The following is a 57671-nucleotide window of genomic DNA, read 5'->3' on the forward strand; positions in this document are numbered from 1 at the left end:
CCAATATTGCAACGGCACACACCATATTAATAACAGCTGATAAAGAAAAAAACGAAAGCTTAGCGGATACACAGTCCATTTTAAATATTTTAACTGCAAAAGGGCTCAACCCAAACATTCACTGCATCGCTGAACTTCTTACTTCTGAACAAATACAAAATGCAACGAGAGCTGGCGTGTCAGAAATTATAGAAGGAAATAAATTAACGAGCTATGTATTTACCGCTTCTCTTTTATTCCCTTCCATTTCAGGTGTACTATTTTCACTTTACGACGAAATCTCTGATAATAAATTACAACTGATGGAGCTTCCATCGTCCTGCACCGGACAAACTTTTGCCAATTGTAGCTATACTCTTTTAAAGCAAAACATTCTCTTACTAGGTATAAAGCGCGACGAACAATATATGATTAATCCAGTTCATTCCTTTGTTCTCATTGAAAGCGACATACTCATTGTTATTCACCATTAGTAAAATGACGCTCTAATTCTTGCATGAGCACTTTCCCAATATTGATATATTTTCTTTTCACATCTCCATCTGGATCTTTCGGCTCAGCAAATTGATCCATTCCACTCGTTCCAGCTGTTAAAGTATTCACATTATCATCTAGTTCGTCTTGATATACGTGCGAAAGAATATACGGCGTTCCAAGACGAACTATTACGCCTGGTACATCTAGTTCTCCATCAATGGCTGTAAATGGAACTCGTAAAAATTGATACCCATCTTCTTCATCAATTTTGTAATCGAAGCATCCTTTATCATAATCCCAATTACCACCAATGCTATATCCAAGTGGTTTCATAATCTCTTCTAACTTATATAACGCATATGTACGTCCTTCTAAATTTGATTGAATCGGAATCAAGCCCATCCCTCCTAGACTTTTCCTTTAGCATACCCACTTTAGTTTGAATATACTGATGGACTTTTCGATAAAATAATAAAAAGCGACCGGAATCCGGTCGCTTTTTATTATTTTAAACGCTCTTCTAATTCTGCTTTTAATTCTTCAAATCCTGGTTTACCAAGTAAAGCAAACATGTTTTTCTTGTATGCTTCTACTCCAGGTTGGTCAAATGGATTCACGCCTAATAAGTAGCCGCTCATCGCACATGCTTTTTCGAAGAAGTATACAAGGTAACCGAATGTGTACTCATTTAATTCAGGAATATTTACGATTAAGTTTGGTACTCCCCCGTCGCTATGTGCAAGTAATGTACCTTCGTATGCTTTTGTGTTTACGAAGTCTACAGTTTCACCAGCAAGGTAGTTTAATCCGTCTAAATCGTTTTCTTCTGATTCGATTGTTAGTTCATGTGTAGATTTTCCTACTTTAAGAACTGTTTCAAATAAGTCACGACGCCCTTCTTGAACGTATTGACCTAATGAGTGTAAATCAGTTGAGAAGTTTGCTGAAGATGGGAAAATACCTTTTTGATCTTTTCCTTCACTTTCACCAAATAACTGTTTCCACCACTCAGCGAAGTATTGAAGTGCTGGCTCATAGTTAACAAGCATTTCAATTGTTTTTCCTTTATTGTATAAAGCGTTACGAACTACTGCGTATTGGTAAGCTGGATTTTCTTCTAGTTCTGATGTTCCGAAGTCATCATGACCAGCAGCTGCACCTTTCATCATCTCTTCAATATTTAAGCCACTTACTGCGATTGGTAATAAACCAACTGGCGTTAATACAGAGAAACGACCTCCAACATCATCTGGAATAACAAATGTTTCATAACCTTCGTTATCAGCTAATGTTTTTAATGCACCACGCGCTTTATCTGTAGTTGCATAAATACGTTTGCGCGCTTCTTCTTTTCCATACTTTTCTTCTAATAACTTACGGAAGATACGGAATGCTAGTGCTGGCTCTGTTGTTGTACCTGATTTGGAAATAACGTTAATAGAGAAGTCTTTACCTTCTAATACGTCCATTAAATCTTTCATGTAAGTGGAGCTAATGTTTTGTCCAACAAATAGCACTTGTGGAGTTTTACGTTGTTCTTTAGAAAGCGTGTTGTAGAAAGAATGGTTTAACATTTCGATTGCTGCGCGTGCTCCTAGGTAAGAACCACCAATACCTACAACAAGTAAAATGTCAGAGTCATTTTTAATTTTTTCTGCGCATTTTTGAATGCGAGCGAATTCTTCTTTGTCATATTGAAGCGGAAGGTCTACCCACCCAAGGAAATCGTTCCCAGCTCCAGTTTTTTCGTGGATTGCGTGATGTGTTACTTTCACTGCATCACGTAAATAAGTGATTTCATGTTCACCGATGAAGGATAACGCTTTAGAATAGTCGAACGTTACATGTGTACTCATCTTTTTCCCTCCAATTATGGATATGTATTTCTGTATTCACTTTAGCGAAACTGAAGTTGTAAATCAAGCGATTAGGCAATTGTAAACGTAACCAATATATATTTTTTAGAAAAAGTTCATTTTTTGCATAAAAATTCGCATTTTTCGGTATAGATGTATATACATCCTCTTTCGAACATTTTTTATGTATAAAAACAACATAACTACCCCATTCTATAAAAGAGTTAATTAACTCATCGCTTGCTCATGCTTCACAATTAAGGGGGGCTTTTTCATGAGTACTTTGCAACGTATCGCATTAGTCTTTACTGTAATTGGCGCTGTGAACTGGGGACTAATCGGATTTTTCCAGTTTGACTTAGTAGCAGCCATTTTCGGCGGACAAAATTCAGCTCTTGCACGTATTATTTACGGCATCGTTGGTATATCTGGGCTTATCAACCTTGGTTTACTGTTTAAACCATCTGAAAATCTTGGTACGCACCCAGAAACAAACGAAATTCGATAATCAGTATGTCCTTTCACCTCCGACATACGAATATGATTGCATGCAATCATATTTGCAAATATATATCATAAGATAAAGTAAAAGAGGAACGCTCATATGCGTTCCTCTTTTACTTTGTTAACTCGGACTCTTCAATCCATTCTGCCAACTTTTCTCGCAGCGTATTAAATCCGTTTTCAGATGGGTTTGGTATAAGAATCCTTCCTTGTTTTCTTTTCGCCGCTTTTAACGATAAACTCATTTTTCTGTGCTCTTCATCAATTGAAAGTACCTTTACTTCTACTGTATCGCCGACCTTTAAAAAGTCATGAATATCCTTTACATATCCATTTGTAATTTCAGATATATGCACAAGTCCTTGTGTTTCTGCATCTAACGCTACAAACGCACCGTAATCTTGAATTCCAGTCACTTTCCCTGTTACAACCACTCCTGTTGTATATTGTTCTGACATATGAAACACTCCCATACGTTTACCATTCTCTCTACAATTATAGAGAGCAAAGCAGATATATTTATTTTAAATATCCGATTGGTTAGTACGCATTCTAGATAACAATATCTAGAATGCGCATACCTTATATTAGTAAATTATACCACTATGACAGAACTCATTCAAAATTCATGAAAAATTTCCCTTAAAGAAGTATAATTCTCCAATATTGGGATAGACTACTAACACATGGCTTTCTAGTATTCCCCCCCTTTTATGGACAAAACGTATTACGTTTTGTCCTTTTTTTATTTTCAACAAACCGTTCCATTCTCTTCATTGCTTCCATAAGTTGTTCAAGCGACGTCGCATAAGAACAACGAATAAACCCTTCACCACTTTCGCCAAATACGCTACCAGGGACAACAGCTACTTTTTCTTCCAGTAATAACTGTTCTGCAAATTCCGCTGAAGATAATCCTGTTGAAGATATAGAAGGGAAAATATAAAATGCTCCGCCCGGCACATGACACGTTAAGCCCATTTCATTGAAAGATGTCGTCATAAAATTACGACGCTTCTTATAACTATCTCTCATCCGAATTACTTCATCATTCCCCGCACGTAACGCTTCAAGTGCTGCGAACTGAGACATCGTCGGTGCACACATCATGGAATATTGGTGAATTTTGAGCATTAATTCTGAAAAATGAACAGGAGCTGCAATCATACCAAGACGCCATCCTGTCATCGCAAATCCTTTTGAAAATCCTGAAATTAAAATCGTATGCTCGCGCATATTTTTAATACTCGCGAAACTTGTATATACTTCGTCGTATACAAGCTCTGCATAAATTTCATCAGATAATACGATTAAATTGTACTTCTCAACAATCACTGCTATTTCTTCAAGCTCGGACTTATTCAACATTGCACCTGTTGGGTTATTTGGTGAACAAAGTAAGATTGCCTTTGTTTTCGCTGTAATAGCTGCTTCAATTTGTTCTGTTTGTACTTTAAACTCGTTTTCTAGCTTAGTCTCCACAGGAACCGGAACTCCTCCAGCTAATGTCACAAGTGGTGCATAAGAAACGAAGCTTGGTTCAACAATGAGCACTTCATCATCAGGATTTATAATGGCACGCATCGCTACATCTAACGCCTGGCTCGCTCCAACTGTAACAATGATTTCATCACTTGGATCATAAGATACTGCAAATTGTTTTTTTAGATACTTTGCTATTTCTTGACGGAGCTCCAATAATCCTGCATTTGCTGTATATGACGTATACCCTTGTTCCAAAGAACGAATACATGCTTGCCTTACATTCCAAGGGGTAACAAAATCCGGCTCTCCTACCCCGAGGGAAATAACACCTTTCATATTTGCTGCTAAATCAAAAAATTTTCGAATACCAGATGGTTTTAAAGATTCTGCTGATCTAGATAGTTCAAATTGCTTCATGGTGTCACCACAATTCGCTTATCATCATCGTCTTTTTCATAAATAACGCCCTCATGTTTATACTTCTTCAAAATGAAATGAGTAGTTGTAGAAACGACAGATTCAATTGTTGCTAATTTCTCAGAAACAAACATCGCTACTTCCCCCATCGTTTTACCTTCTAATGTAATAGAAAGATCATATGTCCCTGACATTAAATAAACGGATTTCACTTCTGAATAACGATAAATTTGCTCAGCAACCGCCTCAAACCCAACGCCGTGCTTTGGCGTAACTTTCACATCGATCATTGCCGTTAAACCTGTATGTTCTTTCACTTTCGTCCAATCGATATGTGTTACATAATCCACAATAATCTTTTCATTTTCTAATCTCGCAACCATCTTCTTTACTTCTTCTACTTCTATATTTAACAGCTTCGCTAATGTATCTACAGATAATCGACTACTCTTTTCAAGACAAGCTAATAATTCTAATTCTTTTTCTGTCACCATATAAATCATCCTTCCTTTTCGTTTGTGTCTAAATTATACAAATACCCTTTCCAGTTTGAAAAGAAGATTTTTCTATTGAATTATGTCAAAATAAAGTGAAACTTTAATCAGCGGAAAAATGCGTGATAAAGCGAAAGGGGATGGAACCGTGAAACCAAAAATTTATATTGCTGAACCAGTTCCGACATTTGTAGAAAACTATTTATCAGAACACTGTGATTATGAAAAATGGGATCAAAATGAGAAAGTACCTCGTGATGTTCTATTAGAGAAAATACAAGATAAAGATGGGTTATTAAATTTCGGATCTGCTATTAATGAAGAATTACTGACAGTGGCTCCTAACTTAAAAGTAGTGAGCAACATTTCTGTTGGTTACGATAATTTTGATTTACAAGCGATGAAAAATCGAAAGGTTATCGGAACGAATACACCATACGTATTAGATGATACAGTAGCTGATCTCGTTTTCGCCCTTATGCTATCAGCTGGGCGCCGCGTTTGCGAACTCGATTCTTACGTAAAAAATGGTGAATGGAACGCTGAAATCGGAAAAGAACACTTCGGACTAGATGTACACCATAGCACAATTGGTATTATCGGTATGGGCCGAATTGGAGAAGCCGTTGCAAAACGAGCAAAATTCGGATTTGATATGAATGTTCTTTACTATAACCGCCGTCGTAAAGAAGAAGCTGAACAAAAATTCGATGCTACATATTGTGATTTACAGACGCTACTGAAGCAGTCTGACTTTATTGTTCTTCTTACTCCATTAACAGATGAAACATATCACCTTATCGGAGAAAAGGAATTTTCATTAATGAAAGAAACAGCAATCTTCATTAATGCTTCTCGGGGGAAAACAGTAGATGAAGAAGCGTTAATCCATGCTTTAACAGAAAAGAAAATCTTTGCAGCAGGCATCGATACTTTTACACAAGAGCCAATCCAAAAAGATAATCCACTCTTATCATTACAAAATGTTGTGACTTTACCGCACATCGGATCTGCAACATTAAAAACTCGTCAGCAAATGGCCATGACCGCCGCTGAAAATTTAGTTGCAGGATTACAAGGAAAAACACCGCCTAATATTGTGCGCGGGTAATACTGAATAAACGAAAGGCAAGATGACATCGTCATCTTGCCTTTTTTTGTTAACATATTTTCTTCTTCCTTGGAGATGATATGAACAAAAATCAATGGAGTGACAAAAAATGAATCATAAATATACTTGTCCTTATTTCACTTTTTCCACTCGCGGCACTACTGTTCATTACGAATTGTATGAACATGATAATAAAACAGAACGCCCTACTTTCGTACTCGTTCACGGCTTTTTATCTTCCTCATTCAGTTACCGCCGTCTCATTCCTTTACTAGCGAAGGAAGGAACAGTCATTGCTCTTGATTTACCACCGTTCGGAAAAAGTGATAAGTCTCATCTGTTTAAGTATTCTTATCACAATTTAGCAACGATTATTATTGATTTAATTGAACATTTATCTCTCTCAAACATTGTATTAGTTGGGCATTCTATGGGTGGGCAAATTTCTCTCTATGTAAACCGTATACGTCCTGAACTCATTTCAAAGACGATTTTACTATGTAGCTCGAGCTATTTAGCGCGCGCAACCTTACCTTTACTATACTCTTCTTATTTACCGTTCTTTCATTTATACGTAAAGAACTGGATTATACGGCGCGGCATTGTTCATAACTTAATGAATGTCGTTCATGATCACTCATTAATTGACGATGAAATGAAAAAAGGTTACTCCGCTCCTTTTTATGACAACCGTATATTTCCCGCTTTAACTCGCATGATACGAGACCGTGAAGGTGACTTATCTTCAACTGAATTACAAAAAATCGAAACACCTATCCTACTCATTTGGGGTGAAAAAGACCGCGTCGTCCCTGTACATGTAGGTCATCGTCTACACAAAGATTTACCGAATTCAAAATTTATTTCTTATGAAAATACAGGACATTTACTACCTGAAGAAAAGCCTGAACATGTTTATGAAGAAATTATCGCTTTTTCCGCGCAATAAAATGAAACTTTAATCAGTCCCCACCTAACTTCTTTGCTTCCGCTGAATTTTGAGGTCGGGGTCTTACTGCCCGGAAAATAGCGGGATAATATAAAAAAGGCTGTCGGAAATTCCGACAGCCTATAATGAACAGCTTCCACCTTCTTTTATTACAAGTAATTCCATAGCTAATTTCTCACATTTTTCAAGCGCAGGTACTTCCTCAAAAGACATAAAGTATATATGTTGAATCTTCTTTGCGATGTATTTTGGATCGTCAAACACACTTATGACGTTCACAACATCGCTCGCTTCTGTTTCATAAAACTCCGGTCCCATTTGAAACGGATCCCAATTCTTCACAACCTCTATCATCTTTTCATATGTACCCATTCGCTTCCCGCCTTTTCACTTTTTAATACTTTTCTTTATCCTATCACATCAGCTATTCTATAAGAAGAGAGAGAACTTTCATAACTTATTGGTTTTACAGAAGAAGGGAGCAAACTTATGCAACTATTTCATAAAGCAATCAATCGACGTGGAACGCATAGTATAAAATGGGATACATATAAAAACGAAGAACTTATCCATGCTTGGATTGCTGATATGGATTTTGAAGTACCAAAACCAATTCAAACTGCCTTAAAACAACGAATCGAACATCCGATTTTTGGCTATACACTTCCTCCCGAAAATATTGGGAATATTATTTGTAACTGGACAAAACAACAATACGACTGGGATATTCAAAAAGAATGGATTGTCTTTAGCGCCGGAATCGTTCCAGCTCTTAGTACGAGCATACAGGCTTTCACAAAAGAAAACGAATCCGTTCTCGTACAACCACCTATTTATCCTCCATTTTTCGAAATGGTCACAACAAACAACAGACAGTTATACGTGAGTCCATTACAGAAACAAAATGATACATATGTGATAGACTTCAAGCATTTAGAAAAGCAGTTTCAGCAAGGCATCAAACTCATGCTTCTTTGTAGCCCTCATAACCCAATCGGGCGCGTTTGGACGAAAGAGGAACTTTTGCAGCTCGGATCGTTATGTACTAAATATAACGTAATCGTTGTGGCGGATGAAATTCATTCCGATATTATTTACGCAGATCATACACATACACCGTTCGCTTCTTTATCTGAAGAATTAGCAGCTCGCACGATTACTTGTATGGCTCCAAGTAAAACATTTAATATCGCTGGATTACAAGCATCGATTATTATCATTCCAAATGAAAAACTCCGTCAAGCCTTTACATCTATCCAATATAGACAAGGCTTCCACGGATTAAATATCTTCGCTTATACAGCGATGCAAAGTGCCTATACAGAATGTAATGATTGGCTAAACGAAATTCGATTATATATAGAAGATAATGCTCAATTTGCTTGTGAATATATTAAAACTCACATACCTGCTCTTTCCGTAACGAAGCCAGAAGGTAGCTTTTTATTATGGATTGATTGTTCTCGTCTAAAGCTTTCTCAAAACGAGCGTACTGCATTACTTGAGGAAAAAGGAAAAATCATTGTTGAACCTGGTGAGAAATACGGGTTAGGTGGCGAAGAACATATTCGAATTAATATCGGCTGTCCACGATCTGTTTTAGAAGAAATTTTAAACAGACTGCGTCATACGTTTTCATAATAAGAAAGGAGTCTGTCCCCCTAATCATTCTTGGACAGACTCCTTTGTAATATTTTGTCGGTAAGTCGATATATTTCAAGTTACGGTCGATATATTCCAATAATCGCCGATATAATTTGAGTTACAGTCGATATATTCCAATAATCGCTGATATATTTTCAATTACATTTCACAAAGAAAGCTACCATTCACGGTAGCTTTTACTTTTTCTTCATATCCGATGCTTTTTTTACAATTACGCCACAAGCAATTCGATCCCCTGATTTACCTGTCGGTTGAGTCATACCATCATCAGGGTTTTCTGTAATAATAATAGACGCTCCATCTTTTCTATGAATCGTCGTTTTTCCTTCTTCAAGTGTGATGTGAGGTGCATCGATTTCCGCTTTAATCTTTCCAGAACCATCTGCAACTACGTTCGGTAAATCACCGTTTTCTGCACCCTTCGGATTAAGAAGACCATGTTTTTTATCATCAGGATTAAAATGATTCCCGGATGATTCAAAACGAGGTGCCTTACACTCTCCGATTTCATGTACATGTAGTCCGTGTGGTCCTGGCGTGAAACCTTCTCCTTTAATCGTAATTTTCACGCCACTTGTTTGCTGCACTACTTTCGCAGTCCCTACTTCATCTCCTGAAGCATTATGTAATTTCACTTCAATTTCTTTCGGCTTTCCTTGGTCACAACCTGCCATCAGAAATAATAAACAACAACTGAAAAAAAGCCGTTTCTTCATTTTATTCCCTCCAAAATATATTCTGCCCTTAGATTGTCCGAGCATAGAGGGAAACATACAAAAATGCATTACTGTTTCTTTTCAGCTAATAGTTTTTCTTCAACTTTCTGCAATCGCTCTGCTTCTCTTTTTGATACACGAATAAACATGCGCCACGTGGCAATAGCACCGATAATAAATAGAACGCAAACAATCCCTGGAATAATATATTCTGTTTTATCTTCCGGAAAATATAAAGGCATCATATAGAACACTCCTTATTATAGGATTTATAAAACATCAGAATTTTCTGTTATATAATTTTAAATTATAGTGGAACCTATCCATATTCTCAAGGGGCGTTCTGAAAGCAAATGATTTCTTTGACTCCTTCTCCTACTTTCCTTACTATAAACTTGAGGTGAAAAATATGAGAGAAACATTTGAAATTGGCGAAATCGTTACTGGTATTTATAAAACAGGAAAATACATCGGCGAAGTTACAAATAGCCGCCCTGGCAGTTACGTCGTAAAAGTATTAGCTGTTTTAAAACATCCGGTGCAAGGTGACTTACATAACGTAAAACAAGCTGACGTACCATTTTTCCATGAAAGACGCGCTTTAGCTTTCCGTGAACAGACGAACATTCCAGAGCAAATGGTGAAAAAATATGAAGGAGAAATTCCGGATTATACCGAGTCACTAAAATTAGCATTAGAAACTCAAATGAATTCATTTTCTGAAGATGATTCACCTTTTGCAGAGCGTAGTCTAGAAACATTACAACAGTTAAAGAAAGACTACAAACTCTAAAAAACAAAACGACCAAATTACATAATGTGCAATTTGGTCGTTACTGTGTGCTCACTTTCTTTAACACTTTTGAAAAATCAACAAGTTCTCCTAATGTTGGAGGTGCTGGCTTTACTAAATACTCTTTATCTTTTTCTACTAGTTTAAAAATATTGTACGTCGTCATCGCATCATCAAGCGCACAATGATGCTTCCCTGTCCCTACTTTTCCATACGCCTCAATTGCTTTCCATAATCCTGTTTGATTTCTTTCTCCAAAAAACTTCTTATACTCAAGCGATAAATCACGACACTGTCCGAAGAATGGAAAAGCTATCCCTGCCATTTCACAATTATGTTTCAGCACTTTCATATCCATATTTCCCCACGTTACAATTGTCGGTTTACATTTCGTTTCGTATTCTGCAAGCTTCTTAACGAGTTCAGGAAATGAAATCCCTTTATCCACGACTTCTTGTTTTATTCCTAAAAACTTCTTACATCGATCCGTTAAAGAAGGAAATGTTTTCGGCCTGACATGTGATGAATACGTATCTTCTACCTTACAGCCAGCAACTGAAACGAGTCCTACCTCAATAATCTCTGGAAAAAATCCTTTCGGTTTCTTTCTATGCTGGGGCATCGTAAACTCAAAGTCTAAAAATAAAAATCGTTGTTCATCCATACGATCCCTTCCTTATCATTTTTGTCATTCCTTTCTATTTGACACTCCTACACGAACAAGCTCGAATGCTAATTCCATTTTAAATATTCAGATTGGATGTATCTTATATATATGTCAAATGCCCACAAATATTTTAAAAAATAAGAAAAAATGACCTATGCAGAAAATATGACAAAATCTCTCCTTTCATTTACATCCGCAGTTTTTCTACTTTATAATGACGTTATGTGTGTTTCATCTAGTTAATATTTGACACACTAAGAAAAATGAATGAAAGGAGATGAGATTTTTGCACGAAACAACGCAAGAACTCGCTAACTGGCAGTATTATTTTGCTATCGCAGTCTTTTTAATTACATATGCCATTATTATTTCTGAAAAAATTAATCGCGCTGTCATCGCACTTCTCGGTGCAGCATTCATGGTAATTGTGGGGGTCGTCGATTTACATAACGCCTTTACGAAACATATTGAATGGGGAACGATTACGCTACTCATCGGTATGATGATTTTGGTGAACATTACGAGTAAATCAGGTGTTTTCCAATACGTTGCCATTAAAGCAGCAAAAGGGGCACAAGGAAATCCAATTAAAATTTTAATTTCCCTTTCCCTACTTACCGCGCTTGGCTCCGCATTTTTAGATAACGTTACAACTGTACTTCTTGTTGTTCCAGTTACTTTATCTATTACGCGCATACTGCAAGTAAATCCTGTTCCTTATTTACTTTCTGAAATTATTTTTTCAAATATTGGAGGAACAGCAACATTAATTGGTGATCCACCTAACATTATGATTGGTTCTGCAAATAAGCATTTAGACTTCAATGCTTTCCTATTGAATCTAGCACCAATCGTAATTATTATTATTGCAGTTACAGCAACAATACTTTACTTTATGTACCGTAAACAATTAATTGCCGATCCTGTACAAGTTAAAAAATTAATGAGCTTAGATGAAAAACAATACATTAAAGATCCAGTATTAATGAAAAAATCTTTAACGGTACTTGGACTTACAATTGTAGGTTTCATGACTCATTCTATTTTCCATATTGATGCCGCTATTATCGCCTTAACTGGTGCTACTGTACTTATGTTAATTGGTGTGAAAGAACATGAAATTGAAGAGGTATTCGCAAGTGTAGAATGGGTAACAATCTTCTTCTTCGCAGGGCTATTCGTACTTGTTGGAGGACTTATCGATATCGGTCTTATCAAAATGTTAGCTCAAAAAGTAATTGGTATAACAGGCGGAGATATTTCTTACGCATCCATCCTTATTTTATGGGTATCTGGTATCGCCTCTGCAACAATTGATAACATCCCATTCGTTGCAACAATGATTCCACTTATTAACGATATGGCAGTTGGGCTAGGCTTATCACCATCTGACGCACAAATCGATGTATTATGGTGGGCATTAGCACTAGGTGCTTGTCTGGGCGGAAACGGAACATTAATCGGAGCTTCTGCTAACGTAATCGTTGCAGGTATCGCGAGCCGCGAAGGACATAAATTTAGTTACATGGACTTCCTAAAAGTCGGTTTCCCAATTATGATCGTTTCATTAATCATTTCTCACATTTATATTTATTTACGCTACCTTATGTAGTAAAAAAAGCGCTCTGATAATCAGGGCGCTTTTTTACTTATATCTAAAATATATCGACTTATCAACAAAAAAGAAAAATCTACTCTTTATATCTCACCGGTTCATTTCGAATGATAAATAAATGAATCGGTAAGAACACTGAAAATGTGATTACATGAATAATCGTAAATAATATAGAGTTCGTTCCGTATCTGTCTAAAATAGCGTAGATAAGATAAATGGACAATACAATCGATACAGCTGTTGCTAGTAAACTTATAATTGGTACGAAATTAAAAATAAAACATGCAACGTATATACCGAATACTTTCCACCCTGCTTCTTCTTTCAAAAAATCTGGTAATTTATCTTTCGCTAAGTCACCCCATGTCTTACTATTCAAAAACGGAATAAACGCAAGCACCCCGTCCGTTGCACCATCATTTTTCGCCATCGAATAAAGTGCAAAAGCCGTTAACAAATATGAAATAATTGCCCAAATCAATATAACAAGAATAAACGCAAAACTAAGAGCAAAGAAACCTGCTAATACGCCTTGATCCTCCATCTTATCCTCTCCTCTCTACTTTCAACATATTTCATTACATTGCAAGTTATGTTTTAAAATTTATCCAAACTCTTTGTATAATAAGAGAAGAAAGAGAATAAGAGAGGAGCAACACTTATGCATCCATTTGTAAAAGCATTACAAGAGCATTTCACAGCTCATCAAAATCCTGAAAAAGCAGAACCTATGGCTCGTTATATGAAAAATCACTTCCCATTTCTAGGTATTCAAACACCGGAAAGACGCCAATTATTAAAAGACATCATTCAAATACATACTCTCCCAGATCAAAAAGACTTCCAAATTATCATACGTGAGCTTTGGGACTTACCAGAACGTGAATTCCAAGCGGCCGCACTTGATATTATGCAAAAATATAAAAAGCATATAAACGAAACTCATATCCCCTTCTTAGAAGAACTGATTGTCACAAAATCTTGGTGGGACTCTGTCGATAGCATCGTCCCTACATTTTTAGGCGATATCTTTTTAAAACATCCAGAATTAATTTCTGCCTATATTCCAAAATGGATTGCATCAGATAACATATGGTTACAACGTGCCGCTATTTTATTCCAACTAAAATATAAACAAAAGATGGATGAAGAACTTCTTTTCTGGATTATTGGACAACTACATTCTTCAAAAGAATTTTTCATTCAAAAAGCGATTGGCTGGGTCCTTCGTGAATATGCAAAAACAAACCCGGATGTAGTTTGGGAATACGTTCAAAACAATGAGCTCGCTCCATTAAGTAAGCGTGAAGCAATTAAGCATATTAAGCAAAATTACGGAATAAATAATGAAAAAATAGGCGAGACTCTATCATAGATAGACGCGTTCCTCTATTGAGATTTAAAAAAGAACGTGTTAGAATATGTTCATTATTATTAATATAAGTAGCGATGACGGACTTATAAGTACTTGCATAAAAAGCGATTCAGGGATAGTGAAAGCCTGAAGCCGCAAGGAAACGGCAGTCCCGAGCAATACATGATAAAGTGGATGCACCTTTTGTGTATCAACTAGGGTGGAACCGCGGGCAAACGCTCGTCCCTAGGCAAATAAGCCTTGGGATGAGCGTTTTTTTATGTTCTTTTTAGCATATACTGCTCGTTTCCAAAGTATCAGAGTATGTCATCGCCAATACGTTAACTTTCAAAAGGAGGATTTTCTTATGTATTCAATGGAACAAGTTGTAAACTTAGCGAAACATCGCGGTTTTGTTTTCCCTGGTTCTGAAATTTACGGTGGTCTTGCAAACACTTGGGATTACGGTCCACTTGGAATCGAACTAAAAAATAACGTTAAAAAAGCTTGGTGGAAAAAATTCATTCAAGAATCTCCACACAACGTTGGTTTAGACGCAGCTATTTTAATGAACCCTAAAACTTGGATAGCTTCTGGTCACGTTGGTAACTTCAACGATCCAATGATTGACTGTAAAAAATGTAAAGCTCGTCACCGTGCTGACAAATTAATTGAGGATGCTTTAGATGCAAAAGGCATCGAAATGGTTGTTGACGGTCTTACTTTCGACCAAATGGCTGACTTAATGAAAGAACATGAAGTAAAATGTCCTGATTGCGGTAGTGAAGAATTCACTGAAATCCGTCAGTTCAACTTAATGTTCAAAACATTCCAAGGTGTTACAGAGTCTAGCACAAACGAAATCTTCCTTCGTCCTGAAACAGCACAAGGTATTTTCGTAAACTTCAAAAACGTTCAACGCTCTATGCGTAAAAAGCTTCCATTTGGTATCGGCCAAATCGGTAAGAGTTTCCGTAACGAAATCACGCCTGGTAACTTCACATTCCGTACACGTGAATTCGAACAAATGGAACTTGAATTCTTCTGTAAGCCTGGTGAAGATTTAGAGTGGTTTGCATTCTGGCGTGAAACTTGTAAAAACTGGTTACTTTCACTTGGTATGTCTGAAGAGAGCATGCGTCTTCGTGACCACGGTGAAGAAGAGTTATCTCACTACAGTAATGCAACAACTGACATTGAATTCAAATTCCCATTCGGTTGGGGCGAACTTTGGGGCGTTGCATCTCGTACAGACTTCGACTTAAAACGTCACATGGAACATTCAAACGAAGACTTTAACTATATTGATCCACAAACGAATGAGCGTTACGTGCCATACTGCATCGAGCCATCTTTAGGCGCAGACCGCGTAACATTAGCATTCTTATGTGATGCATATGAAGAAGAGCAATTAGAAAACGATTCTCGTACAGTTCTTCGTTTCCACCCTGCTTTAGCACCGTACAAAGCAGCTATCTTACCATTATCTAAGAAGCTATCTGAAGGTGCTACTGAAGTATTCGCAGAATTAGCTAAAGACTTCATGGTAGACTTTGATGAAACTGGTTCTATCGGTAAACGTTACCGTCGTCAAGACGAAATCGGTACACCATTCTGTATCACATACGACTTCGACTCAGTTGAAGACAAAGCTGTTACAGTACGTGACCGTGACACAATGGAACAAGTTCGTATGCCAATTAGCGAACTAAAAGGTTTCTTAGAGAAGAAAATCCAGTTCTAATTATAAGAAAAAGAGGCTGCTCGTAAGAGCGCCTCTTTTTTACTTTTCACGTTTTTCTTTAATTGCTACTGTACATCTTGATATACATAGTAAATCATCATTTTCATCAATAATACGAACATCCCAAACCATTGTCGATTGTCCTCTATGTATCGGTGTTCCGATCGCTGTTACAATTCCATCTTTCTTTGAGCGAATGTGGTTTGCATTAATTTCTAATCCGAAACAAATACATTTTTCTTGATCAATTAAATTATATGAACCAACACTTGCCACTGTTTCCGCTAATGCAACCGATGCACCTCCATGTAAAAATCCAAACGGTTGATGCGTACGCTCATCAACAGGCATCGTAGCAACTACCTTATCTTCTGTCATCTCTAACAACTCAATTCCAAGTGAATCCATTAAAGTTTTTGCCATATCGCTTCCCCCTTCTCTTACTTTAATTAAATGTATAATTTTACCTATTTATTTTCAAACTACTTATAACACTTATATAAGGAGGCTTCACCTAAATGAAACAGAAATTTTGTATATTACTGCTTATGTTCTCCTTGCTGACTATTGTACCAAATTGTGCAATAACAGCCAAAGCATCTAACCTGACAATCGATGTTAAGACTGTAACGCAAAAAGGTAAGAAACCTTATATAGAATATCAAATAAATAGGCCTTCTTTTCACAACTTTTCTGATTCTAAATTTCAAAATAAACTCAATTTATACTACAAAAAATCCACTGACAAATTTAAAAACAAATTAGAAAAAGAAGCAAAAAAATATTATAAAGAGACAGAAGGATCTAATACACCCTTTCATCCGTACGTAGCAAATGTTGATTATAAAGTCTCTTTAAACAAACCACCTTTTCTTAGCCTATATGTGAATTACTATCAATATACTGGCGGAGCACACGGTCTTTATACGTGGAAGGCAAATACATTTGATTTAAACGAAAAAAAGGTGCTGCACTTAGACGATTTATTTCAACAAAAGGATAAATATAAAGATGTAATCCGTGCAGAGATTGTACGACAAATTAAACAAAATGAAAGCATTTATTTTCCTGATGCAACTGAAAAAGTAATGAGTATGAAAAAATTTCACTTCTTTTTAGAGCCAGACAATCTCGTCATTTATTTCCCTTTATATGAGATTGCTCCCTATTCAAGTGGAATTCCGCAATTTCGTATTCCATATACGTTGCTAAGAGACTATTTAAAGCCTTCTTATCAAAATATTTTGATTGACAACAAGTAAATATTTTCGCTACGATAATGTTAACCTAAAAACAACAGGAGGTTAACATTATGAGAAGATTTCATGTTTTAGATTTAGCATTAGCTGCCATGTTCGTTGCTCTTATGGCCATCGGTGCAAATATTGTATCTTGGGCACCTTTCTTACAAGTAGCAGGCATCCCATTATCTATGCAACCATTTTTCGCAATTTTAGCAGGTCTTCTTCTTGGAAGTAGACTTGGTGCCTTATCCATGACTGTATATATGCTCGTTGGCTTAGCCGGCGCACCAATCTTCGCTAACTTCAAAGCTGGATTTGGAGCACTTTTAGATCCTACTGGTGGTTTTATTATCGCCTTTATTATCGTTGCTTACGTATCAGGAAAACTAGTAGAACAAAAAGAAAGACCAACTTTCATTACATTTGCAATTGCCTCTTTCACTGGAATTATTTTAACTTATATAATCGGTACTACTTACATGTACGGAGCAGTCAATCTCTTTATGGGCGGTAATATGAGCTATAAAGCTGCTTGGATGATTATGATGTGGTTTGCAGTAAAAGATATTGCATTTACAATTATCGGTGCTATTATCGCACCTCGCATATACTATGCTGTGCGTCGTTCTGCTTATCAGCATTCTCATTCGACGATTTCATAATAAAAAAGAGTTATTGCAGATTGCTGCAATAACTCTTTTTTTATATTAAGACTCTTGATTCGCTTGTTCTTCTAAAATTTTCTTCATCATTGCAACCATGTCATCACGCAATTCTGGGTGTTGCAGGGCCATTTCAATTGTCGTTTGAACGAATCCTAGCTTTTCACCTACGTCGTAGCGCTTTCCTTCGAAATCGTAAGCAAATACACGTTGGATTTCATTTAAGCTTTGGATTGCATCTGTTAATTGAATTTCACCACCAGCACCGACATGTTGCTGTTCTAAGAACATAAAGATTTCAGGCGTTAAAATGTAACGGCCCATAATTGCTAAGTTTGAAGGAGCTGTACCTTGTGCTGGTTTCTCAACGAAATTGCGAACTTGGTAACGACGACCTTCTTGTTCTAATGGATCGATAATTCCATAGCGATGTGTTTCCGACTCTGGAACAGTTTGTACACCAATAACAGAAGAAAGTGTTTTTTCATACTCATCCATTAATTGACGTAAACACGGTTTCTCAGCTTGGACAATATCATCACCTAGTAACACTGCAAACGGCTCATCACCAATGAATTTACGCGCACACCAAACAGCATGTCCTAGTCCCTTCGGCTCTTTTTGACGGATATAATGAATATCTACCATTTTTGAAGAAGCTTGTACTTTTTCAAGCAACTCATATTTTTTCTTCTCTAATAAGTTTTGTTCTAGTTCAAATGCATTATCAAAATGATCTTCAATAGAACGCTTTGTTTTACCAGTAACGATAATAATATCTTCGATACCCGATTTCACTGCTTCTTCTACAATGTATTGGATCGTTGGTTTATCTACTATCGGTAACATTTCTTTCGGCATTGCTTTCGTTGCTGGTAAAAAACGTGTTCCTAATCCAGCTGCTGGGATTATCGCTTTTCTTACTTTTTTCATCACAAAATACCCTCTCTCCTGTCGGAATCAATAGCAATTATTTCCTACATAAAACAAAAGGGAGATTTCGCTCCCTTTTGTTCCTTACTACTTAAAATTACTTTGTATTATAAACGATTCATAATGTCTTCTTTAATAGTAAGTAACTTTTGTTCACTATTTTGTAAAGAACTATCTTTTACACCAAAGTAAAACTTAATCTTCGGCTCAGTTCCAGATGGACGTAGGCAGAACCATGAACCATCCTCTAATTGATATTTTAACACATTTGATTTCGGTAAGTGAATCTCTTCTTTATGTCCATCTTGTAAAGATGTAACGATGCTTGCTTTATAGTCTTCCACTGCTACGACTGTTAAGCCTGCTACTTCTTTCGGCGGATTCTCACGGAACGTTGCCATCATCTCTTGGATTTTTTCAGCTCCATCTTTTCCTTTTAACGTTAACGATACAAGGTCTTCACGGAAGAAACCGTACTTCTCAAATACTTCTAATAGACCGTCATATAACGTTTTCCCTTGTGATTTGTAGTATGCAGCTACTTCACATGCAAATAGGACAGATTGTACTGCATCTTTATCACGGCAGAATGGGCGGATTAAATAACCATAGCTTTCCTCATAACCGAATTGGAATTCATATTGTCCGCTTTCTTCATACTGCCTAATTTTCTCACCGATAAATTTAAATCCAGTTAACGTATCAACTGTATCTAAACCGTATGCTTTCGCAATTGTACGGCCAATCTCAGACGTTACGATTGTTTTTAATACGACACCGTTCTCCGGAAGCGTTCCGTTTTCTTTCTTTTGAGATAGTAAGTAATCAAGCATTAATGCACCTGTTTGGTTTCCTGTTAATACTTGGAACTCACCATTATGATTACGCACTGCTACACCAAGGCGGTCTGCGTCAGGATCAGTTGCGATTAATACATCTGCGCCTACCTTTTCACCGTCACGAATGGCATACTCAAACGCTGCGTGCTCTTCTGGGTTCGGTGATTTTACTGTAGAGAAGTTTGGATCTGGTAACTCTTGCTCTTTTACAACTGTCACATCTGTAAATCCAACTTCTTTTAAACCACGGCGTACAGAAATATTTGATGTTCCGTGTAATGGTGTAAAGACGATTTTTAAGTCTTTGCCGACCTTTTGCACCATTTCTTTATTAATGATGACATTGTTCAATTCTGCAGCATATGCATCATCTACTTCTTGTCCAATAATATGTAATAAACCGTCAGCTTTTAATCGCTCTACATCAGCGACTTCAACTGTTAATTCATCTTCTACTGCATTTACGTAGCTAATTAACTCATCTGCTTCTTTTGGAGGTAACTGTCCACCATCTTCACCGTATACTTTGTATCCGTTATATTCAGGTGGATTATGGCTTGCCGTAAGAACGATTCCACTTACTGTATGTAAATGACGAACTGCGAAAGAAAGTACTGGCGTTGGACGTAAGCTTTCAAACACATATGTTGTGATACCGCGTGCCCCAAGTGTAGCAGCAACTTCCATTGCGAACTCAGGTGATTTATGACGAGAATCATAGGCTACAACAACACCGCGTTTTTTCGCTTCCTCACCTAATTTTTCAATAAAGCTTGCTAATCCTTTTGTTGCTTTACGAACTGTATATACGTTTAAACGGTTCGTACCAGCACCAAGTTCACCACGCATACCACCTGTGCCAAACTCTAGATTTTTATAAAAGCTATCCTCGATTTTCTTCTCATCTTGCTTCATATTTTCTAGCTGTTCTTTTAATTCTGCATCTAATTGTGCGTAAGAAAGCCAGCGACTAAATTCTTGTTTCCAATTCATTCTTCTCTCTCCTCTCGCTCGTCATACCTTTATTATATGAAAAAAACATGCTGTATCTCAATATTTTATAAAATCTAACAGGATTTTACTAGGAATATTTGTATACACTATTGTTAAATACTCCACTAAAGGGAATGAGGATTATGCACGAATGGGGCTTGTCAGAAGAGCTCAAAATACAAACAAAGCAAATGATTGAAATTGCTGAAAAAGAACTATCGATTATGAGGAACGCAATCGATAAAGAAGACGAATGTATTTTATGCAAAATGGAAGATATTCATCATATGTTAGCAAATGTACAAACATTGGCAGCTACATACTACATTCAGGCATATTTATCACCTTATACGGAAAGTTCATCTTTTATTACGACAGCTATCCAACATTTAAGCGCCAGAAAACATGGTGCTCTTATCGTTGTGGAACGAAACGAGACGCTTGAAGCTCTCATTCAAACTGGAACGACATTAAACGCTCATTTAACTGCACCATTACTCGAATCAATATTTTATCCAGGTAACCCTCTTCATGACGGTGCCGTTCTCGTAAAAAATAATCATATTGTCTCAGCTGCTAATATTCTTCCTTTAACGAAAAGTACAGAAGTTGATCCTGAGCTAGGAACACGTCACAGAGCTGCAATTGGCTTATCAGAAAAGAGTGATGCACTTATATTAGTTGTCTCTGAAGAAACGGGCCGTACTTCTTTTGCTTTAAATGGGGTTTTGTATACGATTTCTTTATAAACACTTTTTTGAACAGCGCGGTAGTAAATGAAGTTATATCGAATTACCAACAAATATACCTACTATATCAATAAAAAAGGCTGTCTCCAAAATTTGAGACAGCTTTTTCTTCAAAAAATTATTCTTCTACAAAATGCTCGAAAAGTATACGAATTACCTACCCATTGCTGGAACTGCCCCATAAATTATGTGCACACAGCGATATCTAAGTACAATAATTATCACTTCATGTCTTGCTAACTCTTTTTGTACTCAAAACATGTTTAGAGTTCTTTCATAACAACTATATTTTTTCTAAAATGCTACACTTCCGGCTATTATTTTGTATCTATTTTTAAGAAATAGTAAAAAAGGGTACTTTAGACATCCTATCTAAAGTACCCTTTTATTAAAAATCTATTTTATTATAAAGAATAATTGGAGACTGCAAAATGGTAAAAATATAGCATACTTTCAAAATTATTTATAATTATTAATATTAATATTAAACATAAAGCAACTACTTTTACACGTCTCATCACTTTAAAACCATATGCCAATAATAACGGTATTGTAAACAGCATATGTGCACCATAAATAAATGCTTCAGATGCTCCAAAGCCAACAATTCCATGTAAAACAATATTAAATAGTAAACAGAAACTTAAAAACCTTACAAAAGGTTCTTTTCTAAAGTTTTTCCATACAGCTACTATTATAAAAGCATATACAGATACAATCACAATCCATCCGATCATAGTATGCGATGGAAGCATATTTAATTGTGCGAATTGCTCACCTTGTCTTAAAGTAACTTCCGAGAATGATCCAAAGATGAATGAAGATCCTAATACTAAATGAAATGCTAGTATATACTTAGACCCTACATATTCCTCTGAAAAACCTTGTTTCTCTGTAAATTTAATATTAGTATTGATCACATCAATAAGTGATATGTTATTTTCTATAATCACTAATACGAAAAGAAGAACGACCACAATGATAGAAATACCAGTCCAAATGATTCTTTTCTTTAATGTTTTATAACTCATTACACTACCTAAAAACCACATAAACGAATTTGTTAATGTAACTCCCGTTATTCCTATTGCCAATAACATATTAGCAACGCTGAATCCTGCTTTCGCTTCTTTTTCTCCTGTAATAAACGGATAACATACAAAGCACATCAGTACCAATGTGAAATTGGCATAAACAAAAGATTCCGGTGTCCACGTAATAACTAACATAGTAGCTGAAAATCCGTACATAACCGCTAATAGGAAAGAAACAATTACATTCTTACAAATTTTACAACATAACATGTAAATCATGACTACACTTATCGTACTTAAGAATGCTTGGAAAAATATAATACCTTGCACTACATTTTTTACACCTAGTGATGATACCACTGTTGCTATTTCCTCAGTTAAAAAATTTAAAAATGGATGTCGAAACAACACTTCATCTGCAATTGGTATTTTAGCCAAGAAAAAACTTAAAATGTAATAACCCTGATCAAAAGAAAAATACATGTCATACCAGGAAGCTGTTAAAATCTTAGAGTCGTTTTCCATTTTCCAACCGATAAAAAAATAAAATGACCAATAAAAAATGAAAAGGACAAGGGCTAATATCCCCTTTCCTTTATAACCATTCCAAATACTCAATACTTCTTCTCCTCTCTAAGGTAGAAATACCATAATTAGATGTGCTACATACCCAATAACTGTTCCTAACACAAGTCCACCAAAAATCTCATGCCAATGATGTCCTTGGCGCTCTCTTAATTTCTCTTCTTCCGAACTTATATGTTTATTCAACATTCTTGCATGTTTACCAACTGTACGGCGAAGTCCTGTGGCATCAATGATAACAATTGTTAAAATTGCCATCCCGATTCCAAACATCGGGGTATTAAAACCTTCATGAAACCCTATTGTCATGACCATACTTGATAAAATCGTTGTATGCGTACTAGGAAATCCACCATTTCCTACTAAACGAAAAGCATCTTTTCCAGAACGAAGATAATTCACTAAAAATTTCAATACTCCCGAAGCTACCCAAGCTATAAATGGAAGTACACAATATAAATATGTTCCCATTGCTTTACCTCCTATGATTTTGCAATAAATAAAATGCCAGCTACTATACATACCATTCCAGCAATTTTCATGAAATTGATTGTTTCACCAAATAATAATGCTGATGCAATAATAACAAACACATATCCGAAACTCACCATTGGGTATGCATAACTTAAATCAACCTTTCTCAGCACAATCATCCATAATAATGCACTTAAACCGTAAAAAGCTAGTCCGAAAAAGTTCGGTACGTTAATGAAATTCATAATACCTACAGCCGCTGAACTTTGTGATTTCATTGCGCCAAACTTTAATAAAATTTGCCCTACAACTCCCATACCAACTGATAAAATAATCATCAAAAATTGTTGCATCTCTATACTCCTTAACTGTTTATATTCAAAAAATGTTTTATTCCAAATAAAAAACGTTTAAGACACTCCTCTTAAACGTTTTAACAAACCCGAATAGAGTAATTAAAAGTTCAATAGTATAATAATAACTGTTATCGCATATAACAACACTGTTATTAAAATATGCTGATCCTCTAATAAAACTTTATCTGGTTCTCCACCTTTATCTTCCATGTGAACTAAATATAAATAACGAAAAATCCCGTAAATTACAAATGGGATTGTCCACATTAAATAGATACTTTTCCCTGCATTAAAAGTAAAGATAGCATAAGTTACAATAGTTGCCGACGTAACAATTGTACTTAATTGGTCTAACAAAGCAGGAGAATAACTTTCTAATACTTTTCTATGAGAACCTTTATTATTCTGTAACAATACTAATTCATGTCTTCTTTTATTAATGGCCAAGAATAGTGACAGTAATAATGTACATAATAAAAACCACGGTGTAAATGGCACTTGAATAACTAATCCACCGGCCAATGCTCGTAAAACAAATCCAGATGCAATAATTAAAATATCAATGATTACAACATGCTTTAAACGAATTGAATACGCTACATTTAAAATAAAATAGGCTGCTAATACTAAGCACAATAACGGATTTAGTATATATGAAACTACTAAAGACGCTACTAAAATAACACAACCTGCCGTAATAGCAAAGTACGGATTTAATGCCCCCGATGCCATCGGTCGATATCGCTTAACAGGGTGCTGTCGATCTGCCTCAATATCCATAAAATCATTTAAAATATAGACACAGCCAGATATTGCACAAAATAGTGCAAAACAAATTGCAGCTTGTGCCACCATAGTTAAAGATACTTGTTTTATCGAAAAGACTAACGCTGCAAATACAAGCAAGTTTTTAGTCCACTGTTTCGGGCGTAACTGTTTAAAAAACAATACAACTATATTTTGTTGAGATAAAGTTCCTTCCCTCATAATAATAAGAGTGCTTCTATTTTGTCACTCTCTTCTTTCCCTCCCTATTCAATTGTTATTTACTTCTAATACAGGAAAGATTATATCACATAAGTATAACATTGAAAATCAACTATTAAATACCAATAAAAAAGGCTGCCTCAAAAATTTGAGACAGCCTTTTCTTCAAAAAATTATTCTTCTCCAAAACGCTCCACAAGTGTTGCAAGTGTACGTACCATTGCACCAGTTGCTCCAGCTGGACCTAAGTCGTGCGCGCCTTTTGTTTCTGATGTTCCAGCGATATCTAAGTGTACCCACGGTGTATCTTCAGCGAATTCGCCTAAGAATGTACCTGCCATAACCGCATGTCCTTCACGGCCTGGTGAGTTATTTAAATCAGCAAACTTGCTGTTTCGAACGCGTTCTTTATCACGATCAAAAATCGGTAGTTGCCAAATTGGCTCATCTGTTTCCATAGAAGCCTCTAGCACTTGCTCAAATAACTCTTCATTATTTGTCATTGCGCCTGTCGTATAGTTTCCAAGTGCAACAATTACACCGCCTGTTAATGTTGCAACATCAACAAGGTAGTTTGCACCAAGTTTTTTCGCATACGTAATACCGTCAGCTAAAGCTAGACGACCTTCTGCATCCGTATTTAATACTTCAATTGTTTTTCCGCTCATAGATGTGATTACATCGTCTGGCTTAAATGCCGTACCACTTACAACGTTATCAGTTGAAGGAATAACAGCGATCACATTTTGTTCTGGGCGAAGTTCACCGATAATTTCCATCGCACCTAATACAGCAGCTGCACCGCCCATATCACCTTTCATACCAACCATGCCTTCACGTGGTTTTAAAGAATAACCACCTGTATCGTATGTAATACCTTTTCCAACGAACCCAATGACATCTGTCCACTCTTCTTTTCCTTTATAAATAAGAGCGATCATTTTTGGTGGCTCTACACTACCTTGGTTTACTGCAAGTAACGCACCCATACCAAGGTCTTCCATTTCTTCTTTCTCAAGAACTTTATAGTCCATATCATACTTCTCCGCTAATTCAACAGCATACTCAGCAAGCTTTGTCGCTGTTAATACGTTTGGCGGCATATTTACAAGTGTACGAGCTGAATTTGTTGCACGTCCATGTACGTAGCCAACTGTTAATGCGGCTTCAATTTCTTGTGCATCTTCCGCTGTAATAGCCGTGAACTTCTCTAACTCTACACGATCCTTTTTATCTGATTTATACGTTTGTAATTCATATGTACCAAGGCCTTGTACCTCTGCTGCAATATGAGCGACATCAATCGCGTCTAATTTCTCTGTTACGAAAGAATCAAGTAAGATTGCTGCATCTTGTACTTTTGCTGCTTGCAGTGTTTTAAACGCCTTACCAAGAGCCGCACGTAACGTTTCTGTCGTGTAAGATTCCTTCTTTCCTAAACCAACAAAGTAATAACGTTTCACATTTGTTTTCCCTAAGCTATGTACTTTTGAAATGGCCTTTTTCTTCGTAGATAATTCTTTCTCTTCTAGTAAAACTTGTAATTGCCCTTCAAACGCTTTGTCCAGTTCTTGTACAAAACTACTCATTTTCTCTTCTTCAAATAAAGCAACAATTACCGCTTCATGACCTGCTAATTCTTTTTGTACTTGAAACATGTTCAGACCCCCTAAATTTCTCTATTTTTATTATAACTATATTTTTTCTAAAATGCGATAATTCGGACTTTTATTTTATATCTATTTTTAAGGAATAATAAAAGGGTACTTTAGACATCCTATCTAAAGTACCCTTTTATTAAAAATCTATTTTATTATAAAGAGTAGTTCGAGACTGCAAAATGATAGAAATATAACATACTCTCAAAATTATTTATTAATATTAATAGTAATATTATACATAAACCGACTACTTTTATACGTCTCATCACTTTAAAGCCATATGCCAATAATAAAGGTATTGTAAATACCATATGTGCCCCATAAATAAATGCTTCAGATGCTCCAAAGCCAACAATTCCATGTAAAACAATATTAAATAGTAAACATAAACTTAAAAACCTTACAAAAGGTTCTTTTAAAAAGTTTTTCCATACAACTACCAATATAAAAGCATACACGGATACAACTACAATCCAACCGATTATAGTATGTGAAGGAAGAAGGTTCAAATGTGCAACTTCACTTCCTACTCGCAATGGTACTTCTGAAAATTTACCAAAGATAAAGGAAGATCCTAATAATAGATGAAACATCAATATACCTACTGGTTTGACGTATTCTGGTGAAAAACTCTGTTCTTGCGTAAAGCCCATACTAGACTTCACTGCCTCGATAAGAACTACATTATTTGCGTTCATTACTAAAACAAACGTAATCACGACAATAACAATAGAAATACTAGTCCAAATAATTTTTTTCTGCAATTTTTTATAACTCATTACACTACCTAAAAACCACAGAAACGAATTAGTTAAAGTGACCCCAGTTATTCCTAATGCCAATAATATATTGGTAATATTGAACCCCATTTTTGCTTCTTTTTCCCCATTAATAAATGGATAACACACAAAACACATCAGTACCAATGTGAAATTTGCATAAATAAAAGATTCCGGTGTCCACGTAATAACTAACATAGTAGCTGAAAATCCGTACATAACCGCTAATAGGAAAGAAACAATTACATTCTTACAAATTTTACAGCATAATGCATAGATCATCACTACACTAATTGCACTTAAGAATGCTTGAATGAATATAATACCGTGTACTATATTCCCTACTTTTACTGTTTCAAGTATCCACATGAATCCTTGAACAAAATAATAAAGGAATGGATGTCGGAACCAGCTCATCCCTACTATCTCTCCTCTCTCAAGGAAAAAACCAAAAATGTAATATCCTTGATCAAAAGAAAAATAGGTATCACTCCACTCCCCACTCAAAATTTTGGAGTGAGTATCCATTTTCCAACCAATGAAAAAATAAAACGAACAATAAAAAATGAAAAGGACAAGGGCTAATATCCCCTTTCCTTTATAATTATTCCAAATACTCAATGCTTCTTCTCCTCTCTAAGGTAGAAATACCATAATTAGATGTGCCACGTACCCAATAACTGTTCCTAACACAAGTCCACCAAAAATTTCATGCCAATGATGTCCTTGACGCTCTCTTAATTTCTCTTCTTTCGAACTAATATGTTTATTCAACATTTTTGCATGTTTACCAACTGTACGGCGAAGTCCTGTGGCATCAATGATAACAATTGTTAAAATTGCCATCCCGATTCCAAACATCGGCGTATTAAAACCTTCATGAAACCCTATTGTCATGACCATACTTGATAAAATCGTTGTATGCGTACTAGGAAATCCACCGTTTCCAACTAAACGAAAAGCATCTTTTCCAGAACGAAGATAATTCACTAAAAATTTCAATACTCCCGAAGCTACCCAAGCTATAAATGGAAGTATACAATATAAATATGTTCCCATTGCTTTACCTCCTATGATTTTGCAATAAATAAAATGCCAGCTACTATACATACCATTCCAGTAATTTTCATGAAATTGATTGTTTCACCAAATAATAATGCTGACGCAATAATAACAAATACATATCCGAAACTCACCATTGGGTATGCATAACTTAAATCAACCTTTCTCAGCACAATCATCCATAATAATGCACTTAAACCGTAAAAAGCTAGTCCGAAAAAGTTCGGTACGTTAATGAAATTCATAATACCTACAGCCGCTGAACTTTGTGATTTCATTGCGCCAAACTTTAATAAAATTTGCCCTACAACTCCCATACCAACTGATAAAATAATCATCAAAAATTGTTGCATCTCTATACTCCTTAACTGTTTTATTCCAAATAAAAAACGTTTAAGACTCTCCTCTTAAACGTTTTAGTAAACCCGAATAGAGTAATTAAAAGTTCAATAGTATAATAATAACTGTTATCGCATATAACAACACTGTTATTAAAATATGCTGATCCTCTAATAAAACTTTATCTGGTTCTCCACCCTTATCTTCCATGTGAACTAAATATAAATAACGAAAGATCCCGTAAATTACAAATGGGATTGTCCACATTAAATAGATACTTTTCCCTGCATTAAAAGTAAAGATAGCATAAGTTACAATAGTTGCCGATGTAACAATTGTACTTAATTGGTCTAACAAAGCAGGGGAATAACTTTCTAATACTTTTCTATGAGAACCTTTATTATTCTGTAACAATACTAATTCATGTCTTCTTTTATTAATAGCCAAGAATAGTGACAGTAATAATGTACATAATAAAAACCACGGTGTAAATGGCACTTGAATAACTAATCCACCGGCCAATGCTCGTAAAACAAATCCAGATGCAATAATTAAAATATCAATGATTACAACGTGCTTTAAACGAATTGAATACGCTACATTTAAAATAAAATAGGTTGCTAATACTAAGCACAATAACGGATTTAGTATATATGAAACTACTAAAGACGCTACTAAAATAACACAACCTGCCGTAATAGCAAAGTACGGATTTAATGCCCCCGATGCCATCGGTCGATATCGCTTAACAGGGTGCTGTCGATCTGCCTCGATATCCATAAAATCATTTAAAATATAGACACAGCCAGATATTGCACAAAATAGCGCAAAACAAATTGCAGCTTGTGCCACCATAGTTAAAGATACTTGTTTTATTGAAAAGACTAACGCTGCAAATACAAGCAAGTTTTTAGTCCATTGTTTCGGGCGTAACTGTTTAAAAAACAATACAACTATATTTTGTTGAGATAAAGTTCCTTCCCTCATAATAATAAGAGTGCTTCTATTTTGTCACTCTCTTCTTTCCCTCCCTATTCAATTGTAATTTCCTTCTAATACAGGAAAAATTATAACACATAAATTAAACATTGAAAATCAGTTATTAAATACCAATAATAAAGGGCTCTCCTCTATATTAATGTTTCTAAAAAATACAGAAGGAAGCCCTATCAACTATATATTCTATTTCAAATATTGACCCCGAAACACCTGCATCGTTTCGTCTTGATTTAACATCGTTAATTCTTCTTCTGAAAACTTACCGTTTCCAACTTTCACTACATACACATTTACTTTTTTCTTACCCCATTGGCTATAAACATCTTTCACCGTATCATAGTACAAATCAAGACGGTTTCCTTTTATTGCACCGCCCTTATCTGCTACTACACCATACCCATAACCTGGTACGAATAAAATTGTTCCAATTGGGAATACGCGTAAGTCCGCAGCGATTGTGGAATATAAATCCCTTTTCGCCTTAACACCTGAATATGTAATACCATACTCCGGATGTCCCGGCCTCTTACCAGTTGACTCAATTCCCGACGTATAACCTGTTGCCGTCATTTCAATTGAACGATATTTAGACCAGTCGTTTGCCTGCTCTAAAGCATTTATCACTTCTTTACTCGGAGCAACATTTCTCTTAACTTCTGCTGCATGTACTTCTTTTGCACTCGTTCCCTCATACTTCTTTACAATCTCTAATAAAGAAACTCCTGTGAAAGCATTCCATGTTACGCATAATGCAATTGCAAGTAAACAAGTCATCATAATGCGAATACAATATCGTTTTAACATTTTTATATTCCACACTCCTTCATCGTTAATCATTCCCTATACCATGAAGGAATATGCAAAAAAATAATCTCCAACTTAATTGGAGATTAAAACATTTGATATCCGCTTTTCCGAAGTTTCTTGATTACGACTCCTGCTAAAGCAGCCCCTACCAATCCAGTAGATAGAATAAATACGTCTGCTTGTCCTAAGTGCGATACACTTGTCCCAAATGAAGAAAATGTTTCTTTCGGTTTTGAAAAATAATCCCACATACTCGCTTTATTAATAATAAGCATACAAACAATCGGATACACAATAACCATCACCCAAGTAGCTCGCAAAATCATGTTGAGTAAAAATCCAATTCCAAAGAACAAAATAAAAAATAACATCATTGAAATAAGTAGTACCGGTATACTCACTCTTTCTCCCTCTCCTTCGCATGCGCCGTAAATACGTGATAGGCTGTATAACCAAATTGCTCTCCTGGATTTAATGTTTTATCCATTTCAAGATGTAATTCTGATTTTCTTTCTAACAAATACTTAATAAGCACAGACGTATTTGGATCGTCCGCAATCGTATCTGGATGTAGAAACGCCACTTCAGACAATTCTTTCTCCTGTATAATAATATTTTCTCCTTCAGGCTCCAAAAGGAAAATAATCATATTATCACTAATCTCATTACGAATAACACCCGATCGAACACCAATGATCCCCTTCACATGAGCGACAATGCCTGTCTCTTCTAATACTTCGCGTTTCACAGCTTCATCAACCGTCTCACCTTCATTTACAAAACCAGCCGGTAAAGACCATTTCCCTTTTAATCCACTGTATTTTTTCTTAACGAATAGCCACCTGCCATCTTTTGTAGCTACTAGGCCACTAACAGCTAGCCATACCTTCCCTCGTTTCTCCATGATGTAATAACCTCCTCTTTCAGAACGGACAGAATATTCTTTCTTTTTATATTATACTATATTTTTAATATGAAAAAAGCAGAAACAGCTCTTAGCCGTTTCTGCTTTTTCTACTATATATTAAAAGAACTTTAATTTACCTTTTTTAAGAACTAATAAAGGTCCACCTAATAAGAATAGGTAACGGTTATCGATTACTTTCTTCATGAAGGAAGCTTTCCAACCTGTTAACTTTTTACCCATAACAACGCCCATTGCATCGTCATGACCTAAAGAACATACAGATCCTTTATTATCAAATGCGAATTTTTTCATTTCACCTTTACCACGAACTAATACAGTTAAGTTGTGTGCAATATTGTAACCTTGTTGAATTGCGATTTGTGCTGTTGGTGGGTATGGACGGTTAATTTCTTCATTAATGATTAACGCTGCGTCACCAACCATGAATACATCTTCGTATCCTGGAGCATGCATGTACTCATCAACTTTTACACGTCCGCGCATTGCTTCAAATCCAGACTCTTCCACAATACCGTTACCACGAACACCTGCAGCCCAAACTACTGTTTCAGACTTAATTAATTCAGTGTCATCGCCATTCGCAACGATAATACCTTCTTCAGTTGCTTCTTTAATTGCTGTACCGATGCGGAATTCTACACCTTTTTTCTCAAGTTGTTTTACAGCGTATTCTACTAACGCTGGATCGAAACCTGGAAGTGCTGTTGGAGCAGCTTCTACACAGATGATACGTGCTTTTTCACGTGGTACATTGTACTCTTTGCAAAGTTCAGGAACACGGTTTGCAAGCTCACCTACGTACTCGATACCAGTAAATCCAGCACCACCAACAACGATTGTTACTAACTCATCGCGTTGTTCAGTTGCATATTTAGAGAAACTAGCTTCCATATGCTCACGAATTTCACGAGTTGCATTAATGTTAGCGATTGAGAATGCATGCTCTTTTAATCCTGTAATTCCGAATGTTTCTGATTCGAAACCAAGACCAATTACTAAGTAGTCATACTCTAACTCGCCGTCTTTTAAGATAATGCGTTTTTCAGCAGCTTTAATTTCTACTACTGTGTCTTGTACAAAGTTCACTTTATTTGTATCAATAACGTCTTGAATATCTAGACAGATTTTTTCATCTTGTAATGTACCAGCTGCGCTCTCGTGTAACCAAGTCGCTTGGTAGTGATAGCTGTTGTTGTTTACTAGCGTAATTTCAGCTTCATTTACAGATAATGCTTTTTGCAGACGAACAGTCGTAATCATCCCGCCATAACCTGCACCTAAAACTACGATTTTTGGAGTCTTCACCAAATCACAACCCTTTTCTTTATATAATAGTAATGAGAAATAATACCAAGTACTAAAAACTCTATTTGTCAAGAATGTGGAATTTATCACATTCTATATCATAACAAAACGCAGTCAAAAAATCGTACGAATTTTGTCATAGAAATTTAACATAATACTTCCCTATATTAGTCGGTTTTATTCCAGAATTCAAGCGTCTGGAGAATTATCAATATTTTAAAATAACATAGCGTTTTCAAGGGTTTTTTAGACTTTTTTTCATGTATTTTCCTTTCTGTATATTTTATACAATAAAAAAGAACCTATGCGAAAACTTACACACAATTCAGTCGTTTTCAGAAGTATTATGAACTCAAATATGCTATCATTTATTTGAAAGTGTCATCATTTGCAGGATTTTCGTGTACATATGAACAATATATGAAATCAATATCAAAATTCCATCTATAGGGGGAATGAAAGTGGCAGAAAATCAAAAAGTTTACGACATAACAATTATTGGTGGTGGTCCAACAGGGCTGTTCACAGCATTTTATGGCGGTATGAGACAAGCAAGTGTAAAAATCATTGAAAGCTTACCTCAACTTGGAGGACAATTATCCGCACTCTACCCTGAAAAATACATTTATGATGTAGCTGGATTCCCAAAAGTGCGCGCACAAGAATTAGTTGATAACTTAAAAGAGCAAATGAAGAAATTTGACCCAACCGTTTGTTTAGAAGAAGCTGTCGATACGCTTGAGAAACAAGCTGACGGTATATTTAAACTTGTTACGAATAAGCAAACTCACTATTCTAAATCAGTTATTATTACTGCTGGCAATGGTGCTTTCCAACCACGCCGCTTAGAATTAGAAGGTACAGCAAAGTATGAAAAGAAAAACTTACATTATTTCGTTGATGATATGAATAAATTTGCCGGTAAGCGCGTCGTAGTATTTGGCGGCGGCGATTCAGCTGTTGATTGGACAATGATGTTAGAACCGATCGCTGAAAAAGTTACAATCGTTCATCGCCGCGATAAATTCCGTGCGCATGAACATAGCGTCGAAAACTTAATGAATTCTCGTGCAGAAGTAAGTACACCGTATGTTCCAGTTGAACTCATTGGTGATGACAAAATTGAACAAGTCGTTCTTCAGCACGTAAAAACGGAAGAAAAAGTTATCATCGATGTTGATGACGTAATTATAAACTATGGCTTCGTTTCTTCTCTTGGCCCAATTAAAAACTGGGGCTTAGATATACAAAAAAACAGCATCCTTGTAAATTCAAAAATGGAAACAAATATTCCTGGTATTTACGCTGCTGGTGACATTTGTACATATGAAGGAAAAGTAAAACTCATTGCTTGCGGCTTCGGTGAAGCACCAACAGCAGTAAACAATGCAAAAGCTTACTTCGATCCAAATGCAAAACTTCAACCAATGCATAGCTCAAGCATGTTTTAATATGTAAAAATAAAAGCTCCTTCCATACGTGGAAGGAGCTTTTATTTTATATACCACGAAAGCACACTGAATTCGATAAACTATCGAACTCAGTGTGCTTTTCGTCTGAAAAAATTATTGTTTTCTTCTTCTACCTAATACGAATAATACTCCGCCAACTAAGAATGAAATTCCAGCACCAACTGACATCATCCATGGAGACGCTGCCCCTGTTTTCGGTAATTCTCTTTCTGTTTTTACTTGCGGCTCTTTAATTAATTTTTCCAATCTTACTTCCGGTTTCACTTCTGGCTCCTTCGGTTCTTTCGGTTCTTCTGGTTTCACTTCTGGCTCCTTCGGTTCTTTCGGATCTTCCGGTTTCACTTCTGGCTCCTTCGGTTCTTTCGGATCTTCCGGTTTCACTTCTGGCTCCTTCGGTTCTTTCGGTTCTTCCGGTTTCACTTCTGGCTCCTTCGGTTCTTTCGGTTCTTCCGGTTTCACTTCTGGCTCCTTCGGCTCTTTCGGATCTTCTGGTTTCACTTCTGGCTCCTTCGGTTCTTTCGGATCCTCCGGTTTCACTTCTGGCTCCTTCGGCTCTTTCGGATCTTCCGGTTTCACTTCTGGCTCCTTCGGTTCTTTCGGATCTTCTGGTATCTTAAAATCTTCTTTTGTTTTCGGTAAAATTGTAACTGTAGGCTCAAGTGGCGGATTTATTTTATCGTCCACTACTGCTTTATTTGTTATCCCTTTACTCGGCGCTTCTTTTACCTTCGCTTTAAAAATAATACTACGTTCTTTCGTATCTGTAATTTCTAGATACTTGGCGATTACTTTTCCAAACTCCATTTTTAACTCTATTGGATTTGGCTCAGCCCCTTCAAATCTAATACTACCTTGCACGTATTCTAAACCGGCTGGAATTTCATCTTCTATTGTAACTACATCTAGTTTTCCGTTTTCCACCGTATTTTTGAAGCTAATTCGGTATTCTACTTCTTCTCCTAGCTTTGGCTCTTTATTACTTACTGTCTTCGCTGCTGTTAACTTACCATCTTTATATTCTGGCTTTATTTTCGCTGTCGGTTCTATAACTGGATGTTTCGGATCATCCACTTCAATAATCGCTTTATTTGTTATTTCTCCTCCAACTTTTGCTGTTTCTTTTACCTTTACTTTAAAGATGACACTTCTTTCTTTCGTATCCGTAATTTCTGGATACTTCACTGTTACTTTTCCATTCTCTACTTTAAGTTCTGTAGGCACAGGCTTATCACCTACGGCCTCCAGACTATCTTTCACATACTCTAAACCAGACGGAATTTCATCTTCAATCTTTACATCAACTAACTTCCCGCCATCTACTGTGCCGTTAAAAGTAATTCGATATTCAATTTCTTCCCCTAGCTTTGGTTCATGATTACTTACTTCTTTCCTTGCCTCTAGTTTCCCATCTTTATATTGCGGTGTGATTGGTATAAGTGACTCAACTGGCGGAGTCGTCGGATTATTATCATCAACAATCGCCTTGTTTACAATCTCTTTTCCTACTTGTACCGTCTCTTGTACTCTCACTTTAAAGATGATACTTCTTTTTTTCGTATCCGTAATTTCTGGATACTTTGCTGTTACTTTTCCATTCTCTACTTTAAGTTCCACCGGATATGGTTCCGGCCCATCAGACTTTATACTATCTTTTACGTATTCTAAACCGGCTGGAATTTCATCTTCTACCTTTACCTCCGTTAGTTTTCCGTTCTCTACCGTATTTTCAAAGCTAATTCGATATTCTACTTCTTCTCCTAACTTTGGTTCATGATTACTTACTGTTTTTTCTGCTTGTAATGCACCATCTTTATATTGAGGCTGAATAGAGATATTCGGTTGCTCTGGTGGATTTATTGTATCTTCCACAATCGCCTTGTTCACAATCTCTTCGCCTACCTTAGCTTTTTCTTTCACTTTCACTTTAAAGACGATACTTCTTTCTTTCATATCCGTAATTTCTGGATATTCCGCAAGGACGATTCCGTTTTTCACTTTCACATACAACGGTTTCGGATTCTCTCCCTCGGCTCTTTCACTACCTTCTACAAACTCTAAGCCAGTTGGTAATTCATCCTTAATCTTCACCTTCGCTACTTTTCCATGCTCTACTACGTTACGGAAAGTAATTCGATACTCTACTTCTTCTCCTAATTTTGGAGCTGGATTATTTACTGTTTTCTCAGCTTTTAGTTTTCCGTCCTTATACTCCGGCGTAATAATCGCTTCTGGTTTTTGCGGCGGATTCTTCGGATTGTCATCATCCACAATTGCCGTATTCACGATTTTCTTACCGACTTTTGCTACTTCCGTTACTTTCACTTTAAAGATAATACTACGCTCAGCTGTATCAATAATATTTTCATACTTCGCTGTAATTTTCCCAGCTTCTTCTTTTAACTCTACTGGCGCTGGCTCATTACCTTCTGATTTTAAACTATCCTTCACATACTCTAAACCAGTTGGTAATTGATCCTCAATTTTCACTTCTGCTAGTTTTCCGTTTTCTACCGTATTTTTAAAACTAATTCGGTACTCTACTTCTTCTCCTAGCTTTGGATCTTTTTTATTTACCTTTTTATCAGCTTTAACTTTACCGTCTTTATGCTGCGGGGTAATTTCTACTTCTGGTCGCTCTGGTGGATTTTTTGTATCATCAACAATTGCTTTATTTACAATTGCTTTGTCCACTTCAACAGAATCTTTCACCTTCACTTTAAAGATAATGCTTCTTTCTTTCATGTCAGTGATATTTTCATACTTCGCACTAACCTTACCAGCTTCTTCTTTCAACTCTACTGGTGCTGGCTTATCACCTTCTGCTTTTAGACTATCTTTCACATACTCTAAACCAGACGGAATTTCATCCTCAATTTTCACCTCTGCCAGTTTTCCATCTTTCACCGTATTATTAAATGAAATTCGGTATTCGATTTCTTCCCCTAGCTTCGGTTTATGATTATTCACCTTTTTATGAGTAGCAATTTTACCGTCTTTATATTGCGGTGTAATTTTTGCTGTCGGATCAATTACTGGATGGTTCGGATCATCAACATGGATAATCGCTTTATTTGTGATGTCTTTACCTATTGCAACTGAATCTTTCACCTTCACTTTAAAGACGATACTTCTTTCTTTCGTATCCATAATCTCTGAATACTTTGCCATTACCTTACCATTTTCTACTTTCAACTCCACTGGTTTTGGCTCTTCACCTTCAGCCTTTTCGCTTCCTTCTACAAACTCTAATCCAGCTGGAATTTCATCTTCTATTTTTACCTCTGCTAGTTTTCCATCTTTCACCGTATTATTAAAAATAATTCGATATTCGATTTCCTCACCTAACTTCGGTTCATGATTACTTACTTCTTTTCTTGCCTCAATTTTCCCATCTTTATATTGTGGTGTAATCGTTACATAAGGCTCTTCTGGCAGATTCTTTGTATCATCTATAATTGCCTCATTTACGATTTCTTCTCCCACTTTTACGCTTTCTTTTACCTTCGCTTTAAAGACAATACTTCTTTCCTCTGTATCTGTAATTTCTGGATACTTTGCCATTACCTTATTATTTTTCACCTGTAGCTCTACTGGTTTCGGTTTAGAACCTTCTGCTGTGATGCTGCCTTCTACATACTCTAAACCATTTGGTAATGTATCCTTTATATTTACCTCTACTAGTTTTCCGTTTTCTACCGTGTTTTTAAAACTAATTCGGTATTCTACTTCTTCTCCTAGTTTCGGTTTATGATTATTTGCTACTTTCTGCGCAGCAATTTTACCATCTTTATATTGCGGAGTAATTTCCACACGAGGCTCTTCTGGCTCATTTTTTGTATCTACTACGATTGCTTTATTAACAATCTCCTTTCCTATTTCTGCCTCTTCTTTTACTTTCACTTTAAAAATAATACTTCTTTCTTTTGTATCCGCAATTTCTAGATACTTTGCCATTACCTTGCCGTTTTCAAATTTCAATTCTACCGGACTTGGTTTAGAACCTTCTGCTTGTAAACTGTTCTCCACGTACTCTAATCCAGCTGGAATTTCATCTTCTACTGTAACCTCTACTAGTTTTCCGTTTTCTACCGTGTTTTTAAAACTAATTCGGTATTCTACTTCTTCTCCTAATTTCGGTTTTTTATTGTTTACAAATTTCTCTGCTTTAAGCTTACCGTCTTTATATTCTGGCGTAATTGTTACTTCTGAAGTTGTTGGATCTTTTGTATCATCAACAACTACTTTATTGACAATGCCTTCACCAACCTTAAATTCTTCTTTTACTTTCGCTTTAAAGACGATACTTCTTTCTTCTGTATCCATAATTTCTGGATATTTTGCGATTACTTTTCCATCTTTCACTTTCAGTTCTACCGGATCTGGCTTAGAACCTTCTGCTCGTAAACTATCTTTCACATACTCTAATCCATTTGGTAAATCATCTTTTATTGTTACCTCTGCTAGCTTTCCGTTTTCTACCGTATTTTTAAAGCTAATTCGGTATTCCACTTCTTCTCCTAACTTCGGTGTTTCATTATTTACCGTTTTCTTCGCTTCCACTTTTCCATCTTTATGCTGTGGAGTAATTTCTACCGTCGGTGTTTCTGGCTCATTTTTCGTATCATCAATAATTGCTTTATTGACGATTTTTTTACCGACTTTCACTTCATCTTTTACTTTCACTTTAAAAGTGATACTTCTTTCTTCTGTATCCGTAATCTCTGGATACTTCGCCATTACCTTACCATTTTCAAATTTCAATTCTACTGGATCCGGCTTAGAACCTTCTGCTTTCACACTGTTTTCTACGTACTCTAAACCTTCGGGTAAAGTATCTTCTATTTTCACCTCTGCTAGTTTTCCGTCTTCTACCGTGTTTTTAAAACTAATTCGGTATTCTACTTCTTCTCCTAACTTCGGCGTTTCATTATTTACCGTCTTCTTCGCTTTCACTTTTCCGTCTTTATGTTGCGGAATAATTTCTGCTGTCGGTGTTTCTGGCGGATGTTTCGTATCGCTCACAATCGCTTCATTAACAATTGAATCGCTCACTTTACCTTTTACTTTCACTTTAAAGGTAATACTTCTCTCTTTTGTATCTGTAATCTCAGGATACTTTGCCATTACCTTACCGTTTTCAAATTTCAATTCCACTGGATCTGGCTTAGAACCTTCTACTTTTACACTATCTTTCACATACTCTAATCCATTTGGTAAATCATCTTCTATCTTTACCTCTGTCAGCTTTCCATGTTCTACCGTATTTTTAAAGCTGATTCGGTATTCCACTTCTTCTCCTAACTTCGGCGTTTCATTATTTACCATCTTTTTCGCTTCAAGTTTTCCATCTTTATACTGAGGAATAATTTCCGCAGTCGGATTAACTGGCTTATTTTGCGAATCATCAATAGTTGCTTTATTAATGATTTTTTTACCGACTGTTACTCCTTCTTTTACTTTCACTTTAAAAACGATACTTCTTTCTTCTGTATCCATAATTTCTGGATATTTTGCCATTACCTTACCGTTTTCAAATTTCAGCTCTACTGAATCTGTTCCGATACCTTCTGCTTTCAAACTATTTTCTACATACTCTAAACCTTCTGGTAAAGTATCCTCTATTATCACGTCTGTTAGCTTTCCGTACTTAACCGTGTTTTTCATACTAATTCGGTATTCTACTTCTTCTCCTAACTTCGGTGTTTCATTATTTACGCTTTTCTTCGCTTTAATTTTTCCATCTTTGTGTAATGGTGTGATTTTTGCTTCTGGTTCTTTCGGATGTTTCATATCATCCACAATTGCCTTATTGATGATTTCCTTACCTACTTCCGCTTCTTCCTTCACCTTTACCTTAAAGACAATACTTCTTTCTTTCATATCCGTAATATTTTCGTATTCAGCAATGACTTTTCCATCTTTCACACTTAACTTTAATGGAGCTGGTTTATCACCTTCAGCCTTTTCACTGCCTTTTACATACTCTAAACCGTTAGGAATTGTATCCTCTATTATTACCTTTTCTAGTTCTCCGTTTTCTACCGTGTTCTTAAAGCTAATTCGGTATTCTACTTCTTCTCCTAGTTTTGGTGATGGATTATCTACTGTCTTCTTCGAATCAATTATTCCATCCTTATGTTGCGGAGTAATTCTTTCCTCCGGCTCAATCGGTGGATTTTTCGTATCATCAACAATTGCTTTATTGACAATCTCTTTATCTACTTTTGCTTCTTCCTTCACCTTTACTTTAAAGACGATACTTCTTTCTTTCATATCCATAATATCGATATACTTAGCTTTGACTATCCCATTTTCAACAGCTAATTCTACTGGTCCAGGTGCTTCTCCTTCGGCCTTGATGCTATTTTCTACATATTCAAGACCTTTTGGAATTGTATCTTCTACTCGCACCTCTTCAAGTTTTCCGTTCTCAACCGTATTATGAAAACTAATACGGTACTCGATTTCTTCGCCTAACTTTGGCTTCTTATTATTAACTACCTTTGTAGCAGCAATTTCACCTTTTTTACTTTGCGGTGTAATAACAACCTTTGATTCAACAGGCTCATTTTTCGGATCTTTTGCAATTGCTTTATTTACGATTGCCTCCCCTACTTTTGCCGAATCTTTTACTTTCACTTTAAAAACAATACTTCTTTTTTCTGTATCCGTAATTTCTGGATACTTTGCCATTACTTTGCCGTCTTCCACTTTTAGTTCTACTGGCTCTGGTTTTATACCTTCAGCTTTCAAACTATCTTTCACGTATTCAACACCTTTAGGTAGTGTATCTTCTACTAGCACCTTTTCTAGTTTTCCGTTTTCTACCGTATTATAAAATGTAATTCGGTATTCCACTTCTTCTCCTAGTTTTGGTGTTTGATTCGTTACGCTTTTTTCAACATCCACTTTACCGTATTTATAATCCGGCGTAATCTTTTCTTCTGGATGCTCAGTTTGTCCATTCGGCTCACTCACAACCGCTTTATTAACGATCGTTTCTCCGGCTTTTGCCTCTTCTTTTACTTTCACTTTAAAGGCAATGCTTCGCTCTTTTGTATCCGTAATCTCTGGATATTTTGCGATTACCTTACCATTTTCTACTTTTAACTCTACTGGATTTGGTTCAGCACCTTCAGCTCTCTCACTGCCTTGAACAAATTCTAAGTTAGCTGGAATTTCATCTTCTATTGTAACTGCATCTAGTTTTCCGTTTTCCACCGTATTTTGGAAGCTAATTTGATATTCAATTTCTTCTCCTAGCTTCGGCTTTTTATTTGTTGCTTTTTTCTTTGCAGCAATTTTACCGGACTTATGCTGTGGTGTAATCTTCTCTTCTAAATCCTTTGGTGGATTTGTTTTATCACTAACGGTTGCTTTATTAACAATTTCTTCACCAATTTTTGCAGTTTCTTTTACTTTTGTTTTAAAGACGATACTTCTTTCTTCCATATCCATAATTTCTGGATACTTTGCAATTACTTTACCATTTTCAAACTTCAGCTCTACTGGCTCTGGTTTTGCACCTTCTGCTTTCAAGCTATCTTTCACGTATTCAAGACTACTTGGTAATTCGTCTTCAATTGTCAATACATCTAGACGTCCATCTTTTACCGTATTTTTAAATGTAATACGATACTCTACTTCATCACCTAACTTCGGTGTTTTATTAGAAGCTATTTTTCTCGCCTCTATTTCTCCCGGAACTTCTTTTGGAAGCGTAACCGTAACATTTGCATCATCTGCAGTTTCATAATTTACCTCGGTACTATCTTTTCCCTTTACCGCAACGATATTTTTTATTGTTGTATCTGATTGTACAGAAGCTTTCACTTTTACTTTAAATGTAATAATAGCACTCTCACCAGGTTTTAAAACACCGCCGTCTTTAGCATCTGCCCCTTCACCCATACGGAAATCAATTTGATTATTTACAAACTCTGCTTCATCATCGCTTGCATTATCTGTTTTATTTCCTTTATTACTTCCAGAAATATATTGTATAGATTCCGGAACATACTCTAAACGATCATCTAATTTATCAAAACCTTTTACATTAGATACAGGTGCTTGGTTATTTTTCGTATCATTTTTCACTTCAATTTGATACGTAAACTCTTCACCAGCTTTAATGTCCTTAATTTCTTTTCCGGCACTATCTAACGCCTTTTTATCAACTTGTAAGTTTGGAGCATTATGTTCTGTAACAAATGTAGCGTTATTTAATACGTAAATATCACCATAGCCACTATTTGCTCTAAAACGCATTTTTGCTTCTTTTAAATCATTTTTTACTTGATTCGGTCCTTCAAGATGATACGTATGAATGTCAGTACTGAATGAATTCGTCCAATCCGGATTATATCCTGGATATTTTTTCGTAACAAACTCGTTAGTACCGTCTACTTGTACTTCTGTCATAGACGAATCATTCGCATCATTATCTTTACCGTTAATATTTTTTATCTTTATATATCCAGCACCAAAATCATATTCTCCATAATCATATGCATATCCATCTTTCTCAGCTGGATCACCTTGCGATGAAAAATAACTAAATTTCGCCTTAAAAGTACCTTCTTTGGGTGTATTTATTTTATTAACACTAATATCTGTCCAGGCTGTACTTTTTTGAGAGACTAGCCCTTCCCAAATCTTCATGTCTTTTACTGTTTCTTTATAGTTTTCATAAACTAATATAAGATTCCAGTTACCCCAGTAATAGCCGCCACCTGTTACATCTTTAATTTGTGGCACATTTGCAACTGTCAAAGTTTGAGAAATCCCTTGCTGCGCAATTACATTTGTTACATCCGCATATGCAACATAACCAGCACCAGCACCCGAGTAATTAGAAATAAAAGGTAAGCTATCCGCTTTTCGTATGCTATCAGCAGTTACATCTGCATATTCTTTATTTCCCATTTTCATTTTGACTGGTTGCCTTACTTGATCCTCGGTAACCTTTCTATCAGCAATATTTCCTGGTAACCCCATTGCTGCTGTCCAGAATAAGTAAGCCTTTTTCACTTTACTTCCGGCAGGAATATTAGGAAATGCACCTGTTGACGAATTAAAAGTACTATCATCGTTATCAACGTCCACAGTCATTTTATTCGTTTTATAACCCATACTTTGTCTGCCATAATGATCGGTCGTCAAACCAAGTGTTACATTACCAGTCTGTACTAAATTACCAGCAGTAATTGTAGAATACAGTGGATCTCCAAATCCTTGCTTATCCCCTGTTTGCATTTGAACCTTCGAAGCATTCTCTGATGCAGCTTGTACTTTTGCATCGCTCTGATTTTCCGCTTCTTTTTCTAGTTTCTCAGCTTCGGTTACTGGTTGTTTTGGTGGTTCTGTTTTTGATGTAGGGTTATTTTTATCTTCTACAGATACTTTTAGCTTTTCATCAACTTTTTTAATTGTATTATTAGCTGATGGGCCAACTTCTTTCTTACTACTGTCAGCCTCCTCATCGGCATTAGCTGCTACCTTTTCTTCAGAAGGGATTCCCTCAACATCTACAGACATGTTCCCTATTTGTAGTTGATCCTTTTGCACACTAATTTTTTGCTTATACTCATTATTAAAATGTTGTGCACGACGAGCTTTTATTAACACAGTCATTTTTTCATGTGATTTTAAATCTTTAATTTTAAGATTAGAAGAAAGAACCTTTCCTCCCTTATCTTTTTCCTCTACATAGAAATCCGCTACCTTATTTTCAGGTAACTTCTCTCCGTTTACTTTCACAGATTGCGAAGGGAACGTAATTTCATTTTCATTATTTTGTTTAAGCACCAATTCTTGAATTGGTGTAGCTCCCGTATTTTCAATCGTATATTGAAATACGTGCTCCCTCTCTGCTACTTCTCCCTTATATATTTCAGCATTTACTTGCTCTGCCTTAATTTTCACATCATTTCCTTGTAGCTCATCCCAGCTTTTTTTATTTATCTCTGTAGCAAAAGCACTGGGTGAAGGCAATATGATGGATAGGAGAAGTGTGATCATCGTTACGACATTAAAACACTTCAATACTTGCTTCATATTTTCTACCTTTCTCCTTTCTATATACTTGCTATCCGTCTACTTAATTTCGTAGCCGTATACATAGCAATATATATCCACTCGCAACAATCCGACCTACGAAAATGTATCGTTGAAATCCCAATGTCAACAATATAAATCTCATAGAATATTACTATTTTAATTTATCAAAAATAGCATATATATATATCGGACACTTATACAAACCTTCACCATTTTTTAACATAGTAAAAAATGCCCTATTGTATAGGTTTATATAACAGTTTAAGGATACATAAAAAGCTTAACATATCTCTTAATCTATTCATACATACAATAGAAATTTTACCATTTTTAGTCATTTCAGTTTGTTATTTATGATTAAAATTTTCAAAAAACAATAACCGTTACATGTAAAAATATGTTATATTATAAGAGAACATATGTTCTTATTTTAAAGGAGGAATTTGTAATGATAAACGAACCCATTATCGTAAAAAAAGAAGCTTTCCAAGCAATCGGCGTTTCGATTACGACGACTAACGAAATAGAGGCATCTACTGAAGGGAAAATTCCCGAGCTCTGGAACCGATACTTTCAAGAACAAATGATGCATCACATCCCAAATCAAAAAACGAAAGAAACATTCGCATTCTACTCCAACTATGAATCAGATGAAACTGGTACATATACATTTACAATCGGTACGACCGTTTCTTCATTAGAAGACGTTCCTGAAAATATGACAACTTTAACAATACCTGCTGCTACATATGCGGTATTTACAACGAGAAAGGGACCAGTTGCTGAAGTCGTTTGCGAAGCTTGGGAATATATTTGGCAATGGTCGAAAGAAAATAAACGTGCCTTCACAACAGACTTCGAGCTTTACGACGAAAGAGCATTAGACCCAAATCATGCACAATTGGATATTTATATTGCGTTAGCCTAAAAAAAGATGCCCATTCGGCATCTTTTTTTGTCGTTAAATAGCTACTGGGCAAATTCATTATTATTGTCTACAATGAGAAAGTGCAGTATAGAAATATTAGAAACTGTATAAAGTGAAACTATAATCAGTGGGGGCATCTCCCATTAAGTATTAGCCCTCACCAATCGGGCGTTTACTTGTTTTTTAGTTTAAATTTGTCACATAGAAAGGAAGCAATATGGAGGAACTACAACAAAATAAAACTGCTTTAGAAGGAAGCGGAAAACCGTTATTAAAAAATACGAATTTCCTTTTTCTTTGGGCAGCTACTCTTTTTTCAAGCTTTGCTTTAGCCTTTTTTACTTTTTCACAAACGTGGTACATAGCAAAAACATTAAACCTTGAAGCTTCACTCGGTGTTGTTTTCGTAGCCCTTAGTGTTCCAAGGCTTATTTTTATGATTGTCGGCGGCGCTGTAGCTGATAAATTCCCGAAAAAAAATATTATGTTTTACTCCAATATCATTCGAGCGATTCTTGTCGCAACCATTCTCACATGGTTTATCGTTGGTGATGTAACGCTATATACATTTGCTTTATTCGCTTTATTCTTTGGACTTGCTGATGCTTTCTTCTGGTCAGCAGATGGATCTATCTTACCGGAATTGGTAGAAAAAAGCCGGTTAACACAAGCGAATTCACTTACACAAATGACGAACCAAGCATCGGTCATCTTAGGCCCTGTACTTGGCGGAATTCTCATTAAATTTACGAACTATGAGACAATCTTTTCCATTACGATTTTATTACTGATTGTCGCGGCCATACTCGTTCAAAAAATACAATTTACGATGCCAGAACAAAAAGATACAGATAAAGGTATGTTCACTTCCATTAAAGAAGGAATCTTATATGTAAAGGAATCGCCATTCCTTTCAACTTTCCTTATTTGTAGCGCCTTTTTAAACTTATTTTTAATCGGCCCGATGCAAGTTGGTTTCCCGCTTTTTGTTAAAAACGTGCTGCATGGTGATTCGCTCCAGTTTAGTTACTTAGAAGCATCTGTAGGCGGCGGAATGGCAATCGGTGCTGTCATTGTCGGTTTAAAAAATATTAATCGTAGACGCGGTCTATTTTGTATTATCATGATGCTATTGTCTGGTATATTCTTCTTAGCCATCAACTTTAGTACCGTACTTTGGCAAGCACTATTAGCTGGCATGTTTTACGGTATTACAATCGCAATGGCGATTGTACCGCTTATGGCAATGATTCAATCGACAGTCAAAGAAGAAATGATGGGACGCGTAATGAGTTTACTTATGCTATCATCAATGGGCTTTATCCCGCTCTCTTATGCATTCACATCCATTGCACTTGCAATAGGAATTCCAATCGTAACCGTTATGAAAAGTGGTGCAATAGCTGTTATCGTCTTCGTACTATTTGTAGCGATTCGTGTTCCAGTTGTAAGAAAGTTCGACTAGCTACTTGGAGTCATGTATTATACGCATGGCTCTTTTTTAAATGGATCAAATAACGCTATCCCCTTACTTCTTCTCACAGCTGCTCCCCATTCTAATCCAATCTCTAAAAATAAATCTCGCACTGTACTATATAAAAGTGCCTTCACATTTTTACGGATTTCCCCGTATTTATACGCCCTCACAACACTTTTCACGCGCCAAATGAAATTCCCATACACTTCTTCATCAGCTAATATTTGCTCCAGTAAAACACCTTGCTCTAGTAATCCACTCTTTTTATATGCAAGTTCCACCTTACTCCAAAATATATTAATCTTCTTCGGATTACTCGTCATCGGCAGAAGTGCGTATATAAAAGGCTTCGGTATATCATGACGGCAATACGTCTCATCAAGCTCGTACGTTATTTTTCTTTTCTCTTTTATTTGTAGAATGTTTTTAGAAAGAATTGTTTCCCTTTCGCTTTTTTGCTCCTTTCCGCTACAGCCAGCTGTATAATCCTCACTTTCACATGCGGACATTTTCATACGGTCATCCATGCGGTCAATTGCAGATATAAGAAATACATATAAGTTCGCACTATATCCGCCGCGCCTATGTCTTTCTTTTGTCGCAACACGCTTTATAATTCCTAGTTCCTCTAACTTTGCAATAGAGCGGCGTACTGTACGAATACTCTTTCCAACATTTGTAGCACTCGTCTCCATTAATGGACAAGCAACCCCCACTGTTTTCTGTTTCTCATTCACTGCATACTTTCCTAAAAAATGAATAATGGTAGCATCCGTTTTATTTAATTGAAATCGATAATGTTTCAAAACTTGTTTTTGATATGTATTAAACTCTTCTTTACTTCGAAATTCACTGTATGGTTTCATTAAATTATATAAGCTTCCCATTTATATCACCTCATTTATAAGTAAGAGGCAGGAAGAGAATTTGGCGTGGAATTTAATATTTTTTTAATGGAGATGAAAATATGATCGTAATTAGCGCTTGTTTAGGTGGTATAGCTTGTCGATATGACGGAAATGACAATCTCGTTTCAAAAATAGAGGAGCTACTACAAAAAGAAGATACAGTCCTCATTTGTCCTGAAGTATTAGGAGGACTGCCAACACCTCGTCCTTCTGCTGAAATTATTGGCGGGAATGGCGACGACGTTTTGGACGGAAAAGCGAAAGTGATGACCAAAGATGGTGAAGATGTCACAGAAGCTTTCGTAAATGGTGCTTATAAAGCATTAGAACAAATTAAAAATTTACACCCAGAATATATTATTTTAAAGGAACGTAGTCCATCTTGTGGCAGTTCTACGATTTACACTGGTGAATTTAATGGCAATAAGCAAACTGGTTACGGGGTAACTACTGCTTTATTTAAAAGACACGGATTTAAAGTCATTTCAGAAGAAGAATTTGAAAACAAAAAAAGGAATTGACCCTGTTCGTCAATTCCTTTTCTATCTGTCTTATTTCACGCCTAATTTTTCTTTCACTTTCGCTGGAAGCTCGTCTTTCTTTACTTCTTCCCAAGCTGATACACCTTTTTTATCTGAGTGATATACGCGTAGGAATGCTTCTTTACGAAGATTTTTTTGAGCTGTAAATTCTAATTCTTTCTCTTTACCGTCTTTATCAAAGCCAGTTAGCTTATACTCATAATCTTTAAATTTTTGACCATTATCAGCTTTACTATGAACTTCTTTTCCATCTACTGTAATTTGAACGTAGTACTCATCTTTACCCATACGGTTTAAATCACAACCAACTAACAAGCTTGCGAATACAACTAAAATACTAAATAGTGCAATGTATCTTTTCATTTCCTTCACCTCATATGTTTTTTCTTATATTCTTATCTTAAAGCCCAGAGCTTAAAGAAGAAATTCAAAAACATGACATGAACATTACACTTTTGTAAGATAATAATTATTTCTTCACTTTAGAAATTGTCATTCCATCACCAATTGGAACGAGTACAGATTCTAAATGCGGGTCGATTTCTATCATTTCATTAAACTTCTGTATAACGTTTTTGTTTCGCACGCTTCTCAGCTACACTACCGCCAATAACGTCTTTCACGCCAATTTCGCCACTTATCACGTAATTTCCTTATACCGTTTATTACGCCTTCTATTATACCCTCAATTATAATCTCTATTACAAGGTATCTTATTAAACTAATAATAGGTTTAATTACGTATTTCCTTATGAATTCAAGAATATCCTCCATCATATTTCCCTCCTTTTTTTCAAAAGGAAGCTGCTACTCCTCCGCGTCCTTTTACGTCCAATTACAATTGCTGCCCTACTGCGGCATATATCAACAAAACTAATACGTCAACAACATCCACAATAACGCTATTGAATTTGGAAGAAACTTCGGTAAATACTAATACTATAACATGGCTAAAAGAATTATTTTTTCATCTATATTTGGGGATGCTCCCAAAAACTTTATAAAATCAAAGACAACTTTACTACAACTCTTCCCGTAACTAATTTATTATCGTAGTAAACCGTCTTCCACTACATCCGTAACAGTTCCATTCGGTTCAAAGATTACACGTAATGATCCTTCTCCACCATAACCAGTATAGTCATATACTGAATAAGATTTATATTTCTCAATCACATGTGGCTGTCCAATTGCAGCTTTTACCTGATTCGCGGGCATACCTTTTTTGATTTTCAAATAGTGATTGTAACTTACTGCTGCCGAATTGTTATTTACATCTTTATACCACGGTACACGATCGTTTTTTTCTTCATATTCCTTTACAGGCTCTTCAATACGTTTCATAGATACCTCATTCTCATTCTCTTTATCTGTACCCTTTATAGCAGTACGTTCAATATTCACAACGTAACCATATGTATTTAATTCAACCATAATTTCATATGTACCATCCGTATCTTTTTCAGTATAAAATACGCGTTTTTCATTATTATTATAATGTTTTATATTCTCACCACCGTAGTCAATCGTATTAAGAATATCCGTATACGTCATACCTTCCTCAATCTTTTGAGATTCGTCATGAGAAATATAACGCTTCTTTGATGATGGAGCATCCTCATTTTTAATACTTTCACGTTTACTCGTGGTCATAGGTGTTTTCTTCTGATCTTTTAATACTTCTTCACCTTCGGCCTTCGCTGGTTGCTTTGCTCCTACTTTTGTTAATACGTCTGTATCGCTAGAACAAGCCCCCAAAATCGATACTGTAGTCAACGCCACCCCTACTATAAGTACTTTCTTAAATAACTTCATTCTAATCCCCCCGGTGTTTTTTAATATCTAGTAATCAACGTATTTTAATGAATACGGAACTATTCAGTTCTATACAATTTGCTATAGCCTTCTCCCTCATACACCTTTTTTATATAAAGTGAAACTTTAATCAGCCCTCACCAATCGGGCTTTTATGGGATAAATCTACCTATTAGTAATAACCGGTGAAACTACAGCTAGTCCGAACACGATCGCCAATCATCTTCGTTACAAATATTAACATTAAATACAACTAATAAATAGTATATTTCTTCTATTTTTTTACATTTCCGTTACGAAATCTTATCTTAAAACGAGCAATATGAAACTGGAATTCACAATATAAATCACATATCCTATATATAATAACATTTAAATTAAATTCCAAAGTAACTTTACATGCATTTTCTGTTTTAATGCCAAAAGAAAAGACCTTTCTAACGATTTTATTCCATCGCTAAAAAGGCCTTTTCTATTTCGTCTAAAAACTTAGCACTCTTCTGGTTTACCAGCATTCGTCGCTGTACGGAAAGATGATCCACATCCGCATGATGCGATTGCGTTTGGATTGTCGATTGTGAATCCACCGCCAAGCATAGATTGTTTATAGTCAATTTTTACTCCTTTAACAATTGGAGCACTTTCTTTATCGATAACAAATTCAACACCGAAAAACTCAAGAACTGTGTCGTCTTCTTTTGGTTCTACTTCAAATCCTAAGCCGTAAGAAAGACCGCTACATCCGCCGCCGTGTACAGCAAGGCGCACATACTTCTCTCCATCTTCAGCATCTTTTAACATATCTTTAATTTGAAAAGCTGCTTGTTCTGTTACTTTAATCATGAAATACACCTTCCTTTCTGTTCTTAGTCCATTATACATCTTTACGCTTCTATCTTGTACTCATACACTCCGCGGCAAATTACTTCCGCAGGTCCTTTCATCAACACGTTTCCTTCTTCAGTCCACGCAATCATTAAATCGCCACCAGCTAAATGAACAGTAATTTCCTTACCGCGTTCCATCTTTCCATTTAAAATAGCAGCTACAACTGCAGCGCACGCTCCTGTTCCGCAAGCTTGCGTTACACCAGATCCACGTTCCCAAACGCGGAAGTTCATCTCGTCATCATTCAAAATTTCGATAAACTCAACATTTACTCGCTCTGGAAACATTTCATGTGTCTCGAGGACTGGTCCAAGTGTTGTAAGAGGTGCTTTTTCTACATCATCAACCAAAATAACCGCATGCGGATTTCCCATTGAAACAGCTGTAAATGCATAACGATGATTATTATATAAGAAGTTTTCACGAATAAATGGCGTTTCACCTTCACCAAGCATCGGTATTTCTGCACGTGTTAGACGCGGTGCCCCCATATCAATTTTCGCTAATGTCACGACACCATCTTCTACTGTTACTTCAGCCGTTACAATACCAGCTAACGTTTCAATTGTGAAAACTGTTTCTTCTACTAGTTTATGCTCATACGCATATTTCGCTACGCAGCGCAAACCATTACCACAGCTCTTTCCTTCAGAACCATCATTATTAAACATGCGCATTTTCACCGGAGCTACGTCTGAAGGGCAAATTAAAATCATCCCGTCTGCTCCAATACCAGTATTAATATTTGAAACCTTTCCCGCCACAAGAGCTAAATCTTCTTCAGGAATTTGCTCTTCAAACATATTTACATATATATAACTATTGCCAAGACCATGCATTTTTGTAAAAGAAAATTGGCTCATTTGTATTCACTCCAAAAATAATTTGTTATTTTAAGTATAGAATGCATGCTTTTAGAACACAATATGAATGTCCCCCGTTTCTCATATTTGACAACGTTTGGCGATGAGCCACTCTTACACAATTTGTGTAAGAAAAAAGCCCTTCTAAAAAGGGCCTTTTTTTATTTATCCCACTATTTTCAATTGGGGAAGGCTAATAATCAGCATTAGCCTTCCCCACAAAATAAAGTTTTATCTAATGGAAAAGGTGCTGCTAATTCGCAACACCTTAAAACATTGGATTTTCATCCAAATACTCATATACATTATTAACAAGCTCTTCTACTGTTGCACCTTGTACAACTTCACCATTTACAAGTGCAAACGGTCCTTCAAAACAAATACCACAATACCCTAGACAACCGTACTCCATTACATCTAAATTCGGATCTTTTTCTAATTTTTCTAGAGCTGCTTGTGAACCACTTGCAAGGTTACCTACACAAAATTCAATTAATGGTTTAATCAAAATTCTCCCCCCTGTACTACAAAACAAATTACCTTTTCACTTTATCTATAAGAAGAAAACTAAGCTGTTTCTTGTTGTTTTCGTTACACAGTCTAAACTATTTAGTTACTTCATTACTTCACTTCAAAGTAGATGACTTCTTCTATATAACATGCTACTTCCAATGAAATAGTAACTACAAAGGAAAAACAGTTTATTTTACTTTTCTTCTTATTGTACAACAGAGTATTCATTCATGCATTGTTATTTGTTCACAAATTCGATATAATTTGATTGAGTAAAGTCAAAATATTTTATTAATATAAAATTTTATGATTAGGGGATATTTCAACAGAAAAGGGGTAATCCATCATGAAACACCTCGTAATACTAGGTGGCGGCTACGGTGGAATGAGAATTCTGCAAAGGCTACTTCCAAGCAACCAACTTCCAGATGATGTACAAGTGACATTAATCGACAAAGTACCATATCATTGCTTCAAAACTGAATATTATGCATTAGTTGCGGGTACTATTTCAGAAACGCATATTCGTATACCGTTTCCTGAACACCCACGCCTCAATATTCAATACGGCACAATAACAAATATTGACCTCGAAGAAAAAGCTGTTCATCTCGATGGCGGCGAAGCAATCCAATATGATGACTTAATTATCGGACTTGGCTGTGAAGATAAATATCATAACGTTCCTGGGGCTAGGGAATATACACATAGTCTACAATCAATTGAACAAACACGTAAAACCTATGAACAATTAAATAGTCTAGAACCAAATGCAACAGTAGCTGTTGTTGGTGCTGGCTTAAGTGGCGTTGAAGTAGCAAGTGAACTTCGTGAAAGCCGTTCTGATTTAAAAATCTATTTATTTGATCGAAAAGATAGAATTTTATTCCCGTATCCAGAGAAATTAAGTAGATACGTAGAAGAATGGTTTGTAAAGCATAAAGTTAACATTATACGAAACTCTAACATTACAAAAGTAGAACCAAATATTGTGTACAACCACGATGAACCACTTGAATGTGATGCAATCGTCTGGACAGCTGGTATTCAAGCAAATGAAGTTGTTCGAAACCTTCCAGTTGAACAAGATGGTAGCGGACGGGTTGTTTTAACAAAATATCACAATATTCCAAACAACGAGCACGTGTATGTTGTAGGAGATTGCGCAGCACTTCCACATGCACCATCTGCCCAACTTGCTGAAGGTCAAGGAGAACAAATTGTCCAAATATTATTAAAACGTTGGAATAATGAACCACTCCCGGATGAACTACCTGTTATTAAATTAAAAGGTGTTCTAGGATCTCTTGGTAAGAAACATGGATTCGGTTTACTCGCAAACCAACCATTAATGGGACGTGTACCGAGATTATTAAAATCTGGTCTTCTTTGGATGTACAAATATCATAAAGGTTAATACTTTACAGGCTGTCTACTATGTAGGCAGCCTCTTTGCATCAGTTTTTAAAAATTATCAGACACATCTTTCTCAATATTTATAATGATTTATTTTTCATTTTTATATTAAAAAATATTGATAAACATTGTATGCTATTTGTAAGTTGTTTTATTATTTCCTTGAAGACCGAATTCATTCGGTCTTATTTTTTATGTGATAAATACTTTTGTAGGAGGCATTACATTCCACTTATGAACTTATCGAAACTAAACAATCGAATAGAAGCGAAAAAGAAAGAGTTAATCTATCTCGTTGAACGATACGGATTCACTCATGATAAAGTGATTTCTTTCAGCCAAGAATTAGATCGTTTACTTAACTTATTAATAAAACTCAAGACGCAGAAAAAACGTTGCTCTTTATAACCGTTATCTTCTCTTTTTTGATACGATATAACTAGAATCAGAAAGGAGCGATTTATGTTTATATTAAAAAACGTTATATATAAAGATATACTACACATTCCTTATTTACAGATTCAAAAAGAAAAGATTACTTGCATTATCGGTGAAAGCGGAAGCGGAAAAAGCACGTTGCTTCGCATGTTAAACGATTTACAATCTCCAACATCCGGCACAATTAAATATAACGGAAAATTAATTTCTGATTATCATCCTATTCAATTACGTCGTGACGTAGTTATGCTTGGGCAAACTCCACCTATTTTTGATGGAACCGTTAAAGACAACTTATTAATGGGACTTCGTCTTTCTGAAAAACCATTTCCAAATGATGATGCCCTGCGGAGTGCATTACAAACCGTTAGCTTAGACAAGCAATTAGAAGATAGCGCCTCCTCACTATCTGGCGGTGAAAAACAAAGACTTGCCTTTGCACGTATCGTACTTATGGATCCGCCTGTCTATTTATTAGATGAACCTACTTCAGCATTAGACAGTGATACAGAACGCCGCGTTATGAAACAATTTACTGAACTAGCACGAAAAAAGAAAAAAACAATTATCTTCATCACACACTCACAACAACTTCCAGAAGAAATTGCAGACGACATTATTGAGATTAGTAAAGCAAACGGTGCAACTAGAAAGGAAGTGCTCTCTGTTGAAGGGCGTTATTGAACTCCAAATTTGGCAACTTGCAGCTGCCTATATTTTCATTCTTATTTTAATTGGACTTGTAAAATTAAAAGGAATACCTCGCGAAAAACAAATCGCGCTCGCAACATTCCGTATGACGATTCAGCTCGTACTTGTTGCATATGTCCTTACATACGTATTTGAAAACAGTAATCCATTTTATACAATTGCTCTCATTACTTCTATTACTACCTTTGCAATTTTTAATATTTATAAACGAGTTAACATCCCAATGTCTAAAGAATTAAAACGAGTAGCCGCCCTTTCCATGGTCGCCGGATCAATTGGGCCACTTCTACTATTTATCTTTGTTATTATCGGACATGATCCGTGGTATGCTCCGCAATATATCGTCCCTATTACAGGAATGTTAGTTGGGAATGCCATGACTGGTGTTTCTCTCGGCGCAAATACGTTCTTAAACAATATGAAATCGCAAAGAGGTCAAATTGAAGGTGCACTTATGCTCGGCGCAACACCGAAAGAAGCAGCTGCTCCGCTCATTCGAGACGCTTTTGACTCTGCTATTTTACCAACAATTAATTCTATGGTCGGAATGGGAATTATAAGCTTACCAGGCATGATGACTGGTCAAATATTATCCGGTATATCACCATTCACAGCCATTCAATATCAAATCGCCATCATACTCGGTATTTCTGGAAGTACTGCCTTTGCTGTCATTATCTTTTTACAGCTTGGATATAAAACGTTCTTTAATAAGCGATGTCAATTGAAAGAAATTGACTATGGTGCACGGTGAATCGTGCGTAGTTCACGATGAATGAAATTATATTAACGATTTTTTCAATATATCTATCATAACTTGCAATATATCAACGATTTTTCAAATATATCTATCATAACTTGCAATATATCAACGATTTTTCAAATATATCTATCATAACTCAGAATATATCAACGATTTTGTACGAAATATCGATTTACCGACAAAAAGTGACATAATAAAAAGAGGAGGCTATTCGCCTCCTCTTCTATTTACTTACGCCTTCTTAACGAACTGTGATTTTAACTTCATAGCTCCGAAGCCGTCGATTTTGCAATCGATATCGTGATCGCCATCAACTAGACGGATACTCTTTACTTTCGTACCGATCTTCACAACTGAAGAAGTTCCTTTTACTTTTAAATCTTTAATAACAGTAACTGCATCGCCGTCTTGAAGAACGTTTCCGTTCGCATCTTTTACAACTTTCGCACCATCATTATTTTCAGCTTCTGCTTCTTGGCCCCACTCATGAGCACATTCTGGACATACGAAAAGAACGCCATCCTCATACGTATATTCTGAATTACATTTTGGACAATTTGGTAAAGTAGCCATAAATTCATTTCCTCCGTTCATTATTTATACGTAAAAATCAAAATTGATGTTTACATCTCGATAAATAAAATTTGTATAGCATTTCTTTATAGTGCCATAGTCTCACGTTATTGACAAGCCTACCTCAAATTCTCATTTTTTATTGTATTTTACAAAATTTCAATTTGTCTGCCGTTTTTCTATTTGCTCTTCTACTAATTTTAAAAATCTTCGTTGTGCATTTTTATTTTTTACAAGCAATCGAACTCTTAGCTTACTTTTTAAATATGAGCGAACTTTGTAGTTCGTAATAAATAACTTTCGATACTTTTCGTCTTCATATATGATTCGAAACCATTCATACTGCTGCAAGTAAAGTATGTTAGCATCAATCTTTTTCGTGTGTAAACCCGTACTTAAACTAATCGATCCTATTAGAGCTTCTATTAATACTGAAATCATTTCTCTCCCCCTAATAAACAAAAGAAGAACCTTCACAAGATTCTTCTTTTCAAAATGAACGAGTTCCCTCTAGAAACCCCAATTATTTTCTTCAATGTAAATTTGATATTCTTCTACTTCACTTAACTTCTTATTATTTTCATATACCTCTTGCCACTCGAAATAATCTTCATCGAAATAAACAGCAAATTTAATTTTCACGTTTTTCTTCTCTGTATAATCATAACCAGTAAACTCTACTACGTCATAATCTTTTTCTTTCTTCACAAACTTCCAAGTTGGATTATCATTCATAATCTCTAAAGTAACCCCTTCACCAGTTGAACGAACAACGTTTTTAATATTCGGCTCAGTTGGTAAAAGAGAAGGTCCGAGCATAGCTCCGCCAAACACAATCCCGACTATAACTTGTAAACCAATCATACCAGCAATACTCACGCCACCCTTTGATTGTAAGAAATACGCCTTCTCATGATCAGACGCATCTTCTCCCTTACGAAAAACACGAACACCATGCTTATAATATAAACGGTTTCCTTGCCATCCAGTAAATATCATCATTCCTAATTGAAGAGCTAAACTAAATGTTACATAAATCCCCTCTGGAATATCTATAAAAGGGGTTATAACTATACTAGGTATAGCCAATAACGCAAATATAATAGATAACTTATACATTTTGCGATAAGCTAACCAAAAGGTTGGAAAGAAAAAGGCTACCCAATTCCATGTATTCCCTTGCGCAGGGTTTTCTACTTTACCCCACTTAAAATCATAATAAGCTGTATTCTTTTGAACAACTTTATGTAATTCTTGTGGAGAAATCGTTTCTTGTAAAACAGTGTCCTTCACGTACATCATCCTTTTCTTATTTCTATATACATTTATTGTATATGGACAAAATGAAGGAATCTAACAAAAAGTACACATATTTCATAAAAATGAACGGAAATCGAATATATTCCGACAATTATCCGTTTCTTATTTCATTTTACTTTTAAATATATTAGAATACTTATGAATGATACGTTTAATACACTAAGTTAATCATTTTGTATATTTGATAATAAAAATGTTTCACATGAAACTATTTATATTTTGTATTACCTTGCCTCTACACAATGCGAAAGACGCCCTTTTCAAAAAGGCGCCTTTTTATGGTTGAAAATTCAATAATAAATAAAACGAATTATTTAATAAATGAATCCCAATTGGAGCGAGTAAATTCTTCGTTTTCTTATATGTGTATGCTAAACATATACCCATACCCAAAATATATAA

At 35.8% G+C, this 57671-nt stretch carries 57 protein-coding genes and 1 pseudogene (2 of these 58 only partly in view); 20 read left to right on the forward strand and 38 right to left on the reverse strand.

Annotation, left to right across the window (positions count from 1 at the left end; genetic code table 11):
• Positions 1–473 carry the end of a potassium channel family protein gene (locus M1D73_RS25060; protein ID WP_000842320.1) on the forward strand. The gene continues 523 nt to the left of window position 1, outside the view, so the window shows 473 of its 996 coding nt (coding positions 524–996); the start codon falls outside the window, past its left edge; the stop codon is at positions 471–473.
• Here M1D73_RS25060 and M1D73_RS25065 read toward each other — a convergent pair.
• A complete protein-coding gene (locus tag M1D73_RS25065) occupies positions 460–873 on the reverse strand; it encodes a YugN-like family protein (protein ID WP_000612334.1) in 414 nt (137 codons plus the stop codon). The genes M1D73_RS25060 and M1D73_RS25065 overlap by 14 nt on opposite strands.
• A gap of 107 nt (positions 874–980) precedes the next feature.
• Positions 981–2333, reverse strand: coding sequence for a glucose-6-phosphate isomerase (locus tag M1D73_RS25070; RefSeq protein ID WP_000103654.1), 1353 nt, complete (start codon positions 2331–2333; stop codon positions 981–983).
• 274 nt (positions 2334–2607) lie between these two features.
• On the opposite strand from M1D73_RS25070, the gene M1D73_RS25075 reads away from it, so the two are divergent.
• Positions 2608–2841, forward strand: a complete 234-nt coding sequence (locus tag M1D73_RS25075) for a DUF378 domain-containing protein (RefSeq protein WP_000105788.1) — start codon at positions 2608–2610, stop codon at positions 2839–2841.
• Between the two features lie 109 nt (positions 2842–2950).
• Here the strand turns inward: M1D73_RS25075 and yugI are convergent, their stop codons facing one another.
• The 3 genes from yugI to M1D73_RS25090 form a co-directional block, all read right to left on the reverse strand.
• Entirely contained in the window at positions 2951–3295 is a 345-nt protein-coding gene (gene yugI / locus M1D73_RS25080; protein ID WP_000003764.1) for a S1 domain-containing post-transcriptional regulator GSP13, read from the reverse strand.
• Positions 3296–3548: 253 nt separating this feature from the next.
• A complete protein-coding gene (locus M1D73_RS25085) occupies positions 3549–4739 on the reverse strand; it encodes an aminotransferase (protein ID WP_121868760.1) in 1191 nt (396 codons plus the stop codon).
• A complete protein-coding gene (locus tag M1D73_RS25090) occupies positions 4736–5233 on the reverse strand; it encodes an Lrp/AsnC family transcriptional regulator (RefSeq protein ID WP_481157977.1) in 498 nt (165 codons plus the stop codon). Before M1D73_RS25090 ends, M1D73_RS25085 begins: the two co-directional genes overlap by 4 nt.
• A gap of 118 nt (positions 5234–5351) precedes the next feature.
• On the opposite strand from M1D73_RS25090, the gene M1D73_RS25095 reads away from it, so the two are divergent.
• Complete coding sequence (locus tag M1D73_RS25095) at positions 5352–6344, forward strand: 2-hydroxyacid dehydrogenase (RefSeq protein WP_002041993.1); 993 nt, start codon at positions 5352–5354, stop codon at positions 6342–6344.
• Between the two features lie 109 nt (positions 6345–6453).
• Positions 6454–7293: an alpha/beta fold hydrolase gene (locus M1D73_RS25100; RefSeq protein ID WP_001015860.1), complete on the forward strand. Its 840-nt coding sequence runs from the start codon at positions 6454–6456 to the stop codon at positions 7291–7293.
• Between the two features lie 120 nt (positions 7294–7413).
• On the opposite strand, the gene M1D73_RS25105 is transcribed toward M1D73_RS25100, so the two are convergent.
• Positions 7414–7665, reverse strand: coding sequence for a YugE family protein (locus M1D73_RS25105; RefSeq protein WP_000537638.1), 252 nt, complete (start codon positions 7663–7665; stop codon positions 7414–7416).
• 117 nt (positions 7666–7782) lie between these two features.
• Here M1D73_RS25105 and M1D73_RS25110 point away from each other — a divergent pair, with 117 nt between their 5' ends.
• Positions 7783–8934: a MalY/PatB family protein gene (locus M1D73_RS25110; RefSeq protein WP_063220137.1), complete on the forward strand. Its 1152-nt coding sequence runs from the start codon at positions 7783–7785 to the stop codon at positions 8932–8934.
• Between the two features lie 200 nt (positions 8935–9134).
• Here the strand turns inward: M1D73_RS25110 and sodC are convergent, their stop codons facing one another.
• Together sodC and M1D73_RS25120 are read right to left on the reverse strand one after the other, a co-directional pair.
• The gene (sodC, locus tag M1D73_RS25115; protein ID WP_000746520.1) at positions 9135–9674 is read right to left on the reverse strand and encodes a superoxide dismutase [Cu-Zn]; all 540 of its coding nucleotides are present in this window, start codon (positions 9672–9674) and stop codon (positions 9135–9137) included.
• A 68-nt stretch (positions 9675–9742) separates the two neighbouring features.
• Complete coding sequence (locus M1D73_RS25120) at positions 9743–9919, reverse strand: hypothetical protein (RefSeq protein WP_000982757.1); 177 nt, start codon at positions 9917–9919, stop codon at positions 9743–9745.
• 164 nt (positions 9920–10083) lie between these two features.
• Between M1D73_RS25120 and kapB the strand changes: the two genes are divergently transcribed.
• The gene (gene kapB, locus M1D73_RS25125; RefSeq protein WP_001209344.1) at positions 10084–10467 is read left to right on the forward strand and encodes a kinase-associated lipoprotein KapB; all 384 of its coding nucleotides are present in this window, start codon (positions 10084–10086) and stop codon (positions 10465–10467) included.
• Between the two features lie 40 nt (positions 10468–10507).
• Here kapB and kapD read toward each other — a convergent pair whose 3' ends face one another.
• Complete coding sequence (gene kapD / locus M1D73_RS25130; protein ID WP_000344356.1) at positions 10508–11131, reverse strand: 3'-5' exonuclease KapD; 624 nt, start codon at positions 11129–11131, stop codon at positions 10508–10510.
• 289 nt (positions 11132–11420) lie between these two features.
• Here kapD and M1D73_RS25135 point away from each other — a divergent pair, with 289 nt between their 5' ends.
• Positions 11421–12746 (forward strand): ArsB/NhaD family transporter, encoded by a 1326-nt coding sequence (locus tag M1D73_RS25135; protein ID WP_000545209.1) that lies wholly within the window; start codon positions 11421–11423, stop codon positions 12744–12746.
• A gap of 79 nt (positions 12747–12825) precedes the next feature.
• On the opposite strand, the gene M1D73_RS25140 is transcribed toward M1D73_RS25135, so the two are convergent.
• Positions 12826–13293, reverse strand: coding sequence for a hypothetical protein (locus tag M1D73_RS25140; RefSeq protein WP_000390061.1), 468 nt, complete (start codon positions 13291–13293; stop codon positions 12826–12828).
• A 117-nt stretch (positions 13294–13410) separates the two neighbouring features.
• Here M1D73_RS25140 and M1D73_RS25145 point away from each other — a divergent pair, with 117 nt between their 5' ends.
• The gene (locus M1D73_RS25145) at positions 13411–14124 is read left to right on the forward strand and encodes a DNA alkylation repair protein (RefSeq protein ID WP_000553309.1); all 714 of its coding nucleotides are present in this window, start codon (positions 13411–13413) and stop codon (positions 14122–14124) included.
• 346 nt (positions 14125–14470) lie between these two features.
• The gene (locus M1D73_RS25150; RefSeq protein WP_000287147.1) at positions 14471–15847 is read left to right on the forward strand and encodes a glycine--tRNA ligase; all 1377 of its coding nucleotides are present in this window, start codon (positions 14471–14473) and stop codon (positions 15845–15847) included.
• Between the two features lie 39 nt (positions 15848–15886).
• Here the strand turns inward: M1D73_RS25150 and M1D73_RS25155 are convergent, their stop codons facing one another.
• Complete coding sequence (locus tag M1D73_RS25155) at positions 15887–16270, reverse strand: hotdog fold thioesterase (RefSeq protein ID WP_001140612.1); 384 nt, start codon at positions 16268–16270, stop codon at positions 15887–15889.
• Between the two features lie 95 nt (positions 16271–16365).
• Here M1D73_RS25155 and M1D73_RS25160 point away from each other — a divergent pair, with 95 nt between their 5' ends.
• Positions 16366–17109, forward strand: a complete 744-nt coding sequence (locus M1D73_RS25160) for a DUF3298 and DUF4163 domain-containing protein (protein ID WP_121868761.1) — start codon at positions 16366–16368, stop codon at positions 17107–17109.
• 50 nt (positions 17110–17159) lie between these two features.
• On the forward strand, positions 17160–17753 hold the full coding sequence (locus M1D73_RS25165; RefSeq protein WP_001252150.1) for a biotin transporter BioY: 594 nt from the start codon (positions 17160–17162) through the stop codon (positions 17751–17753).
• A 45-nt stretch (positions 17754–17798) separates the two neighbouring features.
• Here the strand turns inward: M1D73_RS25165 and galU are convergent, their stop codons facing one another.
• Both galU and M1D73_RS25175 read right to left on the reverse strand, forming a co-directional pair.
• Positions 17799–18686, reverse strand: a complete 888-nt coding sequence (galU, locus tag M1D73_RS25170) for a UTP--glucose-1-phosphate uridylyltransferase GalU (protein WP_002097988.1) — start codon at positions 18684–18686, stop codon at positions 17799–17801.
• Positions 18687–18793: 107 nt separating this feature from the next.
• On the reverse strand, positions 18794–20518 hold the full coding sequence (locus M1D73_RS25175; protein ID WP_001104225.1) for a phospho-sugar mutase: 1725 nt from the start codon (positions 20516–20518) through the stop codon (positions 18794–18796).
• A gap of 143 nt (positions 20519–20661) precedes the next feature.
• On the opposite strand from M1D73_RS25175, the gene cdaS reads away from it, so the two are divergent.
• Positions 20662–21267 (forward strand): sporulation-specific diadenylate cyclase CdaS, encoded by a 606-nt coding sequence (cdaS, locus tag M1D73_RS25180; RefSeq protein WP_000545253.1) that lies wholly within the window; start codon positions 20662–20664, stop codon positions 21265–21267.
• A gap of 404 nt (positions 21268–21671) precedes the next feature.
• On the opposite strand, the gene M1D73_RS25185 is transcribed toward cdaS, so the two are convergent.
• The 13 genes from M1D73_RS25185 to M1D73_RS25245 form a co-directional block, all read right to left on the reverse strand.
• Positions 21672–22919, reverse strand: coding sequence for a DUF6080 domain-containing protein (locus tag M1D73_RS25185; RefSeq protein WP_208755759.1), 1248 nt, complete (start codon positions 22917–22919; stop codon positions 21672–21674).
• A gap of 15 nt (positions 22920–22934) precedes the next feature.
• On the reverse strand, positions 22935–23357 hold the full coding sequence (locus tag M1D73_RS25190; protein ID WP_000537666.1) for a divergent PAP2 family protein: 423 nt from the start codon (positions 23355–23357) through the stop codon (positions 22935–22937).
• Between the two features lie 11 nt (positions 23358–23368).
• Positions 23369–23713 (reverse strand): EamA family transporter, encoded by a 345-nt coding sequence (locus tag M1D73_RS25195; protein WP_001183889.1) that lies wholly within the window; start codon positions 23711–23713, stop codon positions 23369–23371.
• 102 nt (positions 23714–23815) lie between these two features.
• A complete protein-coding gene (locus M1D73_RS25200; RefSeq protein ID WP_086404596.1) occupies positions 23816–24703 on the reverse strand; it encodes a decaprenyl-phosphate phosphoribosyltransferase in 888 nt (295 codons plus the stop codon).
• Between the two features lie 173 nt (positions 24704–24876).
• On the reverse strand, positions 24877–26361 hold the full coding sequence (gene pepA, locus M1D73_RS25205; protein WP_000487944.1) for a cytosol aminopeptidase: 1485 nt from the start codon (positions 26359–26361) through the stop codon (positions 24877–24879).
• A gap of 155 nt (positions 26362–26516) precedes the next feature.
• A complete protein-coding gene (locus M1D73_RS25210; RefSeq protein WP_071740797.1) occupies positions 26517–27764 on the reverse strand; it encodes a DUF6080 domain-containing protein in 1248 nt (415 codons plus the stop codon).
• Positions 27765–27779: 15 nt separating this feature from the next.
• Entirely contained in the window at positions 27780–28202 is a 423-nt protein-coding gene (locus tag M1D73_RS25215; protein WP_086385262.1) for a divergent PAP2 family protein, read from the reverse strand.
• An 11-nt stretch (positions 28203–28213) separates the two neighbouring features.
• Positions 28214–28558: an EamA family transporter gene (locus M1D73_RS25220; protein ID WP_086691816.1), complete on the reverse strand. Its 345-nt coding sequence runs from the start codon at positions 28556–28558 to the stop codon at positions 28214–28216.
• 85 nt (positions 28559–28643) lie between these two features.
• Positions 28644–29531 (reverse strand): decaprenyl-phosphate phosphoribosyltransferase, encoded by an 888-nt coding sequence (locus tag M1D73_RS25225; RefSeq protein WP_121868784.1) that lies wholly within the window; start codon positions 29529–29531, stop codon positions 28644–28646.
• A gap of 195 nt (positions 29532–29726) precedes the next feature.
• Positions 29727–30347 (reverse strand): 3D domain-containing protein, encoded by a 621-nt coding sequence (locus M1D73_RS25230; protein ID WP_002204854.1) that lies wholly within the window; start codon positions 30345–30347, stop codon positions 29727–29729.
• Positions 30348–30433: 86 nt separating this feature from the next.
• Entirely contained in the window at positions 30434–30751 is a 318-nt protein-coding gene (locus M1D73_RS25235; RefSeq protein ID WP_000027016.1) for a YuiB family protein, read from the reverse strand.
• The gene (locus tag M1D73_RS25240; protein WP_071740905.1) at positions 30748–31254 is read right to left on the reverse strand and encodes an NUDIX hydrolase; all 507 of its coding nucleotides are present in this window, start codon (positions 31252–31254) and stop codon (positions 30748–30750) included. The genes M1D73_RS25235 and M1D73_RS25240 overlap by 4 nt, the downstream gene beginning before the upstream one ends.
• Positions 31255–31374: 120 nt before the next feature.
• Positions 31375–32583, reverse strand: coding sequence for an NAD(P)/FAD-dependent oxidoreductase (locus M1D73_RS25245; protein ID WP_000856612.1), 1209 nt, complete (start codon positions 32581–32583; stop codon positions 31375–31377).
• A 461-nt stretch (positions 32584–33044) separates the two neighbouring features.
• On the opposite strand from M1D73_RS25245, the gene M1D73_RS25250 reads away from it, so the two are divergent.
• Complete coding sequence (locus M1D73_RS25250) at positions 33045–34034, forward strand: NAD(P)/FAD-dependent oxidoreductase (protein WP_000829784.1); 990 nt, start codon at positions 33045–33047, stop codon at positions 34032–34034.
• A 114-nt stretch (positions 34035–34148) separates the two neighbouring features.
• On the opposite strand, the gene M1D73_RS25255 is transcribed toward M1D73_RS25250, so the two are convergent.
• Positions 34149–44111, reverse strand: a complete 9963-nt coding sequence (locus tag M1D73_RS25255) for an isopeptide-forming domain-containing fimbrial protein (protein WP_243341472.1) — start codon at positions 44109–44111, stop codon at positions 34149–34151.
• Positions 44112–44562: 451 nt separating this feature from the next.
• Between M1D73_RS25255 and M1D73_RS25260 the strand changes: the two genes are divergently transcribed.
• Positions 44563–45042 carry a GyrI-like domain-containing protein gene (locus M1D73_RS25260; protein WP_000606657.1) on the forward strand — a complete coding sequence of 160 codons (480 nt, stop codon included), beginning with the start codon at positions 44563–44565 and terminating at the stop codon, positions 45040–45042.
• A 217-nt stretch (positions 45043–45259) separates the two neighbouring features.
• Entirely contained in the window at positions 45260–46507 is a 1248-nt protein-coding gene (locus M1D73_RS25265; protein WP_000391944.1) for an MFS transporter, read from the forward strand.
• A 17-nt stretch (positions 46508–46524) separates the two neighbouring features.
• Here M1D73_RS25265 and M1D73_RS25270 read toward each other — a convergent pair whose 3' ends face one another.
• The gene (locus tag M1D73_RS25270; protein WP_121868611.1) at positions 46525–47406 is read right to left on the reverse strand and encodes a helix-turn-helix domain-containing protein; all 882 of its coding nucleotides are present in this window, start codon (positions 47404–47406) and stop codon (positions 46525–46527) included.
• An 80-nt stretch (positions 47407–47486) separates the two neighbouring features.
• Between M1D73_RS25270 and M1D73_RS25275 the strand changes: the two genes are divergently transcribed.
• Positions 47487–47948 carry a 2-thiouracil desulfurase family protein gene (locus M1D73_RS25275; protein WP_000635488.1) on the forward strand — a complete coding sequence of 154 codons (462 nt, stop codon included), beginning with the start codon at positions 47487–47489 and terminating at the stop codon, positions 47946–47948.
• A 30-nt stretch (positions 47949–47978) separates the two neighbouring features.
• On the opposite strand, the gene M1D73_RS25280 is transcribed toward M1D73_RS25275, so the two are convergent.
• The 6 genes and pseudogenes from M1D73_RS25280 to M1D73_RS25305 all read right to left on the reverse strand — a co-directional run bounded on the left by M1D73_RS25280 (position 47979) and on the right by M1D73_RS25305 (position 52043).
• A complete protein-coding gene (locus M1D73_RS25280) occupies positions 47979–48332 on the reverse strand; it encodes a YxeA family protein (protein WP_000833148.1) in 354 nt (117 codons plus the stop codon).
• 106 nt (positions 48333–48438) lie between these two features.
• Positions 48439–48613: pseudogene (locus M1D73_RS25285) on the reverse strand (methyltransferase).
• 403 nt (positions 48614–49016) lie between these two features.
• A complete protein-coding gene (locus M1D73_RS25290) occupies positions 49017–49784 on the reverse strand; it encodes a hypothetical protein (protein WP_121868610.1) in 768 nt (255 codons plus the stop codon).
• A 489-nt stretch (positions 49785–50273) separates the two neighbouring features.
• Positions 50274–50627 carry a HesB/IscA family protein gene (locus M1D73_RS25295; protein WP_000598775.1) on the reverse strand — a complete coding sequence of 118 codons (354 nt, stop codon included), beginning with the start codon at positions 50625–50627 and terminating at the stop codon, positions 50274–50276.
• A gap of 41 nt (positions 50628–50668) precedes the next feature.
• Positions 50669–51535: a diaminopimelate epimerase gene (gene dapF, locus M1D73_RS25300; protein ID WP_000077405.1), complete on the reverse strand. Its 867-nt coding sequence runs from the start codon at positions 51533–51535 to the stop codon at positions 50669–50671.
• A 268-nt stretch (positions 51536–51803) separates the two neighbouring features.
• Positions 51804–52043 (reverse strand): YuzB family protein, encoded by a 240-nt coding sequence (locus M1D73_RS25305; protein WP_000595026.1) that lies wholly within the window; start codon positions 52041–52043, stop codon positions 51804–51806.
• Positions 52044–52394: 351 nt separating this feature from the next.
• On the opposite strand from M1D73_RS25305, the gene M1D73_RS25310 reads away from it, so the two are divergent.
• From M1D73_RS25310 to M1D73_RS25325, 4 genes are all read left to right on the forward strand, one after another.
• Complete coding sequence (locus M1D73_RS25310; protein ID WP_000682068.1) at positions 52395–53465, forward strand: NAD(P)/FAD-dependent oxidoreductase; 1071 nt, start codon at positions 52395–52397, stop codon at positions 53463–53465.
• A gap of 233 nt (positions 53466–53698) precedes the next feature.
• Complete coding sequence (locus M1D73_RS25315; RefSeq protein ID WP_001054090.1) at positions 53699–53872, forward strand: aspartyl-phosphate phosphatase Spo0E family protein; 174 nt, start codon at positions 53699–53701, stop codon at positions 53870–53872.
• Positions 53873–53926: 54 nt separating this feature from the next.
• Positions 53927–54586 (forward strand): ABC transporter ATP-binding protein, encoded by a 660-nt coding sequence (locus M1D73_RS25320; protein ID WP_100655076.1) that lies wholly within the window; start codon positions 53927–53929, stop codon positions 54584–54586.
• Positions 54570–55367 (forward strand): ABC transporter permease, encoded by a 798-nt coding sequence (locus M1D73_RS25325; protein ID WP_000679249.1) that lies wholly within the window; start codon positions 54570–54572, stop codon positions 55365–55367. Before M1D73_RS25320 ends, M1D73_RS25325 begins: the two co-directional genes overlap by 17 nt.
• Positions 55368–55607: 240 nt before the next feature.
• On the opposite strand, the gene phnA is transcribed toward M1D73_RS25325, so the two are convergent.
• The 4 genes from phnA to M1D73_RS25345 all read right to left on the reverse strand — a co-directional run.
• Positions 55608–55949: an alkylphosphonate utilization operon protein PhnA gene (phnA, locus tag M1D73_RS25330; protein ID WP_000212737.1), complete on the reverse strand. Its 342-nt coding sequence runs from the start codon at positions 55947–55949 to the stop codon at positions 55608–55610.
• 159 nt (positions 55950–56108) lie between these two features.
• Entirely contained in the window at positions 56109–56390 is a 282-nt protein-coding gene (locus M1D73_RS25335) for a hypothetical protein (RefSeq protein WP_000626486.1), read from the reverse strand.
• A 69-nt stretch (positions 56391–56459) separates the two neighbouring features.
• Positions 56460–57251, reverse strand: coding sequence for a DUF2628 domain-containing protein (locus M1D73_RS25340; RefSeq protein ID WP_121868609.1), 792 nt, complete (start codon positions 57249–57251; stop codon positions 56460–56462).
• Between the two features lie 294 nt (positions 57252–57545).
• Positions 57546–57671, reverse strand: the 3' portion of a protein-coding gene (locus tag M1D73_RS25345; RefSeq protein WP_001019585.1) for a CPBP family intramembrane glutamic endopeptidase. The gene runs 552 nt beyond the window's last position; 126 of the gene's 678 nt are visible here — the last part of the coding sequence; its start codon lies off the right edge, out of view — the gene reads right to left on this strand; it ends in the stop codon at positions 57546–57548.

This window comes from Bacillus sp. PK3-067 (genome assembly GCF_056738645.1).

Coding starts and splice junctions, on each gene's coding strand:
- M1D73_RS25240 (WP_071740905.1), bottom strand. CDS start 31,254: ATGGAGAAACGAGGGAAGGTATGGCTAGCTGTTAGTGGCCTAGTAGCT.
- sodC (WP_000746520.1), bottom strand. CDS start 9,674: ATGAAGAAACGGCTTTTTTTCAGTTGTTGTTTATTATTTCTGATGGCA.
- M1D73_RS25075 (WP_000105788.1), top strand. CDS start 2,608: ATGAGTACTTTGCAACGTATCGCATTAGTCTTTACTGTAATTGGCGCT.
- M1D73_RS25200 (WP_086404596.1), bottom strand. CDS start 24,703: ATGAGGGAAGGAACTTTATCTCAACAAAATATAGTTGTATTGTTTTTT.
- M1D73_RS25315 (WP_001054090.1), top strand. CDS start 53,699: ATGAACTTATCGAAACTAAACAATCGAATAGAAGCGAAAAAGAAAGAG.
- M1D73_RS25220 (WP_086691816.1), bottom strand. CDS start 28,558: ATGCAACAATTTTTGATGATTATTTTATCAGTTGGTATGGGAGTTGTA.
- M1D73_RS25295 (WP_000598775.1), bottom strand. CDS start 50,627: ATGATTAAAGTAACAGAACAAGCAGCTTTTCAAATTAAAGATATGTTA.
- M1D73_RS25165 (WP_001252150.1), top strand. CDS start 17,160: ATGAGAAGATTTCATGTTTTAGATTTAGCATTAGCTGCCATGTTCGTT.
- M1D73_RS25195 (WP_001183889.1), bottom strand. CDS start 23,713: ATGCAACAATTTTTGATGATTATTTTATCAGTTGGTATGGGAGTTGTA.
- cdaS (WP_000545253.1), top strand. CDS start 20,662: ATGCACGAATGGGGCTTGTCAGAAGAGCTCAAAATACAAACAAAGCAA.
- M1D73_RS25090 (WP_481157977.1), bottom strand. CDS start 5,233: ATGGTGACAGAAAAAGAATTAGAATTATTAGCTTGTCTTGAAAAGAGT.
- M1D73_RS25260 (WP_000606657.1), top strand. CDS start 44,563: ATGATAAACGAACCCATTATCGTAAAAAAAGAAGCTTTCCAAGCAATC.
- yugI (WP_000003764.1), bottom strand. CDS start 3,295: ATGTCAGAACAATATACAACAGGAGTGGTTGTAACAGGGAAAGTGACT.
- M1D73_RS25155 (WP_001140612.1), bottom strand. CDS start 16,270: ATGGCAAAAACTTTAATGGATTCACTTGGAATTGAGTTGTTAGAGATG.
- M1D73_RS25255 (WP_243341472.1), bottom strand. CDS start 44,111: ATGAAGCAAGTATTGAAGTGTTTTAATGTCGTAACGATGATCACACTT.
- phnA (WP_000212737.1), bottom strand. CDS start 55,949: ATGGCTACTTTACCAAATTGTCCAAAATGTAATTCAGAATATACGTAT.
- M1D73_RS25120 (WP_000982757.1), bottom strand. CDS start 9,919: ATGATGCCTTTATATTTTCCGGAAGATAAAACAGAATATATTATTCCA.
- M1D73_RS25100 (WP_001015860.1), top strand. CDS start 6,454: ATGAATCATAAATATACTTGTCCTTATTTCACTTTTTCCACTCGCGGC.
- M1D73_RS25335 (WP_000626486.1), bottom strand. CDS start 56,390: ATGATTTCAGTATTAATAGAAGCTCTAATAGGATCGATTAGTTTAAGT.
- M1D73_RS25105 (WP_000537638.1), bottom strand. CDS start 7,665: ATGGGTACATATGAAAAGATGATAGAGGTTGTGAAGAATTGGGATCCG.
- kapD (WP_000344356.1), bottom strand. CDS start 11,131: ATGGATGAACAACGATTTTTATTTTTAGACTTTGAGTTTACGATGCCC.
- M1D73_RS25230 (WP_002204854.1), bottom strand. CDS start 30,347: ATGTTAAAACGATATTGTATTCGCATTATGATGACTTGTTTACTTGCA.
- M1D73_RS25215 (WP_086385262.1), bottom strand. CDS start 28,202: ATGGGAACATATTTATATTGTATACTTCCATTTATAGCTTGGGTAGCT.
- M1D73_RS25310 (WP_000682068.1), top strand. CDS start 52,395: ATGAAACACCTCGTAATACTAGGTGGCGGCTACGGTGGAATGAGAATT.
- M1D73_RS25320 (WP_100655076.1), top strand. CDS start 53,927: ATGTTTATATTAAAAAACGTTATATATAAAGATATACTACACATTCCT.
- kapB (WP_001209344.1), top strand. CDS start 10,084: ATGAGAGAAACATTTGAAATTGGCGAAATCGTTACTGGTATTTATAAA.
- M1D73_RS25070 (WP_000103654.1), bottom strand. CDS start 2,333: ATGAGTACACATGTAACGTTCGACTATTCTAAAGCGTTATCCTTCATC.
- M1D73_RS25290 (WP_121868610.1), bottom strand. CDS start 49,784: ATGAAGTTATTTAAGAAAGTACTTATAGTAGGGGTGGCGTTGACTACA.
- M1D73_RS25280 (WP_000833148.1), bottom strand. CDS start 48,332: ATGAAAAGATACATTGCACTATTTAGTATTTTAGTTGTATTCGCAAGC.
- M1D73_RS25265 (WP_000391944.1), top strand. CDS start 45,260: ATGGAGGAACTACAACAAAATAAAACTGCTTTAGAAGGAAGCGGAAAA.
- M1D73_RS25270 (WP_121868611.1), bottom strand. CDS start 47,406: ATGGGAAGCTTATATAATTTAATGAAACCATACAGTGAATTTCGAAGT.
- dapF (WP_000077405.1), bottom strand. CDS start 51,535: ATGAGCCAATTTTCTTTTACAAAAATGCATGGTCTTGGCAATAGTTAT.
- M1D73_RS25175 (WP_001104225.1), bottom strand. CDS start 20,518: ATGAATTGGAAACAAGAATTTAGTCGCTGGCTTTCTTACGCACAATTA.
- M1D73_RS25160 (WP_121868761.1), top strand. CDS start 16,366: ATGAAACAGAAATTTTGTATATTACTGCTTATGTTCTCCTTGCTGACT.
- M1D73_RS25225 (WP_121868784.1), bottom strand. CDS start 29,531: ATGAGGGAAGGAACTTTATCTCAACAAAATATAGTTGTATTGTTTTTT.
- M1D73_RS25140 (WP_000390061.1), bottom strand. CDS start 13,293: ATGGAGGATCAAGGCGTATTAGCAGGTTTCTTTGCTCTTAGTTTTGCG.
- pepA (WP_000487944.1), bottom strand. CDS start 26,361: ATGTTTCAAGTACAAAAAGAATTAGCAGGTCATGAAGCGGTAATTGTT.
- galU (WP_002097988.1), bottom strand. CDS start 18,686: ATGAAAAAAGTAAGAAAAGCGATAATCCCAGCAGCTGGATTAGGAACA.
- M1D73_RS25190 (WP_000537666.1), bottom strand. CDS start 23,357: ATGGGAACATATTTATATTGTGTACTTCCATTTATAGCTTGGGTAGCT.
- M1D73_RS25340 (WP_121868609.1), bottom strand. CDS start 57,251: ATGATGTACGTGAAGGACACTGTTTTACAAGAAACGATTTCTCCACAA.
- M1D73_RS25150 (WP_000287147.1), top strand. CDS start 14,471: ATGTATTCAATGGAACAAGTTGTAAACTTAGCGAAACATCGCGGTTTT.
- M1D73_RS25110 (WP_063220137.1), top strand. CDS start 7,783: ATGCAACTATTTCATAAAGCAATCAATCGACGTGGAACGCATAGTATA.
- M1D73_RS25085 (WP_121868760.1), bottom strand. CDS start 4,739: ATGAAGCAATTTGAACTATCTAGATCAGCAGAATCTTTAAAACCATCT.
- M1D73_RS25095 (WP_002041993.1), top strand. CDS start 5,352: ATGCGTGATAAAGCGAAAGGGGATGGAACCGTGAAACCAAAAATTTAT.
- M1D73_RS25275 (WP_000635488.1), top strand. CDS start 47,487: ATGATCGTAATTAGCGCTTGTTTAGGTGGTATAGCTTGTCGATATGAC.
- M1D73_RS25145 (WP_000553309.1), top strand. CDS start 13,411: ATGCATCCATTTGTAAAAGCATTACAAGAGCATTTCACAGCTCATCAA.